Genomic DNA, 57,233 nt, shown 5'->3' on the forward strand with positions numbered 1-57,233 from the left:
TGTCCCGATATGTTTCGGAAGCCTTGTTACTGTCATTAATCCACCATAACCTGCACCTAAAACCACGATTTTGGGTTTATTCAATGCCATCACATCCACCTTCTTTTTTTTGCTGTTAGACGCATAATCAAATCAACATTTGTATTAGCTTCAGCTTATTGGCGGGATTTTATGAAATGAATTATAAATTTTTTAGAAAACCGCACATGTCTGCATATCACCATACTATCCGGAAGAGTCGGAAAACATTCAGGAAAAAACAGAATGGAATTTGTCCCCATCTTAGCGGCGGCCGCGATTTTTTTCAAGAATGAAGCGGCCTGGCGGTTTTCGGCACTCGTCATTCTTTCAATTTGTATGTTATAATTAATAACAATTTTCAATTAGGAGGCAATTTGGTATGCAAGAGGATTCAAAGGTTTATGATATTACGGTCATCGGCGGCGGCCCGGTCGGCCTGTTTACCGCTTTTTACGGGGGAATGAGACAGGCAAGCGTTAAAATCATCGAGAGCCTGCCTCAGCTTGGCGGCCAGCTCAGCGCGCTGTACCCTGAAAAATATATTTATGATGTAGCCGGATTCCCGAAAATCCGCGCCCAAGAACTTGTGGACAACTTAAAAGAGCAAATGGCAAAGTTCGAGCAGACCATCTGCTTAGAGCAGGCCGTCGAATCTGTTGAAAAACAGGCGGACGGTGTGTTTAAGCTTGTCACAAATTCAGAAACGCACTATTCAAAAACGGTTATTATCACCGCAGGAAACGGTGCGTTTAAGCCGAGAAAGCTTGAGCTTGAATCAGCGGAGCAATATGAAGGCAAAAACCTTCACTACTTCATTGACGACCTCAATCAATTCGCAGGCAGACGCGTTGCCGTTTTGGGCGGCGGCGATTCCGCGGTTGACTGGGCGCTCATGCTTGAGCCGATCGCGAAAGAAGTCAGCATCATCCACCGCCGCGATAAATTCCGCGCGCATGAACACAGTGTAGAAAACCTGCACAATTCTAAAGTCAACGTGCTGACACCGTTTGTTCCGACTGAACTTGTCGGTGAAGACCGGATCGAACAGATCGTTCTTGAAGAAGTGAAAGGCGACCGCAAAGAAATCATTGAAATTGATGACCTGATCGTAAACTACGGCTTTGTTTCTTCTCTCGGCCCGATTAAAAACTGGGGCCTTGAAATCGAGAAAAACTCCATCGTCGTCAAAAGCACGATGGAAACGAATATTGAAGGCTTCTTTGCCGCCGGAGATATCTGCACATATGAAGGCAAAGTCAAGCTGATTGCCAGCGGTTTCGGCGAAGCTCCGACAGCCGTGAACAACGCGAAGGCTTACATGGACCCGAAAGCGCGCGTCCAGCCTCTGCATTCTACAAGCATGTTTGAAAAATAATATAAAAAAGAGTCTGTGTCATATCGGCACAGACTCTTTTTTATTTAAACATCCAAATATAATTCATGACAGTTCCGACAACAAGCGCAATGACAAGCGCTGAGACGACCCAAATCGTGCCTAAAATAATCCGGTCCTGAATTTTCTGGGCTTTCGGACTGTGCCCGGGCTGTTTTTCTTCCACACCGGCCCCTCCCTTCCTCTGCAAAACTATCTATCGTGACAAGTGTTTTACAACAATCAATACTACTATGATAACCAAACTGCAATTGGATGACAAGCTGACCGCATATAAGGCAGCATGAAATCATTTGACATTCCTGACAAAACAAAGTACATTATAAAAAGACGAACGTTTTATTTTTGATATAATTTTATTATTCGCTTTTAGGGGTGTTATGTATGGAAAATGTATTCGATTACGAAGATATTCAGCTGATTCCCGCAAAATGCATTGTGAACAGCCGTTCAGAATGTGATACATCAGTTACGTTGGGCGGACACACATTTAAACTTCCGGTCGTGCCAGCCAACATGCAGACGGTTATAGATGAAAACATCGCTGCCTGGCTCGCGGAAAACGGGTATTTTTATATCATGCACCGCTTCGAGCCGGAAAAACGCCTGGCTTTTGTTCAGGATATGAAAGCGCGCGGACTGATTTCTTCCATCAGTGTCGGCGTGAAGGAAAATGATTATGAATTCATTCGGGAGCTGAAAGCACAGCAGCTTGTGCCGGATTATATCACCATCGATATCGCGCACGGTCATTCCAATGCCGTGATCAGCATGATCCAATTTATTAAAGAACATGTTCCGGAAAGCTTTGTCATTGCAGGGAACGTCGGGACGCCTGAAGCCGTAAGGGAGCTGGAACGCGCCGGCGCTGACGCGACAAAGGTGGGAATCGGCCCCGGTAAAGTCTGCATCACAAAGATTAAAACAGGCTTCGGAACAGGCGGATGGCAATTAGCCGCGCTTCGCTGGTGCGCAAAAGCGGCAAGCAAACCGATCATTGCCGACGGCGGCATCCGCACGCACGGGGATATTGCGAAGTCCATCCGTTTCGGCGCGTCTATGGTCATGATCGGATCATTATTCGCCGGTCACGAGGAATCACCGGGACAAACGGTCGAAATCGACGGAAAGCTTTATAAAGAATATTTCGGCTCCGCTTCCGAATTTCAAAAAGGCGAAAAGAAAAATGTAGAGGGCAAAAAAATGCATGTCGAGCATAAAGGGTCTCTGCAGGACACGCTGATTGAAATGGAGCAGGATCTGCAATCTTCCATCTCCTACGCCGGCGGCAATAAACTCGAAGCCATCCGCAATGTCGACTACGTGATCGTGAAAAACTCTATTTTCAACGGCGACAGATTTTAACACGCAGCAAAGCCGCTCAAAGATAAAAAAATGACATTCAATAAGAATGTCATTTTTTATTAAATGCGGAAATAAAGAGCCGCGCTGGCTAACAGATTAATCACAAAAATAAACAGAAATATGTAACGAATGAATTTATTTTGCACCGGGGCAAATATAAAGAGATACAGCCCTGCCGCCCCAAAAGTAAGGACAGGGAACAGCCACTCAAAAGATAAAGAAATGAAATAACCGATAATCATAACAATCGGCACACCGATTAATGATAATTTGCTTCTCATATGATTTCTGCCCCTTTTACTTAAAAATTGGTGTGATATAAGCTTCAATAATAGCAGCGGCGATCAGCAGACAAATAATAAGCATCACCAATATTCCGATATGCCTGAACATTGATCTCAATATCTTTTTTTCCTTAGAAAAACACAGTCTGATGATCAATTCAACGCCTTTAAAACCAATGGCGCCACTTAATAATAACGCAGGAACTTCAAATATACCATGAGGAATTAGCAGTAAAATAATCTGATATAAAGGCATCCCGCTGTGCAGATTTTCTATAATAGAGCCGCTTAAAATAAAACCGTTGGTGAATAAATAAAAGATGGAGGTTAACCCGAAAGTAAAAAAACCTGCCGCTAAAAACAGACAAGCGATGGCATTATTTTTTAACAGTTCAACCGCGCCTGACGAGCCATTATAAGACGCTGATGAAACAAAGTGATCAATAAAAACCGCAGCGATTACACCGCCTGAAAAAAACAGCAATGACGCGGTTAACGGAATGGCGGACGTCCTGATTGCCGGCAAAATGCGATTCATCATGTATAGATACGCTCAGCCATTTCTTCAATCTCTTCTAATGAATGCTCGGCTGACTGATACTCCGCCGCAAAAACGCCCTCGTGTATAATGCCGATCGTATCGCACAGCGAATGCGCCAGCTCCAGCAGGTGAGTCGATAAAAGAACCGTATTCCCCTGTTTGACGTACTCTTTTAACAACGTCCGTATCGTTTTGCCGCTGATTAAATCAATGCCCGTCAGCGGCTCGTCAAGAATTAAAATCTTCGGCTGATGAATGAGCGCGGCCGCGATTGATAATTTCTGTTTCATTCCGTGCGAATAGGTTTTAATCAACTGATTACCGTCCTGAGAAAGCTTCAGCATCTCCAGCATTTTCTTTATATAATCATTTGTCCGCTGGGACGGCACTTGAAACATCTCAGCTGTAAAACGCAAGTATTCGACTCCCGTTAAATAATCATACAAAAAGGTATGATCGGGCACAAAACCGATGTCAGCCGATATTTGCCCCCCCTCTTCTGAATCCATTTCTTTGCCGTCAATCACAACGCGGCCTGAAGTCGGTTTAAGCAGGCCCGAGATAATTTTTAAAGTCGTTGTTTTCCCTACCCCATTGGTCCCCAGCAAAGCGTAAATTGAGCCTTTCTTCACTTCAAAAGAAATATCTTTTAACACCTGTTTTTCACTATAGTTTTTTTGTATATTTACTAATTTAATCATTGTTCGCAAACCTTTCCGCCATATTGATTCTGCGAAGAAACAGAAACATGACTCCATAGTTTAATAGTGTGAACAGGACAAATATACCTGATGCAGAATGAATAAGCATCGTTTCAATTTCCGGCTTTTTATAGATAAAATACGACGTGATCGCAGCGATTTGAAGCGACACAATGAAAATCAAAGAACCGTATAAGTTGTTGTACGTCTTTGCTTTTCCCGCTTCTCCAATTTCGTACAGGTGCTCCCAGTTTTTCTTTGGATACAGAGCGGTGCTTGAAATCTGAACAAGACTGTATAAAAAACCAGAACATAAAAATACAATAAACAAGTAGATTGTCAGTGCAGCGGGAGACGGAAAAAACACCGTAATCAAAATGGTGATGATGATCGAATAGATAAGAGCCGCAAGGTTATAAATACATACTTTCGGAAACACAAGCTGCCACGCATGTTTAATATTCCGGTGAAACAGATGCTGATTTTTGATTTCTCCGTCAACTGATAATACTGTTTTGAGCGCATCCCCGACGAGCTGATACGAAAAGTTCGCAATGATAACCGCCGCGGATACGATGGCCGCTGCCGAATACCCGGTGAAATGATGGGAGAGCAGCGGAACACAAAAACCTAAAAACAGCATGAACAAATAAAGCATACTGCCGAAATTTCTGATGAAAAACCCGTCAATTCTCGATAAGAACAGCAGATCCTTTTGAAAAACGGCATGAAATATTTTGTTATTCCTATATAATTTCAGTTTTGGCGCAAAATCAGCGTTTGTCAAAAACATATAAGGGATAAGGTCCATTTTCTTCAATGTGGCCGACCACAGCTTAAACAGCCCCGCCGTTAAAAGGACGGCTGCCGCAAATACCGCGGCGAAGACGAGCACGGAATGGGAGCGGAATGCTAACAATACATACGGCGTATTCATGAGGATGTTCCGGAAAGCCGGTGACTCCGTAAATCCAGAGATTTCCTTTACCGTGTACTCCCCAAATACGAGCAGATAAACAGCATACCCGACTGCCAGCGGAACCAGCAGACTGACGCTGAATAATATGCCCTTCAAGATTTTCAGGTAAAATAGTTTGCTCCACATATTCGTAAGAAGATAAACAACGTAAGAAAACAGCATAGATAAAAATAGATTGAGAAGAAAATAAACGAAGCCCAGGAAAAATACGATGACCGCTGCAGACCCAGTCATGCCTGCGCTTGATAAAAACAAAAAGACCGGAAAAACAAAAAGATACCATACGAAAATGGTTTTTTTGATCGCCTGGCCGGTAAAAACAGAAAACAGCTGTAAAAAACGAACCTTTTTTAATTGATGAATGACCTTGCGCGTATCCAGCAGAAAGGCATTTTGATGTTCTTTAAAGAAGCCGGCAGCCCAAAAAAGCTGCTCCAGTGAAACGGCGATTAAAACAAATTGTCCCCATGCGCTGAGAGGGAGCTGAATCAGTTTTGTCCCGAATACGACACCGCATCCCAGTAAAATGAGATAAACACATAACAGAGAAATAATAATGGCAGACAGCAGTTTGCTGCTGAGTTGAGGAATTCCCCAATCTTCCTTTCTTTTGCGAAACGATGACAGGGTATTATATTTGATAAGAGCCGCAATTTGTTTGACTATCATACTTTCAATCCTTACATATGTATTTGGGAGAGAGGCTCTTTTTGCAGCTTGTACAAAAAGAGCAATTATTTATTGATCGATTTTACCAAGCAGCTGCGTATTTTTTGCCGTATTTTTTAATCATTGTTTTTGCTGTGGCAACGATTGCATAAGAAATAGCACCAGCGCCTGTAACGATACCGATGAGAGAAATGATAGAAGCAATTGTAGATGCCGCATCAATAATGTCAATTGCTTTTTTAGCTGCTGCTGCAGAGATGCCAAGAGTCGAAGCTAATTCAGCATTGGCTGAGAATGCATGAGCCGCCGCCACATTTAATTCAGTTCCCGTTAATAAAAGTGCATAAACAAAAGTTGCTGCAGCTAGTGCCGCGCCAAACAAAATGAAAGATTTTTTATTAGATTTTACTAAGTTCATCATAACATCTCCCTACTATGCTTTTTAATATATAATAAAATTCAGCTTCATTGACTCTCTCCCGAGCTAAATTTTATCCGCCATAAAATAATTAAAGAAAATAGTGAAGAGTTTTAATAAAACAAAACATCCAGTCAAAATGATTCTTTTTTTCTGGCTGAGATCGGTAAGTTTTCCTGCGGCAGTATATAAAGCCGCGATTGATAGAAGCAGAAACGGGTCCAGCAGCTGTAAACTCAATTTGGAGCCGCCGGCAGAATATATAAGTGAGGAATCAGCCGTTACATAGTTAACAACTGATAGAATTAACATTTTAAATGCCGAGATTAAAGAAGTCAGTGTATATAGAAGCAAATATGTTTTTTTCGGTTTCTTTGAACCAAGAATAAAAGCGGCAACAAATAACAGAAATCCGCCTATCAGAATTTCTACAAAAGTCGTGAAGATCATAAACCCTTGCAGGAACATGACAATAGTACGAACACTTTTCTCCCCGATATCGTAGGTACTTTCACCGACAGAAGAGTAATATGCCTGCAGCACTTTATCTGAAATACTAAATTGGAAGAGTAATGAACAGATCAAAATGATGAAAAAAGAACTTAAAAATATTTTTTTATTGCTCAATTGACCTATCATATTATCATCCTTTTCTTACAAAATAAAATAACTATTCTATACTTTTACAATTTAGTTTATTTCTATGAAAAAATCAACATACTTTCACGAAAATATGACTTTGGAACGGTTGTCAAAGAGGATATTATTCAGAAATTTTAGTCCTATATACCCTTTATTTTTATCCGAGTTTACAAACAGTATATTCGGACAATTGATTTAAGGATATTGGAAGAATACCTGGGGAATGAGACGCCGGATAAAAAAGGAGGATATCGTTATTTATCCTCCGGATGAATGATCGCCAGCACCTGATGATCCTCCCATTTCCCTTTTATTTTTACATTTTTTCTCGCAATACCTTCTTTATGAAAGCCCGCTTTTTCGAGCACTCGGATTGACGCCTTATTGTGCGGCATGACACCGGCTTCTATCCGATGCAGTTTCAGCTCATTGAATGCATAATCAACAATCAGCTTGACAGCTTTCGTCGCATAGCCTTTTCCATTATGTTTTCCATCTAAAAGTAACCGATAAAAGCGCTTTGGAGGGAGCCTCGAACAACCTGAAAAAGACTGATCGTGCCAATCAGGGTCTGATCCTGAAGAAAGATGCCGAAGCTGTATTCTGTATCATTTTCCGCATCTTTCAGTGATTGTTCAATTCGTTTTTTCCGGCCTTCCAGCGTATAAAAGTCCTCTTGTCTCGACATGGCAAACTGTTCAAAAAACATGCGGTTTTCCGTCTGCAGAACCAGTTCCCGCTCTGCATCATTCAGGCTGAGCGGTCTGATAACAATGGCGTTTTCTTCCTGCATAAGTCTCCCATCCTTTTACATGGCTTATAATAATCAGCACTACCTCTTATCCAATGTTATATGGTAATCAAGAAAAATCCCAGACTTTATCCTTTTTAATCGGAACGGCAACACAAGTTTTTTTGTTGACTTAAACCATACTTAAAGTCGTATCATTATCCTGTGACAAGGAAAGAATAATTTTGGCGGTTTTCCGATGATGCACAAAATTCAATTTTACAGAATCACTGCTGCTGTTGATTGTGCGTGATGATTCAATCCTTGAAACGGTTATTTTAGCAATATATTGATTGGATAGTAGTTAATTGAACTTCGACTTAAAAAGCGGTGAATGTTTGTCAAAGAAATGAAAAACAATTGGAAAAGAGGCGTTAAAATGAAACTAACAGGAAATACAATACTGATTACAGGCGGAAATGCCGGGATAGGATTGGCTTTCGCAGCACGCTTTGTCAAAGCGGGAAATAAAGTCATCATTACCGGACGTCGTGAACATGCTCTTCAAAAAGCAAAAGAAAAATGTCCGGAACTTATTACCTATGTCAGTGATTTGAGCATTCCATCTGAACGTGTATCATTGTTTGATTGGGTGACAGAGAACCATCCGGAAGTGAATGTGCTAGTGAACAACGCGGGGATTCAGCAGCGGTTTCATGTATTAAAAGCAGATGCGAAGGACAATTGGGATTATTTTAATAAAGAAATCACCACGAACATTGAAGCTCCCTTCCATCTGTCTATGCTGTTCGCCCCGGTTTTTGCCGGAAAAGAAAATGCGGCTGTCATTAACGTCACATCCGGATTAGCTTTTACACCGCTTGCCATTGCTCCGATCTATTCAGCAACGAAAGCGGCACTTCATTCATTTACGATGAGTCTGAGACATCAGCTTTCTGATTCATCTGTAGAAGTTATTGAAGTTGCGCCTCCGGCAGTGAATACGGATTTAGGAGGAGCAGGACTGCATACTCAAGGAGAACCGCTAGATGAATTCGCTGATGGGATTTTTAAAGGACTTAAAGAGGGCAAACAAGAAATCGGTTATGGTTCTTCAGTGGAACGGCTGCGCATGTCACGGGATCAAGCTGATGAGCACGTGGAAAATATGTACAATGCAATGAAACATACAATTGAATAACATCTTTGAAAAAAGTGAAACCCGCTCAACAGAAGCGGGTTTTTTTATTAAACAGAATGGACTGCCCCGCAACTATCCGCCATATTTGATTTTCCGCTATAATAAAAACGCCTTCCTTAACGACGGTGTAAGTTCCATCGAAAAGAAAGACGTCATCACTAATCCTATGAATCCCTTAGCACTCTTCCGGCGTACCGGCATTTTTGGCCGTGCGGAAAGAAGAACCGCAGCCGCAGGAAGCGATTGCATTCGGATTGTCAATGGTGAAACCGCCGCCCATCATGGACTGCTTGAAGTCAATGATGGTGCCGTTCATAATATCAAGGCTTTCGCTGTCGACCAGAACGTTGATGCCGTGCTGCTCGAACAAGCTGTCTTTTTCGCCTTTTTCATGCTCAAAACCCATTCCGTAAGACAGGCCGCTGCAGCCGCCGCCTTTTACGCCTACACGGAGAAACGCGTTTTCTTCTTCGTGCTCTTTCATCATATCTTTTATGTGCAAAGCCGCTGCTTCAGTAATTGTTACGGGAACACTCATGGTATGGCCTCCTTTTTAAAACGAATGCTGTTATCTATTATAAACATGAAAGACCCAATTCTCAAACGAGCTGTTTACAAATAATAGACGCCGCTGCATACGGTTTCGGCGGGGCCTGTCATCAGCACATGCCCGTTGTCCTGCCAATTAATCACAAGGTCGCCGCCGGCTAAATGAACGGTGATATCCCGGTTTCGTTCGGAAACACCGTTCAATACGGATGCGACAGCCGCCGCACAGGCGCCTGTTCCGCAAGCCTGTGTAATGCCGGAGCCGCGTTCCCATACGCGGAAATGCAGTTCATCGGCGCTGACGGTTTCCACAAACTCGACATTGATGCCTTCCGGGAATCTCGGGTCTTTTTCAATGACGGGGCCGAGCGTTGTAAGAGGCGCTTGGCTGATATCGGCAACCGGAAAGACAATATGGGGATTTCCCATTGATACGGCTGTTCCTGAAAGCTCCGTCTCTCCAAAAACAAAGGTTTCATTGATCGTCCGTTCATCTTCATTGCCGAGCATCGGCAGCTCCTTTTTGGTCAGGCGCGGTTCACCCATATCGACGGCAACTTCACTCACAATTCCGTTGTCTACAGTAATGTCTGCTTTTACAAGGCCTGAGAGCGTTTCAATGAAAAAGGACGTTTCTTCTGTCAGCTTATGTTCGTATGCGTACTTTGCCACACAGCGAAGGCCGTTGCCGCAATTTTTTCCTTCTGAGCCGTCATTATTAAAAATCCGCATTTTGACAGGCGCTTTTTCTGACGGACAGATGAGGATCATTCCGTCAGAGCCGATACCCGTATAAACGCTGGACACTTTAACGGCAATCTCAGCCAGCCGTTCTTCCGGCAGCTGTTCTTCAAATTGGTTTACATATATATAACTGTTTCCAAGACCGTGCATCTTGGTAAAACGGAATGAATTCATATCGGCCTCCAACTTTTTTTCTTTTACTTAGTATAAAAGCTCTTCCCCTCGGACACAATACAAATATCCCCCGTTTTTCATACATAAAAGCTCCCTGCATATGCAGGGAGCTTTTATCGTTTACGAAATAAACATGCCGGCAATCGCCGCGCTGAGAAGGTTTGCGAGTGTTCCCGCAATAACCGCCCGTAACCCGAGACGCGCGATGTCCGAACGGCGGCTTGGGGCCAAACCGCCCAGTGTGCCGAGCATAATCGCAATCGAAGAGAAGTTGGCAAATCCGCACAGCGCAAAGCTGATAATCGTAGACGTTTTTTTAGAAAAGTCCGCAATATGAGGACCGAAGTTTGAATAAGCGACAAACTCATTCAGCACAAGCTTTTGTCCGATATAGCTTCCCGCTCCGAGTGCTTCATGCCAAGGAACACCGATAACAAATGCGATCGGTGAAAACACGTAACCGAGAATGGATTCTAATGTAATATGTTTGAAACCGAACCAGCCGCCGATTCCGCCGAGAATTCCGTTCAATACGGCGATGAGAGCGACAAACGCAAGCAGCATGGCGCCGACATTTAAAGCAATCTGAAGGCCTGTGGACGCGCCTTTTGCCGCAGCATCAATCACATTAGCGGCGCCTTCGCCTTCTTCGTCCATATTAAAATCACCTTTTATCGTCTGCGTTTTTTCCGTTTCCGGTATTAATATTTTTCCGAAGACAAGACCGGCGGGAGCCGCCATAAAGCTGGCCGCCAGCAAGTATTCGATCGGAATGCCTAACAGGGCGTAACCGAAAAGCGTCGAACCCGCTACAGCCGAAAGGCCGCTCGTCATAATCGTAAACAGCTCGGAGCGGGTCAATCCCGCAATCAGCGGTTTAATGGCAAGCGGTGATTCAGACTGTCCGACAAAAATATTCGCAGCCGCCGCAAGCGATTCCGTTCTGCTTGTCCCAAGAAGCTTTGAGAGTCCGCCGCCGATGACGCGAAAAATAAGCTGCATAATTTTCAGGTGATACAAAACGGCAATCAGCGCTGAGAAAAAGATAATGACCGGCAGAACGCTCAGCGCAAAAGCCGGGCTGCTGCCCACTTTTAACAGCGGTCCAAAAATAAAGCTGATGCCTTCGTTCGCATAATCAATGAGAAGCTGCACACGGCTTGAGAACCATAAAAATACGGCCCGGCCGGCATCCCACTTTAATACGATGAATCCGAAGGCCATTTGTAAACATAAACCGACAATAACGGTTCGCAGGTTAATTTTGCTTTTCTTTTCTGACAACAAAAAAGCAATGGCTAATATAGCCGCTGCCCCGAGCAGCCCCCAAACGATATTCAATGAATACACCTCTAAAATTTTATTTAAAAAAAGTCTTTATTAAGATAACAATATTTATTTTTGCTGTCTACAAATTTTTTATTTTGCCGAAACCCGGGGCGCTATAAAAAAGAGACCCCGTTCGGAGCCTCTGATTAAAACATCGGATTTTCTTCTATGAATGTATATATGTTGTCAACCAGTTCAGCAGGCGTGTCTCCCGTGACCACTTCGCCGTTAACCAGGGCGAACAGGGATTCCATGCATTTCCCGCAATAGCTTAAACAGCCGTATTCAAGCACGTCCAGATTCGGGTCCTTCTCCAATATCTCCCGTGCTTGTTGGGAACCGCGCGCTAAATTGCTGACACAGAATTCAATCATCGGATTCATGCGGTTTCACCTCACATATGTACCTTATCCTAACGGAATTTCCTCTATTCGTCAAAGATCAGATTTCACGCTCAATGTTATCGTAACATATTAATTCAGGGTAAAGGTTTTACTATTACGTATTTTCTGGTCAATTTGTAGGTTATTTTAAAACTATTATTGTGGTTTTAGATCAAATTCGATATAATTCTAGATGTTATTTTACATAGTTCGTTATTTTGTAACAACATTGACTACCATATTTTTCGGGCAAAAGGGGAATCATTATGAAAAAATTGGTCTTGATCGGCGGGGGTTACGGGAACATGCGGGTGCTGCACCGTTTATTGCCGAACCAGCTTCCGTCAGATATATCCATCACGCTGATTGACAGAAACCCGTATCACTGCTTAAAAACAGAATATTATGCGCTCGCTGCCGGCACGATTTCTGATCATCATATCAGGGTGTCCTTTCCTGAGCATCCGAGTCTGGATGTTCAATACGGTGAGGTGGCTTCCGTTGACACGAAAAACAAACAAGTTCTGTTTCATGACCGCGAACCGATTTCTTACGATGACGCGGTGATCGGACTGGGCTGCGAGGATAAGTATCATAACGTGCCCGGCGCGCCGGAACATACTTACAGCATTCAGACCATTGATCAGTCACGCGAAGCCTATCAAAAGCTGAACAACCTCGGCGCCAATGCATCTGTCGCTATTGTCGGAGCGGGATTAAGCGGCGTGGAGCTTGCCAGTGAATTAAGAGAAAGCCGTGACGATCTGAAGATTATTTTATTTGACCGGGGCGAGCTGATTTTATCAAGCTTTCCGAAAAGGCTCAGCAAGTACGTTCAGAAGTGGTTTGAAGAACACGGTGTCACCATTATCAATAATGCGAATATTACAAAAGTGGAAGACGGCATCGTTTATAATCATGATGAAGCAATATCGGCCGATGCCGTCGTGTGGACGGCGGGAATTCAGCCGAATAAAGCCGTCAGAGAACTGGACGCTGAGAAAGATCCGCAAGGCCGCATCGTTTTAACACCGTATCATAACCTTCCGGGAGATGAACATGTTTATGTCGTTGGTGACTGCGCAAGCCTTCCGCATGCGCCGAGCGCCCAGCTGGCTGAAGCGCAAGCTGAACAAATTGTGCAGATCCTCCTGAAACGATGGAACAATGAAGAGCTGCCGGAAACAATGCCGCAATTTAAGCTGAAAGGCGTTCTCGGCTCACTCGGAAAAAAAGCGGGATTTGGTCTTGTCAACGACCGTCCGCTGATCGGGCGTGTGCCCCGCCTGTTAAAATCTGGCCTTTTATGGATGTACAAGCATCATAACGGCTGATAAAAGAAAGCCGCTGATTGCGATCAGCGGCCAATTTTATGAGCCCGCAACATAGCCGCGCTTTTCCATTTCTTCATATATATCTTTTAAATGCGGATTCCCTTCCCCTACAATGACATCTTCCACCAGCACAAGCGGATAGAAAAATTCATCGTTTCTGATTCGCTCCGCAAGTTCTTCTGTGTCCTTTTGCCGGGGCGGTGTGTCAATATCAATGTACCGCATGTTAAAAGGCTGCTCCGGATATTTCCGTTTCAGCGCCGCCTCCAGCCATTCAAATGTATCTTTGGCGCTCGGCATATTTACACAGCTTGTACAGAGCGTTTCAGCGCCGTAAACACTGAGTGTAACCGGCTTTGTCATGTTTATCATCCCCTTTACACCAGTATACAAAGGACGGGGCTTCTTTTGTATAAAAAACGGTTTTTATGTTCAAGTTTAAATATGCTATAATGGAGAAAGCAGCTTTGCAAACCAAACATTAGATTTTTACCGTTACTGTGAATATAATGGTTTTATGTATATGAAAGGAGCGAATCTCATGACTGAGGTTGAAATGAAAGAGCAAGTACAGGAAGTATTGGATAAATTACGCCCGTTTCTGCTTCGTGACGGCGGTGACTGTGAGCTTGTTGACATAGACGAAGGCATTGTAAAGCTTCGCCTCCTTGGCGCGTGCGGCAGCTGCCCAAGTTCAACGATTACGCTGAAAGCCGGAATCGAACGCGCCCTTCTTGAAGAAGTGCCGGGTGTCGTTGAAGTAGAACAAGTATTTTAATTATAAAACCAGGCTGAATACAGCCTGGTTTTTTATTTTTGCAAATAGTCATCAAACCATGAACGGATATAACGGATGCGTTTCATCCGCTGTTCCGGATGGCCGCTTCTCGACAGCTCGTGCGTGGCTTTCGGAAACCGGATGAACGCCGTCGTTTTGTTTAGTTTCTTCAATGCGGTAAAGAGCTGCTCGGCCTGCTCTATCGGACAGCGGTCATCGCGTTCACCGTGCAGGATCAGAAGCGGTGTCGAAACGCGGGACGCATATTTGACAGGTGAACGATCCCAAAGCTTATCCGCTTCCTCAAACAGATCATGCCCAAGCTGCCAGTCAGTGAAAAAGAAGCCGATATCACTGACACCGTGGAAACTGAACCAATTAGAGATGGAACGCTGTGTGACGGCTGCTTTAAAACGGCCGGTCTGTCCCACAATCCAATTGGTCATAAACCCTCCGTAGCTTCCGCCCGTCACACCGAGACGGCCGCTGTCAATAAACGGATACGCCTGAATGGCCTCATCCACCGCCTGCATGACATCACGGTAATCTCCGCCCCCGTAATCCCCTCTGACACGATTGACGAAATCCTGCCCATAGCCGTGGCTTCCTCTCGGGTTGACATACACGACGGCATATCCTTGTGCGGCCAGTACTTGGAATTCGTGAAAATACGTATGGCCGTACATCATGTGAGGCCCGCCGTGTATGTATAAAATGAGCGGATATGTTTGATCCTCTTCAAAAGCTGCGGGCTTCAAAAACCAGCCATGCACCGTCAGTCCGTCCTGTGTTTCATATTGCATCTTTTCCGGCACGGATATGATATGTTCCTCCGCAAACCGATCATTGTTGTTTGTCAATTGCTTCTCTTCCCCATCTTCAAGCGAAATGCTGTAAAGCTCAGAAGGCCGTTCGGGTTTGACAATTACGGCGATACAGCTTTTCTGATCCGGATGAAAAGCAAAACCGTTCACGTACTCTTCTTCTAATCGGATCGGATATACGAGGCCGTCAATCGAGATATAATAAATCCCGGTGCTTCCCTGCTCGCTGCCGAGGACGTAAAATCCCTGTCCGTCGTTTGTCCATACCGGCCGGGGCGTCACTCCTCCTATAAGTGAATCCGCAATAAGCGCATCGCTCAAATGAACATCCAGCATGTCGGTCAGACAGGACAGCCGCTCATTTTTCACGTCGTACAGCCACGCTTTTACTAAAGTAGCATTGCGAAATTCATTCTCATGGCCCAGCAACGCGATATAAGAGCCGTCCGGTGAAAACACGCAGGAACCGAAAGAACCGCTGTGCGGCGTAATCTGTTTGAGATCTCCGTCCGCCAGATTCATCAGATAGACATCCCTCGGCTTTCCGGCATCACCCGGCTCGCATAAATTGGCGGTAAACGCAAGCTGCTTTCCGTCCGGTGAAAAGGCTGCGTCAAAATGATCCGCTTCATGATCCGTCAGCTGCTGAATCTCCCCCGTTTCAAGATGAATCAGCACAAGCTGTGTCCAGCTTCCGTTCAGCAGGCCTTTCCCGTCACGTTTATATGTTAATGACTGAATGTTTACCGGCTCATATTCGTCTTGCTTCTTTTTTTCTTTCTCATCGGCGCGCTCCGCTGATGTCAGACTGACGGACACAAGCACGGATCTGCCGTCGGGAGCCCATATCGGATCTGCCACGCCCCAAGGAATATCAGCCGCCCGTTCCGCCTCTCCCCCGGCAGCGTCTATGATGTACAGCTGGGGGACACCATCCTCTCTGTCAGAAACAAAGGCAAGGCGCCGTCCGTCAGGCGACCACCGCGGACTTGAATTTTTATTATCCCCGAATGTCCACGGGTTTGAGGTACCGGATTCTGTGTCATATACCATAATGGCTGATGAATAAGAGTCCCGTTTATCATTGACTTTTGTCCGGACGTACGCGGCCCGTCTGCCGTCAGGGGCATATTGGGGATCCGTCACGGATACGAGAGACGCAATGTCCTCCTCGGTTATGAGTTTTTTCAATTGTTTCTCCTCCTTTTCTCTTTTATTTCGCTTCCCTAAATAAAATTCCTTCTCCAGAAAAAGAAAGCGTCCTTCTCTTATGGGAAGAACGCTTTTTACCATTATACACTTTTGATCTGCTCTAAATGATTCCGTTCAATTATGCTTCCTTCTGACGGGACGGTAAGCGCTGCAATCTCGCAGTGCGGAAAATGTTGAGAAAGGTGTTTTCTCAGCTCTTCTCCCTTTCCTTTTGCAGTCAGGACAAGAATCGTCGGGCCCGCTCCGCTCAGCGCCGTCCCGTAAGCGCCTTTCATTTCGGCCGCATGCTCCACCTTCGAAAGCTCAGGAACAAGCATGGCACGGTACGGCTGATGCAGCATGTCTTTTCTCATCATTTTCCCCGCAAGCGCCCAGTCATTTGACATGATTGCGGCAACAAGGAGGTTGCTGACGGCGCTCGCTTTAACGGCGCGGCGATACGGCAGCTCTTTCGGGAGCACGTCTCTTGCGTCCCTTGTCAGAACTTCGTAAAACGGAATGACTGCAACAACGTCGATATCCGCCTCGGCAACACGCACGATATGTGTTTCATCTTCTTCGTGGAGGCCGATCACAAGCCCTCCTGCGAGGGAAGCAGCGGCATTATCAGGGTGCCCCTCTTCAAGACTGGCTAAGTGCAGCTTGTCGGCTTCTGACAGCTGCAGGCCGCATAATTCATCCGCAAGCTCAATAGCGGCGACGATAGCGGCCGCGCTGCTGCCGAGTCCCCGCGCAAGGGGGATGTCACTCCATACTTTGACATGTACGGGAGGCAGCTCTTTCTGACAGCGGTCAGCCGTCCGTTTGGCGACCTGGTAGATGAGGTTGTCCGTTCCTTGAGGGATGCCCGCGACAGTTTCGGTTTCCGCCGAAAACTTCCATTCATCATGTCGGAAAACCGATAGCTTCAAATATCTGCTGAGCGCCATCCCGACGGAATCAAACCCCGGTCCTAAGTTGGCGGTGCTTCCCGGAACCGTAATGGAAAACAGCATCTCCGCCTCATTCATACACGCGCCGCTCCATTTAAGTATTCCAGAATATTGTCTTCATTCGTCGGCAGCGTGACCGGTTTTAATTCAGATACGTCTACAGCCGTGTTCGGATCTTTCAGGCCGTTGCCGGTCAAGACTGCGACAACCTTGCTTCCTTTTGGAATTTCACCGGATTTGACCTGTTTTAAAACGCCGGCGATGGATGCACAGGAGCCCGGCTCGGCAAATACGCCTTCTTCACGGGCAATCAGCTGATAGGCATGAAGAATTTCTTCATCTGTGACCTCATCAATTTTTCCGGCTGATTCTTTTGCTGCGAGAACGGCTTTGTCCCAGCTGGCCGGGTTTCCGATCCGGATTGCCGTTGCAACGGTTTCAGGATTTTTAATGACCTCGCCGCGGACGATAGCTGCAGAACCTTCCGCCTCAAAGCCGCGCATCTTCGGAAGTCCGGTGCCGTTTTTCTCATGATATTCTTTGAACCCTTTCCAATAGGCCGTGATATTCCCTGCGTTTCCTACCGGGATCGCCAGAATGTCCGGCGCTCCGCCGAGCTGTTCGCATACTTCAAAGGCCGCTGTTTTTTGCCCTTCAATCCGGTAAGGGTTTACTGAATTCACTAATGCAATCGGAGCTTTTTCACAAATCGACCTGACGATGGCCAGCGCGTCGTCAAAGTTTCCGTCAATCGCGATGATTTCCGCTCCGTACATGACGGCCTGCGCAAGCTTTCCGAAGGCGATTTTCCCGTCCGGAATGATGACGATGCATTTCATGCCGGCTCTCGCCGCGTATGCCGCAGCCGCCGCAGAGGTGTTGCCCGTTGAGGCGCACATGATCGTGTCATTGCCTTCTTCTTTCGCTTTGGCGACCGCCATGACCATGCCGCGATCTTTAAAGGAGCCCGTCGGATTAACGCCCTCTGTCTTCACATGCAATTCAACTCCGAGCTTTTCAGAAAGCTTCGGAAGGTGAATGAGCGGCGTGTTGCCTTCATGCAATGTCAGAGCCGGCGTCTGATCCGTTACCGGCAGAAATTCTTTATATTGATGAATGAGTCCTTTCCACATTAGCTCCAACCGTTCCCTTCTACGCGATATGTGCTTTTGACTTCTTGTACGACTTCAAGATCATTTAAGTTTTGCAGAATGTCGCTGAAATCCTCTTCTGACGTGTGATGCGTGACAATCACGATTTCCGCGAGATCGTCATGGCCTTTGATCGGCAGCTGCAGAATTTTTTCAAAGCTTACGCCGCGCTCTGAGAAGGCGGATGTGATTTTTGAAAAGGAGCCGACTTGGTCTTTGACGTGAATCCGTAAAAACTGCTGGGCGTAGATATCTGACGGCTGCTTCAGATTTCTTTCAAACTGCGGCGCGACAAAGCTGTTTCCGTTTACGCCGAGACGCATGTTCTTCATAACCGCGACAAGATCGGAAACGACTGAAGTCGCAGTCGGCATGCTTCCTGCTCCGGGCCCGTAAAACATCGTTTCGCCGACGGCTTCTCCGTACACGTAAACGGCATTGTACTCGTTATGCACCGCAGCGAGCGGATGATGATCCGGAAGCAGTGTCGGCTGAACGCTGACCTCGATTTTATTGTCATCACGCTGGGCGATGCCGATCAGCTTCATTGTGTAGCCGAGCCGTTTGCTGAAACTGATGTCTTCATCCGTAATGCGGGAAATCCCTTTTACTTTGACATCATCCAGATCGACATTCATAGAGAAACCGAGACGGGCTAAAATTGCCATCTTGCGCGCGGCGTCCAGTCCTTCTACATCGGCGGTCGGGTCCGCTTCCGCGAATCCGAGATCCTGCGCTTCCTTCAGCACTTCTTCATACGGGCTTTTTTCTTTAATCATTTTCGTTAAGATGAAGTTCGTCGTTCCGTTGACGATCCCCATCATTTTTGTAATCCGGTCAGAGGAAAGCCCTTCTTCGAGCGTGCGTAAAATTGGGATTCCGCCGGCGACACTCGCTTCATAATACAAGTCACAGCCATTTTCCTTTGCGGCGGCTAAAAGCTCCGAGCCGTACACAGCGATCAGATCTTTATTCGCGGTCACCACATGCTTTTTCGCACTCAAGGCGTCGAGCAGGTATTGCTTCGTCTGTTCGACGCCGCCGATGACCTCAATAATCACATCGACTTCAGGATCATCGATCACATCATAGACTTCTGTCGTCAGCACTTCTTTCGGCAGGTCTGCTTCTCGTTTTTTATCAATATCTTTAACTAGCACTTTTTTTATCGTCACCGGACAGCCGACCTGGTGCATAAGCTTATCCTGATGATCTTGTATAATTTTGACGACACCGCTTCCCACGGTTCCCAGTCCTAACAGTCCAATACGAATCGCTTCCAAAGAAACTCCACCTTTCTCCCTTTTGTCCACTAGAAAAGGACAATTGTTAACCCTTCACAGACATTTAAGTTACAAATATTATATAAGCCTGTTTTTGTTTTGACAAGCGGCTGAATATTGGTTATACGGTCATGAAAACGCTTAACACATTGATATGACAAGATTCTCTATTTTCCAAATATTTTTACGTCATATCTTCTTACGAATTTCTTCCTTTTCCGAGCCAAGCCACAGGCGGGACAAAAATCTGCGCCGATCTGACATTCATCATGTCGTGACAGGTCTGTAAAAACTGTTCATAACGGGTGCAGTCAGCAAGAATGTAGTCAAGCTGCTCTTCGTAAAAGTGCTTTTCAGAATCATGAGAGATATAATAGCTCTCCACCGTCTCGAAAAAATGGAGCGGAAACAGCAGCCGGCTGTAAAACAGGCGTTTTGAAAAGGAGGATAACGGCGTAATTTGCTCATATTCCTGCAAAAACAAAAACCCGTCATTAAGCAAGTCGTCACGGTGATACAAATATGTGCTGCGCATATATTCCGCAATATCACGGGCTGCATGGTCGAATACCCAATCCCCCGGAATGCGGATCAATGATTCAGCAGACCAGGTATCCCGCTCCATCCGCTGATGGCAGATCGTCCCCGAGTCTTCCGCGCCGGGATTGTCATCCAGCTCCGTATCCACTAAATATTGAATGGCGTTTTCCGCTAAGCCTGAATAATAAGGAAATGCTTCGATCATTTTCTTTTCGAACGGTTCAAGCGGAGACATATGAATTTTCTGCATCCAGAATGATTCCAGCTGATCCACCCGTTTCCCCCATAAGTCCTTCCATTGGCCGATCCTGCCCGCTTCTTTCACTTCATACGGAAAGCCCCGCCCTTTTCTGTGGAATTCGGCAAGCTCCCCGCCGACAGAAAACGGCCGGTTTGAGACTGGAATCGGCGCTTTTAAGAGCGCATACGTTTTGCCTTCGTCCTCAAAGGTCAGCTCTCCTTCCTTCGTAAAGATAAACACGGAAACGTATGGGTCACTTTGTTCTTGTAAATACTGACTCATGTAATAAAGCTCGGTCAGCTCCGATTGCGTAAAGCCGGAGACGGGAATAATAAGAAAGAAGGAATTGGGCGTCTGAAAGCATTGGTATTTCTGATAAACGGAAAGCTGTCTGACGTGGATGCCGTATTTTTCTTTAATGATGCTTTTCATCATAATCACCTGCCTGAAAAATTAGAGCTATTCACATCGTAGTCATACGCCGGCGGAATTATGAATACATATTGTATTCCTTTGAACGAAGAGGAGAAATATCGTACACATCGGAAGGGTGCTGTATAAACTAGTAAAAAAGATTGGGTGAAACAAATGTCAGAAAAGGAACAACTGAATCAGGTGGAAGCTGTCGCCAGAGCGCGTTTAAAAGAACGGGGGGTTGAGACGGACGATATTGCCGATCTTGTGTATTTCCTCCAGAAAAAATATCATCCTGATTTGACGATGGAGGAATGCAGGCTCAATGTAGACCGTGTCATCGCAAAACGCGAGGTGCAAAACGCGATTTTAACGGGTATAGAATTAGATGTGCTCGCCGAACAAAAGAAGCTGTCTGAACCGCTTCAGACCATTCTGGCGATTGATGAAAGCCTGTATGGGGTCGACGAGGTGCTCGCCTTCTCTATCGTGAACATATACGGCTCGATCGGCTTTACGAATTACGGTTACATTGATAAAGAAAAACCCGGCATTCTCGGGCGTTTAAATGATAAATCAACGGGCGAATGCCATACATTTCTCGATGATATCGTCGGCGCAATCGCAGCAGCGGCTTCAAGCCGGCTTGCTCACAGCGCCAGAAATACAGAATAAGGACGGCCGTAATGGCCGTCCTTTTTTTATAGATGTTCAATCCATTCGGTTAAGGAATCAATCGCATATGTCGGCTTCTGGTCATAACCGGCCATATGTTCACGCTTTGTCACACCCGTGTGAACCAGCAGCGTGTCCATCCCCGCGTTGATGCCGGCCATAATATCCGTTGCATAGTTATCGCCGACCATGAGTGTTTCGGAAATATCCGTTCCGAGCACACGCATCGCCTGTTCCATAATAATGGATTCAGGCTTGCCGATAAAGACAGGCTCAACGCCCGTTGACACCGTCAAAACGGACGTCAGTGAACCGTTCCCCGGCAACAGCCCTCTTTCGGTCGGAATGGCGACGTCGCCGTTTGTTGAAATAAACCGGGCGCCGTTTCTGATCGCAAGGCATCCCGTTGCCAATTTTTCATATGTAATGCCGCGGTCGATTCCCACAACGACAAAGTCCGCGTTTTCTTCTCCGAAGCTCAGCCCGTTTTCTTCAATGGCCTGGCGGATGCCTTCTTCGCCGATTACATATACCGATGCATCTTTTTTCTGCTGGGCGATATGCTGCGCAGTCGCCATGCTCGTCGTGAAGACCTGTTCTTCAGATGCCGGAATGTCAAAGCTCATCAGCTTGTCCGCCACCTGCTTCGGCGTCCGGGAAGAATTGTTCGTCACAAATAAATACGGAATGCCGCGCGCTTTAAGCGTTCTCACGAATTCACACGCTTCTTCGATTTTTTCCGTCCCGTTGTACATTGTGCCGTCCAAATCAATCAAATATCCTTTATAATCCTTCATACTCAACACTCCTGTGGATTTTCTCACTTGTTGTTATTTAAATGCGGAAACAGGACCTAATTCTGTTTCAAGGTAGGTTCTTACTCGGACCGGAAAGGCTTTCAGCACGTCCTTGTTTGACGTGATCAACGCAAACAGTTCCTGATGATCGGCGTGCTGATATTCCTGGACAAGCTGCTTTCTGGAAGAAATCAATTGCTTCAGCTTATTTCCTTCTTCTTCAGCTACCACCTTTTCATCCGTCAGAATATCCATGATGTCATCATAGCTGCCCGGATCGCGCATGATAAAGCCGTCAATCATATCATTTCCGACATCGAGAATGCATTCGATCATAAGATGGCTGATCCGCTCAAGCGCCCGTTTTTCGATCTCGCTCTGCCATGCCGGCGTGCTATCAAACAGCGCCAGCTGGTTCTCAAAAAAACGGAGTGTTTGTTCGATTTTATTTCTGTCAACAAAATACACGTGACAGCATCCCCTTCTGCATCAATTATTTTCTGATTCGTTTTAAAACAAAATACGCGCAGCCGAAATTGCAGTATTCATAAATATATTCGTCCAATGTGCTGATTTTCGTTTCAAAGGTTGCTTTTTGATTCTGGTCATCAAAGAAGCCTTTGAGCCGCAGCTGACTGTATCCCCAGTCTCCCACAATGTAATCATATTTATTTAATATGTCTGAATAGCGGGCTTTGAACGCTTCTTCATTAAAGCCGTTTTTAAAATCATGTACGAGTTCAAACTCGGCATTTTGAATAAGAATCATGTCTTCACCTCTTTTATCACTCTTTACTATCATAATTCATTGACTTCTGTCCATCAATTGCAAAATGAGACGCTTTGGATTGCCCGGAGAATTTTCCCCTTTTATATCCAGTGTAGCGGTTCAGACGATCCTTATTCAAGAATGACTTTTCCCCAGAAAAAACGGCTCCATCACAAAAAACCCAAAACCTGCGGCGGTTTGGGTTTTTTCGGCTTTTATTATGCTTGGGCCTGGCGTTTTTTAGACGCTTCGTTTACCTGTTCATCCGCATGGTAGGAAGAACGGACAAGCGGGCCTGCTTCACAGTGGCTGAAGCCTTTTTGCATCGCGATTTCTTTCAGTTCGGCAAATTCGTCCGGATGATAATATTTTTGGACTTTTAAATGTTTTTTCGACGGCTGCAGGTATTGGCCGATCGCCATGATGTCGACATTGTTCGCAAGCAGGTCGTCCATGACTTCAATAATTTCTTCCTTCGTTTCGCCGAGGCCGATCATAATGCTTGATTTGGTCGGGATGTCCGGCTGCATTTCTTTTGCACGGCGCAAAAATTCCAAAGAACGGTCATATGTTGCGCGGGCGCGGACTCTCGGTGTCAGGCGGCGCACGGTTTCAATATTGTGGTTCAGAATATCAGGGCGGGTATCCATTAATGTTTTCAGGTTGTCGTAATTTCCGCCCATGTCGGATGGCAGCACTTCAATCGTCGTGAACGGGCTTTTTCTGCGGATCGCCCGGACCGTTTCCGCAAAGACGCCTGCTCCGCCGTCTTTCTGGTCATCGCGCGCCACGGCCGTAATGACGGCGTGTTTTAAATTCATCAGCGCGACGGAATCAGCTACGCGTTCCGGCTCCTGCAGATCCAGCTCAGTCGGCAGACCCGTTTTTACAGCGCAGAATCGGCATGCTCTCGTACAGACAGAACCTAGAATCATGAATGTCGCCGTACGTCTTACAGCCCAGCATTCATGGATGTTCGGGCATTTTGCTTCTTCACATACGGTATGCAGATTATTTTCACGCATTAATTTTTTCAGGCCCGTATAGTTTTCATTCGTGTTCAGCTTTATTTTGAGCCATTCCGGCTTTCTCAGATGCTCGTCTTTCTTTGCCATTTCCCCATCATCTCCATTATCCCTGTATTCATGTTCGTGTGCGAAAAATTTCTATTTCACGATGGATATAAAACTTGCGGATTTCTATTCATTAGTCACTTTAACATAGGAAAAATTTCTCGACAAGGGAAGAGAATTACTTACATTTTCTCGGAATTGTGCCGCAAACTATTTGTATTCAATCCTGAAAGGAGATCATGTTGTGAAAGTTCTGTTATCTGCTCTTCTCCTTTTATCAGTTTTCTGTCCGGCTGCAAGCGGGAAAGAACAATCGGCTTCTGTTTACAGCGAACGGATGCAGTTGTACCGCAAAGCCGAAGCGGTCACGCAGATTCCTTGGTATGTGCTTGCAGCGGTTGATCAATATGAAGAAAATATCCGCTCAAACCGAAAGGACCTGCCTGAAAAAGCGGGAATCATCAGCATTTATATTCCGGATTATTTGTGGAGCGGACCTGAAAATCCAAATCCTAAGGACGATGCGCCCCTCAGCATTAAAGTATTTGACGGGATCGGTCTGGACGGTGACGGTGACGGAAAAGCCGAAGTAAGCAATGATGAGGATATCCTTTATACATTTGCACAGTATTTGGCGGCATTCGGAACGGATCTTGACCATATCCGCATCGGCCTCTGGAATTATTATCGCCGTGATCAGACGGTCGGCATTATCACGGAATTCATGACACTGTTCAAAACGTTCGGCCGCCTTGATCTCGGAGAACACGCTTTTCCGCTTCCCGTAAAAACGGATTACAGCTACCGCAGCACTTGGGGCGCCGCACGGGGTTTCGGCGGACGCCGGATTCACGAAGGAACGGATCTGTTCGCTCATTATGGGCTCCCCGTCAGATCGACCTGCTACGGTATTGTTGAAATGAAGGGCTGGAACCGCTTCGGCGGCTGGAGAATCGGCATCAGGGATATCAATAACACGTATCACTACTTCGCCCATCTGAACGGCTTTGCAAAAGGTGTCCATAAAGGCCAGATCGTCAAACCCGGAGAGGTGATCGGTTCTGTCGGAAGCTCCGGATACGGACCGCCGGGCACCGCGGGAAAATTTCCGCCGCATCTTCACTACGGGATGTATAAAGATAACGGAAGGTCGGAATGGTCTTTTGACCCGTATCCTCATTTAAGGGCATGGGAGCGAAAAGAAATCCGCAAGAAAAAGTAAACACACAGCCGCCAGAAGAGAATGCGGCTGTGTGTCTTTATTTGTTTTTCTCCTTTTTTTCATTCGGCAGCTGAACGGAAGGCGTCACGCCTGATCCGCCGCTTCCGTTATAAAACTGTGGCACCTCTCCTTGAATGGCTTTAATGGAGACCGGAATATTATTCGTAACGACCGACGTTTTGCTGGCAAACGGAATAATGACCTTCACTTTAATTTCCACAAAAATACTGATATCAATCAGGGCATTGTTGATGCCATACGGTTTTATTTTTGTTTTCACATCAGTTAACGCATCGCCGATCAGGTTAAAGCGCACCGGGATTTTCGGCCCCAGATTTCCGAGAATGCTGTTTCCCGTGACCTGCCCTAAGGGAATATCAATCATAATTTCATCGGCCGTTTTAGCGCCTTTTTCTGTTTCATGCTGCTTATTGTTCGACTCCGCTTCCTTCAGGTGAGCCTGAAGCTGCTTTGTCACTTTCGCCTTCATGCTGTTGACCATTTGTGTATTAAAATCCATCGTTGTGACTTTTCCGTTTTCATCCGTTTTCATATCGACCATATCTTTCACATTATCTGTGTGAGACATATATTCTTCAATGGATTCCGTAATGACTTCAGTCGCCACCCGTTTCGTTTCCATTTCCCCGATGTTCATCAGCACCGGTTTAATTGAGGAATTGATCATCCAAAGGCTGATGACCGTCGATATGATAAAAAAAGCAAACGACAGAAGAAGCACATATCGAAAAGGCAAAGGCCCTCTCTTGCGAAGAGCGCTCCGGTATCTAGGCAAGAAAAATCCCCCCTTACATATCACAATGTATGCTTGTAAGGGGGGACATAGTATTTTATTTTCACTCTTAAAAAGTCCCGCTTTCACTGGGGGCAGCTATATTGCATTATGACTGCTGCGCAAGCTTTCAGGCGAGCAGATCCCTTAAAAACTCCGGCATAAAGTATTGCTTTTCTTTCGAATCGCGGATGTACGGGAACAGCTTTCCGAGTGTAAACATGTCGAGAACGGCAACCGAGTATATCCGGTCCGAATCAAGCTCTTCTCCGTTCACTTTCACATTGATGAGATGCGTTACACCGTCTTCAAGGATATCAGTCTGCACCTCGGCTCCGGCATACACCATCTTGCCCATGACCTCCCCGCGGAAGCCGAGGCCTTTTATCCGCAGCTGCTCCATGTTTTCTGAGGCAGCCTGGCCGATTGTTTCCTGGAGTTCCCTGCCTGAAAGACGCACGGCGACCGGATTGATCGGATGAGGGCAGATGCGGTGCAGATCAAGCTTTGTGACAGGTCCCTTCTTTAGAGGCCCCAAAATGACGCCTGAATTCACCATGCTGACTTCACAGCCGCACCAGTTTTTCAGCGCCTCGGCTAAAAGAAGCGGGAGCGGTGATTCCTCAAACCACTTCACGCCGGCTTCTTCATTCAGATTGGCGACCTGTACGGAGAGCAGATTTTCCGCTTCCCGTTCTTTCTCTTTCAGAAAAGCCGCCGTATCTTTAGATTCCCCGTGCCAATCAGCCATTTTCTGCACAGATGCCTGTTTGCTGACGATGGTTCGTGTTTCACTGTCCAGCGTCAGCTCGACACAGCCGACATAGTTTCCGTATTTTTCCGCACATGCAAGCAATACGCCGTTTATGTCCTGCCCGTCCTCAAGAAGGTGGTGCGTATGTGATTCAAGAATGACATCGATGTCCGGAAATGTTTCCGCTGCGGCCCGGTCATCTATGAGGCCTAGATGCGAAAGCAGAATGATGATATCCGCTTTGCCCTTGATATCGTCGAGTGATTCTTGAATGCTTTTTTCCGCATCCGTCACCGTCCAGCCGAGCTTTTGATAGACGGGATAATACGGCACCGTGACGCCGAGTATGCCGGCGGTCATCCCGTTTTTCAGCGTTTTGATCACGTACGGCACAGCCCATTTCGGCCGCTGTCCGTCCTCGTCAAACAGGTTGGATACAATGACGGGAAACGCGGCATGATGATATAAATCCGCCAGCTCATCGTGAGGCAGCGTAATTCCTTCATTATTCCCGACGGCAGCCGCATCAATCTCAAGACGGTTTAACAAGTCGACATTCGCTTTGCCGAAGGTCGCTTCTGTAATCATTTGAAATCGGTCCATATGATCGCCGATGTCGAATACGAGTGTTTCCTCCCCGTCTTTTTCATGCTCATTTTTCTTCTGCTCAATGTAATGTACGATTTTCGGCCAATTTTCGAAATGGCTGTGCAAATCATTCGTATGATATAAACGGAGTTTCTCTAACATACCATCTCTCCTACCTTTTAGCTGAATATCCCTTGATAAATCAATTCACAGCCGATCAAAATCAATACGACCCGCATGAAAAGCACGATCGTTTTCGTCCGGACCCGCTTATTGACCCACGCGCCCATTTTGCCGCCGAACCAAGCGCCCGGAACAAGGCACAGCGCATACAACCAATTGACATGGCCCTCTGCGATATGTGACACGGAACCCGTCACGGAGGATAAGAAAATAATGAGCATTGACGTCGCCACAGCCACTTTCGGCGGGAACAAAAATAACAGCATCATGGCCGGAACCATAAGAGAGCCGCCGCCAATGCCGAAGAGACCGCCCAATAAGCCGACGAAAAAGGCAATCGCGATACCGGTAAAAATACGGTACGAATATGTATAAAGCTCACCCGATTCATCCTCATATGTCCGGATTATGCCTTTATGGGCTTTATTGACCGGTTTTGCTTTCGCCTTCAGCATTAATGTAATGGAAATCAAAATCATAAAAAGTCCGAACCAGACGGAAAACGTATGCGCATTAAAAAGTTTAGACAAATACGCGCCGATGATGCTTCCCGGGCCGGAACCGATAAAAAAGATCAGCCCGCTTTTGTAATCAACGGTTTTATATTTCATATAGGCCAGAGTTGATGACAGGCCCGTGAAAATAATGACCAAAAGGGACGTGCCGATGGCAGTCTGCGGCGTTACGTCATGGAAAAACGAAGTCATCGTGCTTAAATAGAGCATCGCCGGCACGATGATAATTCCTCCCCCAAGCCCGATCAGGCTGCCGACCGTTCCCGCAATAAATCCTAATATGATCAAAATAAGATAAGACATGTGTCTTGAAACCTCTTTTCTAGCTGAATAGGTCGAGCTGCTTCGGAGCAAGCCCGGTATATGAGATATCTAGCATTTCAAGCATCTCAAGGCCGTTATCGGCGGCGTCTCCGCCTGAGTTATTGTTGAACAGCACATACAGATTGCGCGACTGTTTTTTCAGCTCCTGAAGATTGTTTTTCCAATCTTTGAGCTCCTGTTTGTTATAGCGGTATAAATATCTGACCTCGCGCCAGTTTTGACCGCCGTCAGGTTTGATCCAGCCCTGCTTGTTCCGCCCGTGAAAACGGATAAGCGTTTTTTCTTCATCCGTTGCTTTCAGGACGGTCGGAATGCTGCCCTCGCCAATTTGCGGCTCGTCACATATGCTGTGAATCCAGCCTTCCGCCTTCATAAAGGAAAGCGTCTGCTCGTAAAATGGCGGGGAAAACCACGACCGGTTGCGGAATTCAAGGGCGCACGGGATATCGCCCATCTGCTGCCTGCACCATCTCAAATATGCGACGTTTTCTTTCTTGCAGTCAAACCACGGCGGGAATTGGAACAGCACCATGGCAAGCTTTCCATGTTCAATATACGGCGTCAATGACAGCTTAAACGCTTCAAACATCTCTTCCTTCGTTTCAAAAGGAATATCGCCGCGCTGATGGCCCGTCATTCCTTGATATGCCTTAACGACAAATTGAAAGGATTCCGGCGTCTCTTTGACCCATCTTTCGTTATTGCGGGCGGGCTGTATCGCGTAAAAGCTCGCGTCAAGCTCAACGATGGGAAAATGGGAGGAATAAGCCTGCAGTTTTTGCGGGCCCGCTGTTTTAGGCGGATAGATGCTGTCATGATCCCCCCATCCCGTCAGTCCGATATAAATCACATTCCTTCACCTCTCACTCTAGTTTATCACAGGTGTTTTTCTCTTTCCGTTTCCATGTTTTTTCTGAATGCTCTTGTCAGATACCCGTATTGATTTTCATTGGTGTCCGAAAATGCCTCACTTCTGGAAGAAGGGATATGCTGATAGACGATCGGCTCTGAAAACTGACCGCTCGTGAAGTCATATATCTCCCCATCTATCCGGTTATAAAAATGCCAGCTTGTTCCGGTTTTCGTTTTGAGAATGTCACCGCCGCACACATCTTGGATGACTAAAGCCGTCACGCCGCACTGGCCTTTGGCCGGGCATTCTTCCGTCCATTTTGTACTAGTCTTGCGCGACCAGGATGCCGTTAATATGTTCAAGATTTGATCATACAATGTGTTTTACTCCTTTTTATAAAAAGATACCACGAGACCCGCTTTCCAAACGACAAAAAAAGCCGATTCCCCGTCAGAGAATCGGCTCTTTCATTTCAGTAGGCTTCAGAAATGTTCCGAAAGCCCCGCTCTCCTTATCACCGTCATCCTGATACACACAGCGTCCCTTGCTGTAGGTCGCAGCAATGCGGTATGGAAAGGTATGGCCTTCATACAGGCTTTGCTTATGTCTGGAAAACATCGTTTCTTTTGTGACGGTAAAGGATTCCGGCCGTACGATGACAAAATCAGCGTCAAATCCCGCTTCAAGCCGGCCTTTATTCATTAAGCCGAAGCGCTTTGCCGGTGCTTCGGCCGTCCATCGGGCAACATGTTCAAACGGGAGCCGATGCTCGATCGCTAATTGAATCATGCCAAGAAGCGTAAATTGGCCTCCGCTGATGCCGCCCCATGACAGAAACATATTATCCTCGCGTTTTAAAGACGGGTGACAGGGAGAATGATCCGAAGACACCATATCAATCAGGCCTTCTGCCAACACCCCGATCAATTCCTCTTTATCAGCCTCTGACCGGAGCGGCGGCGCGCATTTGGCGGCAGACCCTTTTTTAAGGAAGTCCTCAAAACTGAATAATAAGTAGTGCGGACACGTTTCCACGGTGACATCCATTCCGTCTTTTTTCGCCTGCTGAATGGACATCACGGCCCGTTTCGTGCTGATATGTACAAAATGAAGCGCGCATCCCGTCACCTTCGCATATTCAATCGCCCGCTGCACAGCCTCGCATTCAGCTTCTTCCGGACGGGATGAAGTGTAAGCGCGGGCATCAATTTTCCCTTGGAGCGCGTACTCGGCGCCAAGGAAACGGGTGAGGGCGTCGCTTTCTGCGTGCAGGGCCAAAATCTTGCCGCACGCCGCGATTTCTTTCATTCCTTTTAAAAGTGTCCGTTCATCAGCTGACTGAAATTCATCCGTTCCTGATTTTGATAAGAATGCTTTAAACCCGATCGCCCCCGCTTCCGCCATCGGCCGGATATGTTCGGTATATCCGGGCATCAAACCGCCCCAAAGCGCAAAATCAACCGCTGACTTCCGGCTGGCGATTTCCGCCTTTGCCAGCAGGTTTTCAGCAGTCACCGTTGAGGGGATGCAATTAAGCGGCATATCAAAATAAGCCGTACAGCCGCCGGCAGCCAGCATCTTTGAGCCGGTTTCAATGCCTTCCCATTCTTCTCGGCCGGGTTCATTAAAATGCACGTGGCAATCGACCGCGCCCGGAAACACATACATGCCGTCCGCTTGCACCACTTGTTCCGCTTTTTCGTCTATGCCGGGCCCGATCATTGCGATTTTCCCGTCCTTAACGGCGATATCAGCCTGCTTCGTCCCGCCTTTTCGCACAGCCTTCGCACCCTTTACAATTACGTCATAGGCCATTTCATATTCCTCCCTTGTAAGGATGACGATTTTTCTGTCAGTTTTTATCACAAAATGCGTCTATAATTGCCAGTTTACTGCTACTATAATCGTAATACATCAGCAAAGCCGCTATAATTTTTGATGATTTTTATTCATATTAACCAATGGTTGTCTTTAGAACCGGAAGGAGATTGACCGATGAATATTTATGACGTGATGAAGATTCCCGCTTATGAGCGGGCCGCATTAATCGCAGGCAAATCCGGCGGATGGAGGGAGGTGGAGCACGTCAACATGATGGATGCACCTGATATCGCTGATTTTTTACATAAAAATGAACTGCTCGTCACCACGGCTTATCACTTGAAGGACCGCCCGCAGCTGTTGAAAGACTTGATCCGCCTCATGGCAAAACGGGGCTGCGCGGGACTCGGGATCAAAACGAAGCGTTATCTTGATGTCATTCCGAAAGATGCCGCGGAGCTTGCCGATCGGTATGAATTTCCGATTATTGAGCTGCCGGAAGACATCAGGCTCGGAGATATTGTCAACACCACGCTGAGCCATATTCTTGATATACGTTCAAATGAGCTGCAGCAGGCCATTTACGCCCATAAAAAATTTACAAATCACATCATGAGCGGCAAAGGGCTGCAATCTTTGCTCAAAAAGCTCTCAGATATTCTCCGGCTTCCCGTGGTGCTTTTGAATCAGCATACAAAACTCTTATCATCGTCCCACCGCATATCCATTGACACACCTTTATTGAAAAACATCCTTTATTCCCTTTCCGGGCCTTATTTCACCTGCTTTTCCATGCTGTCCGACCGAAAGGCGTATTCTGTCCTGCCGATTTTGAATGATGAAAAAAACTGCGGTTATCTCATGATACCGGAGCTGGTGCAGACCGCTGATAAAGGCATGATTTTGACCATCGAACAGGCGGCCAACGTCATTGCCTTTGAACTTCTGAAAGAAAATGCCGTCAAACAATTCGGCAGACGGGCGCGCAATGAATTTTTCAGCAATTTCATCGACCGTTCGTTTACCGGCCATGAAGAAATCAAAAGCCGCGCCAAAGAATTCCGGCTCCGCTGGGATCAAAAATATATGTGCATCTGCGGGAAGCTTGACCGGGATGAAAAAACAATCAGCTTTACCGAAAATCAGCTCGCTTCTGATCATGTGTTTGAACTGCTTGAAGGTGAGCTGTCATCCTTTCCGTTTCCCCCTCATCTCTTCATTAAAGGAAATGTGGGTATTCTTTTAATTGAAGCGACAGACAGCTGGAATGAAATGCACGCGTCTGTCATCAGCTTTTTGGAGCAGTTTCAAAAGCAGGTCCGGACACAGTTTAAACGGACTGTTTCCTTCGGCGTCTCAAACATCTGCCAAAAACTGATCGACGTCCCTGACGCGTTTACCGAGGCTTCTGACGCCCTTTCATCCGGGCATTTGTCCAGAAGCGCGGAGTTTATTCAAATCTATCATGCCAAAGACGTCCCGGAGCTGCTCCGCCTGCTTCCGACGGAGGATTTGAAGAAGTTTTACCAAGTAACCCTCCAAAGCCTGGCCGATCGGCAGCAGGAGGACCAGAGCCTGCTTCATACGCTGTCTGTATATCTTGAGACACACTGTCAGATCTCAGAAACGGCTAAACGCCTGTACGTCCATCGAAATACGGTGATCTATCGGTTAGAAAAATGCGAGGAACTGCTCGGCAAAAGCTTAAAAGACCCGGAGACGACGATGCGCCTGCGGCTTGCGCTGAGAATGCAGCGGCTGATTGGTTAAGGAATCGTTTCTTTTTTTAACGTGAAATTCACTCTCATTAGTATTTTCGCCAAATTACACCCCGTCTTCCGTCGACTATCGTGTGACTAAACATCATATTCGGAAGAAGAAAAGATTGAAAAGTGAGAAGAACAGAATCATTGGCCGTATTTACACTTAGCCTCCAGTGTATATCTATCATGTACGAAGGAGTGATTACAGTGCTTTTACTCGGCATGGCGCGCAATGAGTTTTGAGGCCCGGTGAGCTTTCTTGCCCTTTAGCGATTGATTTGCAGACATGGGCTCTTACCACTTTGCTGTAAACCATGCGGGGCAATTCATCGACTACGGCTTCTCCGTTATGCTCGGCAGCCCGTTTGCTGCCGACACACACTGATGATGGCAATCAAGTTGGCTTCATCCCTAATGATTAAACACCCATGCCGAATTACAGTAACTGGCCGCTACCCTTTACAAATCGGCGGAATATATGAAAACAAAGAGGATACGTACGGAGAGCCGCTCGAACGCTACGTTGCCGCAGAGCTGGTTCATGACATAGGCACTTCCGTATTTACGAACGAATGCGAACCTGCTTTAAATAATCGGACGCAGAAATTTAATTGGGATTTCCTCAGCAGTTTCAAGTCATCTTTCCAATCAAAATTATACATGGAACCGTCGTCGACTAGATACCTGGCTCAGATGAAAGAAAGGCTTGCATGGATTCTGTGAGGCAGCAGATGCGGATAAGCCAGGGTGTGGCGTTCTTGCAGGTAGCCGTCACTAACGAAGACGGACGATTTTACAGATCCCCTTCTTCCCGGCGAACAAATGCTACTCTGAGAATATATGGTGGAATGCTCTATGGATGCCTGTTTCTCCCCTTTGGGCTTGCTTGAAACTACCCATTTCCTTGATCCATCTTATTCAGATTCATTTTCACACACCGATTCAGCGAAGGATAATCACATTCCTCCTCTCCTGCTCTCCCCATTCTGCTATCAAGTGTATAGAGGGAGTTAGGGGTTCATACTCGGACAAAGAAAAGGATGCAGGTATTCCCTGCATCCTAAGTACTATAGAAAATTCTCAGTCCCTAAAACATTAATTAATTTAGAAGAATTTTAGAAGAATGACTACTAATTCGAAACCATTATTAGATATTAGCGTGTCCATTTACTTGAATATACAGTTTGAATTAGGTCTGTGTGATCCCAGTTATTATATAGTTTCACTTTCACACGGGTTGAAGCGGATTTTTTGGCGATATTTGTAAAAGTAACATTTAATTTTTTGCCGTATGCTGCGTTACCCGAAGCAGTATCAATAGTCTTCCATGAACCGCTTGTATACCGCTGAAGGTATAATTTACAATAAGCCGCAGTTTCCCATGTACCTGATCTTCCTAATTCAACTGTTGCATAAACATTTTTGTAGTTATCTGATGTATGTATATATGATTTTGCAATAACAGATCCAGTATTGTAATTAAAGCTCGTTGTCTTACTTACTGCTTGCGCCGATTGACTTGATCCTATAAAAATCAGGCCAAAAGCCATAACACCTGCTAACAATGCTGCCAGGATATTCTTAGTTTTACTCTTCATGTTAAATCCCTCCGTTAATAATTATGCTTGTAAATTACAAGACTATTATACATTATAACCCATATATCCTAATTTGTAAAACTACACTAGAATACGTTGAGTTTTAAAGTAATGTTATAAATTTCACAAATATATTATTATAATTGCCCGAGAAACATCTAATTTTCTGGTATAAAGACAAAACATGAGATAAATTTCTGATTATTAACCATCGATATTTTTCTTTTCTGGTAATTTTCTATATAAAGTAAAAGCGCAAGCACTAAGCGGCTATTCGTTAACTCAAAATAACGATAATGGTACGGGTTTGTCTTGGAATAAATATGTGTATTATTGTGAGTTTTATTAATTTTCTCAAAAGAAGACCTTCCGCAGTCTCCAATTCAAATAATAGTCCGACTTTTAAGAACGGAGTTTCAACTTGTAAAGCAAACCTAGATCGGCGCCCCTCTGTACATCTTCAAGGTTGCCAGATAGACATTTGGTTCGAATGAAAATGTTTAAGCAACTGAAACGTTTCCTCTAGTATTTTCGCTTACATATATTTGTGATGAGCCAGGCTGTTGTTATCAGATGCTCATTACACAGCGAGCTATAATAAAATCGTCCTTGCTTATATCGAACCGATTCCATTATAGAAACGTCATCATTTCAGAAAAATGAGGGAGCTGCTAAAGCAGGAGACAGCATTCATGGTGACTCTTTGGTAAGAGACTGACGGATACATATGAAAAAATCAGAAATGTTCGGAGACTAGCCCGCTGTGCGCGTGCTACATCGAGAACATTTCCTTCAGCAGTATTCTTTATTTCTACCGCAGTTCCTGAAAGTTTATCCGCCGTAATAAAAAAATTGTTCGGTGAAGAGTAATAACAGGCTCTCCGGCCTTGGTATTCATGTGGTAGTGTCGACTTTTTTGTCCAGTTGACCGGATTATGAATGGAGATTGAGCCACACATAGCCTCCTTTATTAAGTGATAAAACCTGACAGCCGGCTTCGTATATCCCTTCCCTTCAGAAAATACTACAAGAGAGAGACAGTTTTATAAATGAAATTTTCATATGAAGAAAAAACGAAAAGCCTCCGGAACCCGGAGGCTTTAGCTGGTTATCCTTGCTGCGTGAACGGCCGGGTCTGTGTCTTTTTGCCCCAGCCAAGCGCGGCCAGAAAACTGATGACGAGAATGACCGCCCCCAGCATATACGGAAATTCCATATTCACATCAAAGAGAAAACCGGCTGCTGACGGTCCGGCGATATTCGCTAAACTGATGAATGAGGTGTTCATCCCTCCGGCAAACCCCTGCTGGTCACCCGCAAGCTTTGACAGCATCGTATTGACCGCCGGCCGGAGCAGCGATGTCAGCGTGAGAAAAAAGATTGCCGCGGCAAACACGGTCCAATATGAGCCTGCAAGCCTGCACCATACAAGTCCTGCCGCCGCACCGATCAGCGTGACGTTAATGACGCGCTTTTCCCCGAACTTACCGACGAGATAACTGACACCGACCGCCTGCACAAAGACGCCGATGAGACCCGCAGCCGTAATAATAAAGGCAATATCAGACGCTTTAAATCCGTGTTTATGGTCAACGTAAAGGCCGAAGACGGATTCAAAGTTCATAATCCCGAAGTTCAGCACAAAAACCAGAATCAGCATAAACGCGAACGGTGATTTGAGCGCGCGTGACATTTGCTTAAACAGATGCTCACGTTTTTCCATTTTTGCCCGGGCTTCCAGCTGCTTTTCGCGTCCCAGCGTCTCAGGCAGAAAGAAAAATGAAAGCACGGTTGAAAAGCAGGCGAGACCTGCAGAGACGATGAACGGCACAGCCATGCCGTAATGAACCAAATAGCCTCCGACACCGGGCCCGATGACGACACCGAGCGTCATCGCCGCGCTGAACAGCCCCATTCCTTTCCCGCGTTCTTTTTCCGTCGTAATATCCGCAATGTAAGCGAACATTGACGGCATTATAAACGCCGCCCCCATTCCGCCCAAAAGGCGGGATGCGAACAATTGCCACAGGCTTCCGGCAAAGGCGAAGATCAATTGTGACACCGCAAAGGCGGCGATGCCGAAAATAATCAGTTTCCGCCGTCCGTATTTGTCGGTTATTTCCCCGGCAATAGGCGCAAATAGAAGCTGTGTAAGCCCCGCCGCAGCAACAAGCAGTCCCATCGTGCTTCCCGTCGCTCCGAATTCGGTAATATATGCGGGCATAATCGGGATAATCAGCCCGATCCCAAGCATCGCAATAAACATATTCAGCATTAAAATTGACAATCGGCCCATATACGCCATGATTTCTTACCTTCTCCCCAGACAAACAGATAACCATTCCATATTTGTCATTTTTTATATCATTCAGTATAACTGGGGAAAGGGAAAAAAGTCCAGATGATTTAAATGCTCGGTTTTATGTCTCATGACAGCACACCGGTTGCAGCCTGATGATCATATATGTTGAGAGCCGCCTGCAGCGCTTCGCCGGCTTTAACGGCAACCCCGTGCCTGATCAGAACCGCTTCAAGACCGGCCAGCACAAACAGCACATTTTCCTTTCTGCAGCTGTAGCCCATTGTTCCGATTCTCCATATTTTCCCCTGCAGCGGACCGAACGAGCTGGCAATTTCAATTCCGAATTGAGACAAAAGCATACTCCTGATCGATTCGCCGTCAGCTTCTTGCGGAATCTGCACACATGTGACGACAGGCAGCTTCGCCTCCGGATCGCCGAATAAATCAAGGCCCATCGCTGAAAGTCCGGCCATAAGCGCTTTTTCATGACGACGATGCCTGCGGAACCGTTCTTCAAGTCCTTCTTCAAGGACCAAACGCACCCCCTCCCGCAGTGCATAGAGCATCGTTGTCGCTTCTGTATGGTGATTCAGCCTTCTCTCACTCCAATAATCTTCGAGCTGGCTCAGATCAAAATAGTTGCTCGTAATCGGACGATAATCAGACAGCATTTGACCGTCAGCCGCCGTCGCGATGCCCCGCTCTACCTTTTTACGTCCGGCAATCACCGCGGCCGTCCGGTCATTATATGTAATCGGCGCCATTCCTGAAGGTACCGATAAGCATTTTTGCGTTCCTCCGATAACCGCGTCAATGTTCCATTCATCCGTTTTTACGGCGCAGCCTCCGATGGTGGCCACGGCATCTACGATAAAGAGCGCGTCTTGTTCGCGGCACGCTTCCCCGATTTCTTTCAGCGGGTGAATCCGTCCCGTTGATGTTTCTCCGTGCACCATGGCCACAATTTTCGGGGAGACCTTTTTCATTTCGCTGATAATCTCTTCAGGCTGAAAGACCGTTCCCCATTCACACTCGATCGTATGGACGTCCGCCCCGTACCGCTCGGCGATTTCAGTCAGCAAATACCCGAAGCGTCCGTATATCGGAACAAGCACGCGGTCGCCCGGTTCTATCACACTTGCGAGAACCGCCTCAATTCCGGCTCTTGATGTGCCGTCAATCGGATAGGCCCAGCGGTTTTTCGTTTGAAACAATTCACGGAGCATTTGCATCGTTTCGTTCATCATGTCTGTAAATGCCGGGTCAAACTGGCCGATGATCGGAGCGCCCATCGCCCTCAGCACTCTCGGTTCAGCTTCTGTCGGTCCCGGTGTCATAATTGTTCTTTGCGGAATGCTCAATTCTTTTCTGGTCGGCACGCCGATTCCCCCTTTGCGTTAATAGGCAAGTTTATATAATACATTCGCCAGCGTACGGACGCCGGTTTCCAGCTGATGCGCAGGTGTGAATTCAAGCGGAGAGTGGCTGATTCCGCCCCGGCTCGGCACAAACAGCATGCAGGCCGGAAAGGTTCTGCCGAGCATCTGGGCGTCATGCCCCGCTCCGCTTACGATCTGCTCCGAGTCCGCCCCCTGTTCTTTTGCAGCCTCTGCAGCCGTTCGTATCAGCGTATCATCCATTTGAACCGGCTCTATTTTCATATATTCATCAATAATGTGCCGGACCCCTTTGCTGCGGCTGATTTTTTCAATGATCGAAACCAGTTTCTGATGGAAGGCTGTCAGCACATCTTCCTGCTGATGGCGGATATCAACGGAAAATTGGATACGGCCCGGAATGACATTCGCCATATTCGGTTCCACCGTCATTTTCCCGCACGTCAGGCGAAGCTCTTCCGGCTGTCTTTCTGCTGAGAGCATGAGCTCGTGGATGATGCTGCTTGCCGCTGCGAGCGGGTCTTTCCGCCATTTCATCGAAGTGGTTCCGGCATGGTTGCATTCACCGTCAAGCGTAACGGTATAGCGCCTCTGCCCGGCAATTCCGGTGACAATCCCGATATCCTTTCCCGATCGTTCAAGCGTTTGTCCCTGTTCAATATGAACTTCCAGAAAAGCTTTGATGTCGGTCCGTAGCGGTGCGGGATAGCGGCCTGCACCGAAGCCGTTCTGCCGCATGGCTTCTTTTAGAGAAATGCCTGAAGCGTCTCTCGGCGTTTCCGCATCTGAAAGCGAGAAAGCCCCGGTAATATTTCCCGATCCCCAATAGGTGATGGGAAAACGGCTTCCTTCCTCTTCACAAAGCGACACAGCCTCCAGTGTTTTTTTCGGACGCCCGAACGTCTCATACAAATGACGGATCGCCAGCATGCCCGCCAGCACGCCGAATGCTCCGTCATATTTGCCCCCGTCAATAACGGTGTCAATATGCGACCCGGTCAGAATCACCTCATCCGGCGATTCTGAACCGCTCAGCCTGCCGAACACGTTTCCGACATCGTCAAATGCCGTTTCAAGCCCGAACGCCTCCATTTTCTTTTTGACGGCAAGCTGGGCATCCATCCATTCTTTCGTATATAAAAGCCTCGTCACTCCGCCGGCAGCGGAAGCCCCGAATTGAGACAGCCATTGAATATCATCGGAAATTCCGATACTCGCCGCCGACAGCTGCTGATGTTTCATAGGCACCCTCCTTTTAACCTGACAAACTGGCAAGATGATCTTCATTATAGAAGGAGCGCCTTATGAGTTCATTATCATATCTTCTAAAAAATCGATCATTTTTCAGACACTTCGTCCAACAAGCCGTACCTTCCGCTCTAAGCCGAAGGAACCATTTTTCAAAAAAGATAGAATATTAGATTTATTTTTTGGATAATAGAGGTAAAGGAGGGCAAGTCATGACAAAAAAACTTTGGTTTCTGCCGATTGTCTGCCTGTATTTCATTTTTGGATGGGCCGCGCCGTCAGCCTCTGCGGGCGCGCCGGCTGACACGAATCTGTACAGCCGGCTGGCGGTTTCAACTGCCGGCACCTTTTTTCCGCAAACCGCCTCATCGGTCATCACTCCGTCTGCGGACACGGACACGTATTACAAAGAAGCTTCCGGAAAAAGCGGGACATCCTTAAAAAGCGCTCTGCACCGCATCATCAGCGGGAATACAAAGCTGTCTTACAGCCAAGTATGGGATGCGTTGAAGGAAACTGATGAAGATCCGGCAAATCCGAACAATGTCATCTTGCTCTATACTCAGGAATCACGGGCAAAAAGTAAAAACGGCGGAAGCGTCGGGGACTGGAACCGTGAACATGTGTGGGCCAAGTCACACGGAAACTTCGGCACATCTGCCGGCCCCGGCACTGACATTCATCATCTGCGCCCGGCAGACGTTCAGGTGAACAGCGCCAGAGGTAACATGGATTTTGATAACGGCGGCTCAGAATACCCGAAAGCGCCGGGCAACTATTACGACGGTGATTCGTGGGAGCCGCGCGATGAGGTCAAAGGAGACGTCGCGCGCATGCTGTTTTACATGGCGGTGCGTTATGAAGGAGACGACGGGTACCCTGACCTTGAGCTGAATGATAAAACAGGAAACGGTTCGGCTCCCTACATGGGAAAACTGTCCGTTTTGCTCAAATGGAATAAACAGGACCCCGTCGACAGTAAGGAAAAACGGCGGAACGAACTCATTTACGAAGACTATCAGCATAACCGCAATCCGTTTATCGACCACCCGGAATGGGCGGATGAAATCTGGAAATAGTGTCACAGAAATGATAAGGGAGCCCGATCATCAGGCTCCCTTTTTTAATATACGGCGTCTTCGGTCTCGGCATCAAAAAAGACGGCCCTGTCCATATTGACCGCAAGCAGAATGGCGTCGCCCGGTCTCACCTGTGAAGCGCCGTCAAGACGGATCGTCAGGCGTTCGTCTCCGCTTGATGCATGAACATACATCTCCGCGCCTAAGTTTTCACACACTTCCGCCACAGCGCGGCACCCCGCCTCACCCGGATTGTCTGACTGTCCCGCAAGCGTCAAATGCTCCGGGCGCAGCCCCGCTGTCATCTCTTTGCCGCTGTATCCTTTTTGTACGAGAACCGCCGCTTTTTCTTTCGGAATGGGCAAACGAACGGACGAACCGGCAAAATACCATTGTCCGTCATTTTCCTCAATGATGCCTTTTATAAAATTCATACTCGGAGAGCCGATAAAACCCGCCACAAACATATTCGCCGGGTAATGATATATCTCATGGGGGCTTGCGGCCTGCTGAATATCCCCTTCATTCATCACGACAATCCGGTCGCCCATTGTCATCGCTTCTGTCTGATCATGCGTGACATAAACGATGGTCGCTTTCAGACGCTGATGAAGCTTGCTGATTTCGGCGCGCATTGTCACACGTAATTTCGCATCTAAGTTGGAAAGCGGCTCGTCCATCAGAAATACCTTCGGCTCCCGCACGATCGACCGGCCGAGCGCAACCCGCTGCCGCTGCCCGCCTGAGAGAGCCTTCGGTTTTCGCTTGAGCAGATGCCCGATTTCCAAAATATCAGCGGCCGCCCTGACACGCTCTGCGATTTCTTTTTTCGGCAGCTTTCTGAGCTTCAAACCGAACGCCATATTGTCAAACACCGTCATGTGCGGATACAGCGCGTAATTCTGAAAAACCATCGCGATGTCGCGATCCTTCGGAGGAAGATCATTCACCGCGTCTCCATCGATATAAAGCTTCCCATCAGAAATGCTCTCAAGCCCGGCAATCATTCGTAGTGTCGTAGATTTGCCGCAGCCTGACGGACCGACAAGCACCAGCAGTTCCTCATCCTTCACATCCAAATGAAAATCCTTCACTGCCGCCGATTGGGCGCCGTATGTTTTTTTGACATGGTCAAATGTTAATGATGCCATTAGAAACCTCCTCCAATACTGGAAACCGCCTCATCTTTCTGTTATGTTAAAAATGTTCGGGGTTTCTGACAGATTCATAAAAAAGCAAATTTGTATTATAACGTCATAATACATATAATAGTACTACTACTCGACATAAGGAGGTCCGTCCCATTGTTAAATAACGGGAGCTCAAAACCTTTATATATTCAGCTGAAACAAATTATCGCGGACGATATCAAAAAGGGCGTGTATTCGCCGTCCGTGAAACTGCCGACTGAAAATGAGCTTTGCGAAACGTACAATGTCAGCCGCATCACGGTCAGAAAGGCCATCCTCGATCTTGTGGAAGAGGGCTGGCTCGTCCGGCAGCAGGGAAAGGGAACGTTCGTTAAAAGCCCTAAACTGAAGCGGGAGCTCATCGCGGTCAATGGCTACTCTGAATTTATGGAATCAACAGGAAAAAAACCGAAACACCAGGTCCTTTCCCATGAAATCATTGAAGCGCCTAAATCCATCGCCCAAAAGCTTCGCGTCGCTTCTGAAAGTCCCGTTCTTGAATTAAAACGCATTTTATTTCACGACGACCAGCCGCTCTCATTCGAAATCGCCCACTATCCGCTCGGTTTATTTCCCGACATCGGCAAGCATATTAAAGACGGCGTGTCGATGCATGACATCCTGAAGCAGCACTATCAGGTGGTGCCCACCCATAATACGAAGCTGTTAAATGTCGTATACGCCAAACAGGAAGAAAGCCGCTATCTGGCTTGCGATATCGGGGATGCGCTTTTTGAAATTGATAAAACCGCGTTTATGTCAAAAGACCAGCCGATATACAGCTCGCTGTTTTTAATGCATACCGACCGCGTCACGTTTACCATTAACAGTCCCTACACGTAACAGGCATAAAAAACGAGACAATGCTTATCGTATTCTCGTTTTTTCATTGCTTTTCCCGCCGCCCGGCCTGTAGGGATGCCCGTAACCGAACGCACCGAATCCCCCGCATGTTTTGGCAGCCGTCCCGGCAGCCGCAGCAAGCGCTCGCCGGATATCCTGATGCTCGAAAAAATCGGTAAGAAACCCGGCGATAAAAGAATCTCCCGCACCCAATGTATCTATTATATCAGCTCTAACAACAGGCTGATGATAGACCCGCTCCCCATCTGATAACACCGCGCCATATTCTCCCCTTGTCAGACAGACGATTCTCGCTCCGTATCCGCGGGCTTTTTCGGCAAGCTGCACACATTCGCTTTCACTCAAATCGCTCCCGGAAAAAAACGCATACGTCACGTACGGACAGACCGCCTCTAAATAGGCTTCGTCACGTTTTGTTGAGAAGTCAAAGGAAATCGGCACATGACCGCTCAGCATCGGAAGGTCACGCTCTATCCTGCTGTATACGCTCGTGTGCAGCAGATCATGTCCGGCGATAAATGAGATGTCATTCTCCTGAAAAGCAAGCGTCAGACGCGATTGCACGCCGCCTTTATTTGATCCGGCAAATATCCTGTCTCCCCTTTCATCAAGAGTGACGACAGCTATCCCGTTTTCTCCGTATGCCCGGCGGATCAAATCGGCATTCACCTTTTCCAGTTTCAGCACGTTCAATACGTGATCCGCCGCTTCATCACTGCCGAGTATCCCGATATAAGAAGTGTCGTGGCCTAAGCGCCGCGCAAGCACGGCTACATTCAGCGCATTCCCGCCCGGGTAAAACGTCTCCTGATCCTGATAATAATCCACCACATTATCTCCGGCCGCTATCAGTTTCATCTTTTCATCCCCCTTATCCTTTCACGCTTCCCGCTGCAATGCCGCGGATAAAATATCTCTGCATCAATAAAAACAGCACTATGATCGGCGCAGCCGAAATCGTCAGCCCGGCCAGCAGTACGCCCCAATCCGTCTGCAGCGCATCTCTGAACTGCATCAGTCCGGCCGGAATCGTACGTAAATTTTCATCATCGATAAAAATAATCGCAAACATAAACTCATTCCACGTATGGTAAGCCGTCAAAATGCCCGATGTCACCAGAATCGGCACACTCATAGGTAAGAATATTCTGAAAAATACCCCCAGACTTGTACATCCATCCAGATAGGCAGCTTCCTCAAGCTCTTTGGAAATCGACAAAAAATAAGAACGGATCAGAATAACGGTAAACGGAATACGATAGGCTGCGTACGGAAGGATCAAAGCCCAATACGTATTGTACAGCCCCAATGACTGGATAATGGAGTACAGCGGCACAAGACTGACCTGCGGCGTCAGCATCAATCCGCCAAGACAAATGATAAGCACAAACCCTTTTCCTTTAAAATGAAAACGGGCCAGCCCGTATGCCGCCAGGGCGCTCACAAATACGGTTATGAGACAAGTCAGCACGGTCACAATGACGCTGTTCATAAAATAAGCGGAAATCCCCTGGTTCCATGCGGAGACGAAGTTTTCAGGATGCCAAACAGACGGCAGCGACCAGCTGTGCTCAAAAATTTCATCCGAGCTTTTAAAGGCGCTGACCGCCATCCATAACAGCGGATAAGCGACGGCAATGAAGTAGATAAAGAGAAACAGCCATACAGACGTTTCCCCGATATACCATTTTCTCCGCTTTCCGGCTGTTCTGACAGTCTGCCGCGGATGACTCAAGTCCGTCCTTTCAGGAAGCATCGGCTACTCCTCCTTTCCGGTCTTAAAGAATTTCATCTGAATAAGCGACAGGGCAAGCGTCAGCAAAAGCACCACCGTCGCAATCGCGGAAGCGTAGCCCATCATATCTTTTGTAAAAGCGCTCTTATACAAAAATGTGCTCAGCACTTCCGAAGCGTTGCCCGGTCCGCCGCCGGTCAGAATATACGGTTCATTAAATACGGTAAACGCGCCGGTCAGCGTCATCACCACGGCAACAAACGACATTTCTTTCGTCTGCGGCACCGTAATGTGAAAAAACTGCTGGATTTTTCCGGCTCCGTCCAGCTGCGCCGATTCATATAATTCAGCAGGAATGCTCTGAATCGAGACAATGTACAGCATGGCGATGTAACCGACGGACTGCCATTGAGACACAAAAATGACAGACAGCATAGCGGTATTTTCATCGCCCAGCCACGCACGGGTCAGTTCATCCAGTCCCACGGCTTCCAGCAGCTGATTCAAAAGCCCGATTTCCGGGTTATAAATAAAATCAAACAAAAGCGCAATGACGGTCATGGAAATGACGACCGGAAGAAAAAATACCGTACGGAAAAACGGCGACCATTTTCTTACCAGCCTGTCTTCCAGCACGGCCGCCAGAATCAACCCGCCGCCTACCTGGCAAATCAGCGATATGACCGCATACAGCACATTGTTGCGGAGTGCTGTAAAAAACACGGGATCGTGAAACAAATCAATATAATTTTTAAAACCGATAAACGTCTTTTCGGGTTGAAATGAGCTCCATTCAAACAGACTGAAAAACACATTCTCAAAAATCGGGATATAAACGAACAGCAAGAAAATCAGCGCGGGCGCGAGAAACAGATACGGAATGAAACGTTTTCGGCTGACCAAGGAAATCCTCATCTCCTTTCTCCCAAGAAATCTGTTCTATTCAGCAGATGACGCTTTGACTTGCCGGGCTGCTTTCTGTACGGATTTCATTACTTCGCGCGGTGTCATTGTGCCGCCGAGCATCTGCTGGACGCCCGCAGCATACACATCGGCGATTTCAACGTCAACGTCCATGTCAAACCACGGCACCATGGATTCGGCGCGGACAATATCCTGGACGGCTTCGCGCTGGATCGGGGAGGTATTGTTTTCTGTCGCCGTTCCCTGAACCGCACTGTATTTACCGACATCTTTTATCAGCTTCTCTCCCATTTTTTTCGAGGTTAAAAACTGAAGAAATTCCATGGCTTCTTTTGGGTGCTTCGTTTTTGAGGAAATCATAAATCCTTCCGGAGATCCGGTCAGCGCACGGGGAGATCCCTTTTCGCCGCTGATTTCAGGGAAAGGAAACAAGCCCAGATTGACCGGTTCGACGAGCTTAATTTCCGCCGTTTCCGCATAAATCATCGCCGCTTTGCCGCTCGTAAACTGCTGACGCACATATTCGTGATCCACGGAATTCACATGCTTTGTAAAGTACGGGAGAAGCTCCTGAAGCTTTTCCAGCGCTTTGATATAGCCTTCATCCGTAAACGCCCCGGTTTTCGGGTTGTAATCCTTGGCCCGCGTTTTTTCATCGACCATACGCTGGTTCAGCGTGCCGATATAATGAGAAATGGTCCAAGGCGCTTTTGTGCCGAAACTGATCGGAATATATCCGTTCTCTTTCAATTTCTCAGAGACTGTGATCAGCTCATCCCATGTCGCCGGGGGCTTCAAATGTAATTTGTTAAAAATGTCTTTATTATAAAAGAATGATTTAGCGTCCATTTGCCACGGAACACCGTACTCTTTTCCGTCATGCGTAAAGGGTTTGACTTGTGACTGTACAAGCTGTGAGGACCAATCTTTATCTTTCTGATAGTAAGACGACAGATCGAGTGCTTTATCTCCTTTGATGAATTTGTAAGCAAACCGGTCGCTCCATGAAAAGAAAATATCAGGAGGGCTCGTTGTTCCGAGCATGACTTTCACCTTGTCTTTATAAGAATCGTTTAATACCGCTTCCGTTTGGATGTGAATGTCCGGATGGGCGGCTTCAAATTCTTTGACTGCTTCTTCAAAATAGCTTTTTTCCGGCTCTTTCGGCCACCTGTGAAAAAACTTCAGGTTCACTTTTCCGGCAGAGGAACTGCTTTGGCTTGAACAGGCGGCTGCTGACAGACATACGGCTAACAGAACGAACAGGCAGATGAGCTTTTTCAGATGCTTTTCCTCCTTTGTCACCGGACTATAACGTTATATATCATTATAGTCCGGTGAAATATAATCTGCGTTCTTAATATTCGACTTTCCACATGTAGCGCCGCTGGCTTAATGGATGGTTCCTTGCTTCTGCCAGCTCATCCGCATAGCTTCTGAGCACCCGATTTAATACGAGCGGAGCCAGATATCCTTTTACAGAATCGTCAATTCCGGAAAAATCATATGTTTCGGCATCAAGGACAGTCAGTTTTTTGCCGTATCTTTTGGAGAAGGAAAGCGCCCGCTCTTCAAGGGGTCTTGTTTCGTCTAAGCCGAGAAGGATAATAAATGGAACGGATTCATCAATGATTTCGAACGGTCCGTGAAAATATTCTCCGGCATGAATGGCGTGGGAATGAATCCATTGCATTTCCATGAGAATGCAGATGCTGTAGGAGTAAGCGACGCCGTAGTTTGCACCGCTTGCCATCGTGTAAATGATATCTTCTTTTTCGTGGGCTTTCGCGAATGCCTTTGCGTGATCCGCTTCTTGTTTAAGCGCTTTGTCATAAACGGCCTGGAGCTTATTGAGTCCGTCGATCGCCTGTTCAAACGCGAGATGGTTTTCCAGCACGTGTAAAGCGCCGAATACGATTTGATACAGAACTCCGTAATTCGTATTTATCGCCTGTGCGTTTTCACCCCAGTCATAAACCGCGACATATTCGGCTTCTTTCGCTAACGGCGAGTCAGGCTCAAAAGTCATCGCAATCGTAAGCGCGCCTTTTTTTCTGGCGAAACCGGCGGCTTTCACCGTTTCCGGCGTATTGCCTGAATGAGAGCATAGGATCACGAGAGTGTTTTCTCCGAGCTGAACGGGATTGCGCTGGATAAACTCATTCGAACTGTAGAGATCAGAGCTGATGGCTTTCGCCTCTCTGTCAAACACATACTTGCTCGGATACATAATGGCTGAAGACCCTCCGCATGCAACGAAAAAGACATGATCAATCGTTTTTCCTTTCAGATCATCCAAGAAAGCCTGAACCTTGTGATTCACTTGTGCGGCAGTTTGACTCAAATCCTTCACTCCTCAGTGTTTTATTATATAATGTTATATAACATTATATAACGTTATATTAATCGCAATAAAGGCGTGTTGTCAATCATATTTTCTGAAATTTCTAAAATATAAAATAGACTTATCTTATTTCCCGCGCTCTCTTGACCTGACCCTTAGAGACACGTTTAGAATGAAAAGCAGGGAGTGATGCAGAAATGAATATCAAAGAAGCCGCCCGGCAGACGGGTCTCACGAAAAAAGCCATCAAATATTATGAGCAGGAAGGTTTAATCACTGTCAGTAAAAACCCTGATAACGGATACCGTGAGTATTCCGCTCAGGACGTGAATACGCTGAAAATGATTGCCGCCCTCCGAATGCTGGCACTGTCCGTAAGTGATATTAAAGCGTTCCTCTTAGAGGGCACCAGCCTGCATGATATACTGCGGCAGCAGCATGAAAAACTCAGCCGGCAGATTGAAGAGCTTGAGCAGGAACGGAAATTGACCGAAATGCTGCTCAAACGGGTGGAGGATGCAGAAAACGTCGATTCGATTTTACATGATATCGGCGAGGTCAAAATAGATGAACCAAAGTATATGGGGCTTCAGCTGAAGAAACTGTTCCCGGGAGATTTCGGAGAATTTATTGCCGCGCTGTTTGAACCTTTCCTCGACTTTTCTATTGATACAGATGAGAAAAAAGCGGCATGGGCGGAGCTTATTAAAGTATTGGATGATATGGATGAAGTTCCGGCTGCACACCCGATGATGCAGCTTGTCGGCAAGGAGGACCCGGCTCAGCTCCAGCAGCACAAAGCCCAGCATGATCAATTCATCGAGCGGATTTTGGAGAGAGACCCAGCCACTTGGGACACTCATAAAAACACAATCATTCAGCTTGTGAAAAGAGTGCAGACGGATGAAGAATACAGAGAAAGCCTGATCAAGATCGGGGAATCCGCTTCTGATCTGCCCGCGCTGAAAGCGGGCTCGCCTTTCAGCAATCTTCTTCAAAAGCTCAGTCCGAAATATGACACATATGTGCGGCTTCATCTAGAACTGAAAAAGGAAGCCGACGAGGAACTCGGCTTTGATTCAGAGGCATACTTAAATCAGATGCTGCAAATTAAAAAACGCTAAGGCCCGTTTCCTTAGCGTTTTCTTTCTTCAGCTTCAGTGCTGCGCATTAATGCGGTCAACGACATTTGCGATGAGCTGCTCTTTTCCTAAGTCGGAATCTTCGTCAACGCTTGCTACCGTCAAAATGATGGCCGCTACGGCAAGAGCGATCGTCTCTATGGCAGCCGCCGCGTTTAAAAATACCCATACAGCCGTTGCGCATTGTCCGATGGCCGTTGATTTTCCTTTGTCCATGCTTTTTTTGTCAAACTCTTCTTTCAGCACTTTCGCCATAATCTGTGAGCCTTGATCGATGACGCTGTTCACTTTCTCATAATCGCCGCTGTAGACCGCCGCTTTTAACTTCTTAAAATAATCCGGCGATGACTTTTTAATATCAGCGATCACCTGATCGGAAACTTGCTTTAATTCATCCTGATTAATCTTTTTGACGGCTTTCGTATCCCATACTTCAGGAAGAAGCTTTGCGACCTCACCTTGTCCGAAAAAGATGCCGGAAAAAATGTCTTCACCCGAATAAGAGACGGATGCCTCAGTTTTCGCTGTGGCATGCGGGCCGACTAATGCGATCATTAAAACAAACACCAGCATCATGGCGGCAGCGGATTTTTTGCTTTTAACCATATAATTTCCTCCTTTTCCTTTTATTGAGAAAATTGTATCTAATAAAAAGCGGATTGTAATGGTTCAAAGCTACTGTTTTCTCTGCCGGTACCAAAAACAGGACTAAAATACCAGCTACCGTAATGGAGAACGAGGTAAGCCCCAGCATAACAGCAAAGATTTCATGCATGAAAATGGATATAAACAATATCAGACGCCAATATTTTTTCGGAGCGAACAAAGCGCAGAACATAATGGTTTGCACAATGAGCGTGCCCCAAGTCGGGATGATGACAAGCTTTGACTGCAGGATAAAGTCAAACAGACTGTGAAGCGCATCCGGCAGCCCCAGCATCGGATCGTTCAAATAGTAATAAACGGCGGTTCCGTTCTGCCATTCTTCTTCCATCAGCTTGGCAATGACGGAGTTAAAGTACAGCATCGCGACCTGTATTCTGATGATCGTCAGCGTCGCCCAGCATAACGAACGGTAGTAAGGCTCAAGCGGCCTCTTCTCAAAAGACGCCTCGTACGGAGACCAGTGCCATTTCCGCGGATCAGTCAATGTCAGCGGAAGCAGCAGCAGCGTAAAAACAGCAGCCACCTGATCTCCTCCGTCAAGAGTAACGGCGGAGTTTTGGAAGCTGTACGAAATCCACCAATGAAAAAAACCGGTGAGGCGGGGCCGCCAGCCAATGACAACCAGAATTAAAATACAGATACAAACGGCTTTGACGATCTCAATGTAACGGAAATCGGGAAACAGCAAAAACAAACTGAACGTGTCGGAAAAGCTGAGCATTTGATTTTGCGTTTTGAAGAAGACAGACGCCGGATTGAAAAGCAATGTCAGCAGCGTGCCGAGCGCGATTAAGCTTCTGGCAAGCCCGTACACATTTGTCCAAGGCGGATTCTGCATCATCCATAAAGTGAGCTGCTTTTTTGCATCCTGAATCAATTGACATCCACTCCGATGTATTTTTTAACGGTTCGTTTCGTTTCGGTATGTTTGCTCCATGCCCATGGGGTAATGCGTTCATATGTAATGATCATTTTCCCTTTCAGCCTTGGGGAGGGCGACTCATTTTTCATTTTCAAAAATGTGGTATTCTTAAAGTCCTGGCCAGCCGTGAAATCGTGCCACTTCTCTTTGGAAGGCAGCTTTTCCAGCATAAGGCCGAGCTCTATCCCTTGCGTCCGCCCGTATCGGTTTAAGCCGATCACATTTTTCAGTGAATTATTCGGCCATCTGAGCTTTTCATCGCCATCAAGGAGATAGATGTTCAGACTGTCTTCTCTCGGATCTTTACTGAAAAATCCCCAGCTTTGCGGATAAATCATGGAAACGGTTTTGGATTGATGCTTGGTTAATTGGATGGCGGAGCTTGGCAGTGCCGCGATGACGGTTAAAAACAAAACGATGATCCAGGCGGCCATTATAAAAAGAAAGAATGAAAACATGCTGTTTTGTCTCTTGTCAGTCAATTGAAACCCTCCTATCGAATGGACATTTCATTGACATGATTATACACCATTCAACAGGTAAAATATTGAGAAATTAGATTTTTTTGACTAATATACTATTATATGTAAAAAGGAGTGTTCATATGTTTTTGATGAATGATAAAGTGCTGTGGGGAGCGGTGGCACTCGCCTTTATTCTGTCGATTGTGTTTTATCCGTTTCTTCCTGCTGATATGGCTATTCACTATGACGCGTCGAACCGACCGAATACAGCCATCAATAAAACGGCCGGCGTCCTGATTTTTCCCGTGCTTATGATTGTCTGCATGTTATTCAGAAAACGGGTCGTCCAGTTATTCCTCGTCGTTTACTGCCTGCTGATCGTGCACATCGCAGTGATGTGGCTGGCAATGTAAGCATAAATAAAACCGGAGCTTAAAGGGCTCCGGTTTTGCTTATTTATAAAATACTTTCTCAATGTTGTATTTCGACTGAAGGGTATTGATCGCGTACGTTTCGTAAATATCTCTTTCCATCGGATCATTTACGACACATACCTCAATTTTATACACTTCGTCCCTGTGATGTTTAACAGGCGACACATTGTCTTCAAAATGCTTTTTGATTCTTTGTCTTAATTTACGGGCTTTCCCGACAAACAGCAGCTCGTCATGAATGTTATAAAACATAAATATGCCGCCTTTGTCTCTCGGAATTTGGTGAAAATCAATGAAACCGTAAATCGCTTTAATCGCCGGTTCATTTTCCGACGGTGACTGCTGCCGTTCTGTAATGGTTACATCAGGAGCAGGAAGTTTTATTTTTATCAAAATAGGTCACGTCCTCTTATTCATTAAAGCTCCATCCTACCATAAGAATACCCGAAAAGCCATTCTTTCATTCGAGCGCGCCGGCCGGATCATAGAGGCTCAAATCAATTTCGGTCTGCCGGCCGAGTGCGAGTTTCGCCAGTTCAGCTCCGAGATACGGTCCGCTCGTCAGACCCGAGGCGCCGAGCCCATTGGCCACGAGGAGGCCGCTGATATTCGGCAGGCTGCCGATAACGGGAAGAAAACCGGGAGTAAACGGCCTGAAACCGACTCTTGTCTCCATCACGGTACTGTCTGAAAGCCCCGGCGCGACGGTTAATGCTTTGTCAAAAATCTCGCCGAGACCGCCTGCCGTCACCCGCAAATCCATGCCGGTATCGTTTTCATGAGTCGCGCCCGCTACGATTCTGCCGCTGTCAAATGCGAGGATGTACTGGTCGTTCGGCGGCATAACCACAGGCCATCCGCCCGTATCCTCTCCCTGAAGCTCTAAATGAACGATCTGCGCCTTTTGGTACGATACTGAAAAGCGGATGCCCAGCGGCTGAAGCAGCTCCTTCGCCCAAGCTCCCGCCGTTACGAGAACCTGGTCGGCATGAAGCGTGCGTTCTTCCGTTTTCACACCGGTGACGGCACCGTCCTCTGTCAGTATTGACGCCTCTTCATGATAAACTGCCGCACCGTGCTTTATGGCCGCGTTTAACAGTGCCTTACGAAGCGCCCTCCCGTTCACCCGGGCCGCACCGCTGATATGAACCGCTCCGTATTCCTCCGACAGCGCGGGAAACAATGCCTTCGTTTCTGCCGGAGTCAGTCTTGTGATGCCGCCGATCTCAGGAGCGTCCTCTCTTCTTTTATAAGCTCTTTCTTCCATCTGGCTGAGCTTTTTTTCATCCGTATGGAGACTGACGGCACCGACCTTTTGATAACCGGTGTCCGTTTCTCCGTCGGCTTCCAGCTGCTGGATCAATTGTTCATAATAACGGGCACCGCCTTTTGCGATTGCATACCATGCCTGATTGCGGCGCTGCGACAGCCACGGGCAAACGATCCCCGCCGCTGCGTCAGTCGCCTGACCCGGGTGTTTCCGGTCAATGACCGTTACTTCCGCGCCGGCCTTTGCAAGATGATAAGCCGCTGACGCACCGAGAATGCCGGCCCCGATAATGATATAAGACTTCATGTGTAACACCTTTTCTATCTGTTTTGTCTTATTTATTTTAACAAATGGAGCGCCCGGTTCCTACCGGAGTCCTGACGGCAATGATGAGTTTCGAAAACGGAAACGTATGATAAAAGGAATAAGTCCTCGTCTGAAAGCCGTTTTCCTCAAGAAACTTTCTGTATTGAGACATATTTTTTATATCTGACACGGCCAATGTGCCGCCGGGCCTCAGCACCCTCACCATTTCCGCGATCGCCCGTTCCCGCTCTTTTCTCCCTGAAATGTTGTGTACGACAAAATGTGAAATGACAAGGTCAAACGTTTCATCAGGAAATGGCATGTCTTGCGCCAGTCCGTCATACAGATCAATTCCCGGCGCTCCTTCAGCCAGTCTGTTTTGTTCAAACGCCTCTCGTCCGTTTCCGCCCAGATCCCAGCCAGACCACTTGTCAATCGCTGAGACATCCGCGCCTTTCTGCGCCGCGGCGATGGCTAACAGCCCCCGCCCCGTCCCGACATCAAGCACCTTCATGTTCGGCTTTAAGCCGGAAAGCGCAAGAATGCGATGGCGGTGTGAAAGTTTAATAGTCATTGAATACAGCAGCATCCAAAGACCGAGTAATAAAAACAAGGCGCCCGTCAGCCAGCCCCAGAAAGGAGAATAATTCCCCATAAAGTACCTGCGCCATAAAGGAACGCAACAAAGATAAATCCAAACGCCCCGTAAGGCGCATCAATGCCGTATCGTGTTGTCATATCGTCCAGCCCTTTCAATATTTATCCAAATAGTATACCATATGATTCTGGCAGCAGCAGAAAGGAGAAACGACAATATGAAACGAGGCCTTACGTTTGACATCCCGAACACATTCGGACAGTTTGCGGCAGACATATTAAAACCATTCCCCATTTCCGCCTATACGTGGTTTATCGGCGATGGGGAGGCATATACCGACTTCAAAGAAGACACCGATACAGACCTGTTTCCGCAAAATCAGCGCATCATTGAGGGCCATGAGCTCCGTCAGCGTCTTGAAGGAAACTCTTATTATATGATTTTTGCTGAATTGAAGGCTTTCCCAAGCGGGATGGTAACGGAAATCAATACGTACGAAGAATATTTAAAGAGTCCCTGTGAGCTTGTGCTTCTCATCGCAGATTGCTCATATGTATCCTTATACTGCAAAGATCCGGACATGCTGGAAGCTCTTTATCAGCAGGCTGTACAATGCGGATTTCTCCATGTTGACTATGTCACAGATGAGAATGATGCGAGAACGCGTTTATCTGTCTGGTGAAAGTGCGTTCTTTTTATGAATCGCTAAATAGGGCTTAGGATTCAAAATATTGACAAATTCGTGTGTTTTCAACAATAAGACATCCCCCTCATGTATACTGATGGCGTAATAAGACATGTGAAAGGGGTATGACAATGAGAAGCGGTTTGAAGAAAAAAGCAGGTTTTTGGAAGAAGACGGCGGTTTCATCACTTATTTTCACCATGTTTTTTACCCTGATGATGAGCGGAACGGTTTTGGCGGCCGGGCTGAATAAGGATCAGAAGCGCCGGGCGGAACAGCTGACCAGCATCTTTGAAAACGGAAAGACGGAAATTCAATACGGATATGTTGAAGAGTTGGATGACGGAAGAGGTTACACTTGCGGGCGGGCCGGTTTTACAACGGCTACCGGGGATGCGCTGGAAGTAGTGGAAGTATACACGAAAGCGGTCCCGAATAACAAATTGAAAAAGTATTTGCCTGAATTGCGCCGTCTTGCGAAGGACGAAAGCGATGACACAAGCAATCTGAAAGGATTCGCTTCTGCCTGGCGTTCGCTTGGCAATGATAAGGCTTTCCGAGCTGCCCAGGATGAAGTAAATGACCGCTTATATTATCAGCCGGCGATGAAACGTTCAGATCAAGCCGGATTGAAAACGGCACTGGCAAAAGCAGTGATGTACGATACAGTGATTCAGCATGGCGACGGCGATGATCCAGACTCCTTTTATGCCCTGATTAAACGCACGAACAAAAAAATGGGCGGGTCACCGAAAGACGGGACAGACGAGAAAAAATGGCTGAATAAATTTTTGGATGTGCGCTATGACGATCTGATGAATCCGTCAGATGAGGATACCCAGGATGAATGGAGAGAATCAGTAGCCCGTGTCGACGTTTTCCGTGATATCGTAAAAGCGAAGAACTATAATTTAGACGGGCCGATTCATGTCCGGTCAAGCGAATACGGAAATTTCACAATTCAATAAACAAAAAAACCCCGCCATGTGGCGGGGTTTTACTATTAACCGATTGAGCCTTCCATTTCGAATTTGATTATTTTTTAACATCTTAGCATATCACTGCTTGTCTTGATTACTGGTTTCATGGTATTTCCTGCTTTTCCTTCTCTCTTCAAATCATAATTTATCATAACTTTGTGGGTGTTGTGTGGGTGGCGCCCACTATTCTTTTCTAAAATTCTAATGTATGCTGAAATAAATCTATAGTAAGGGACGATGGGGATGAATCTAAATAAAATAAGATCGGCGCTGTACAAGTCCGCGAGAATTTTGGGGGATGTCAACGCAGCCAAAAATGGGTCACTTGGAAAAAGGATGGCCCGCAGAGCTGCAGGAAAGGCAACCAATAAATTACTGAGAAATATTTTCAAATAAGAACAAAAAAAGGCCCTGCTCTTAGTGAGTAGGGCTTAGTCATTATGAGGGCGGTATTTCTTGTTTGCTGCCAGTTCTCCTTTAAGTGCCTCAGCGTCCTGGCGCAAAAATAAGCTGGTGTTTCCTATCTTCTTAACCGGCTCAATACGCCCATCTTTAATCAATTTACTCATGCGCTGCTTGTTCACGTCCAAAATTTCAGCAACTTCGGTGGTGCTGAGGACTTCAGCTTTTACGAAGTCCTCAACCTCCTGGCGACCCCTTAGATGAAATTCCATGTTATTTTCTCCTTATATCTTTGAGAATTGCATAAACGGTCAATGCTACTACAATAGCCATTATGGCCGTTGTAAATGAGTTTGTCCAAAAGGAGCGCACGCCTATCGCTGCCGCACTCAAAAGAATTAATGAAAAGATGAACTTTTGGTTTTTCTTCATTTTTTATGCTAGACTGATTATAATGTTATTGAGAAGCGAGCTCCCACTCGCTTCCCTGCATCAGGTTTAATCCTTCTTATTATCTTTCTTGTTACTATCGTGGGACTGCTGAAAAATCCAACCGATAGAAACAACATAGAAGATAATTTGAAGGATTTTTATTATGTTGTCTAGCATTTCTTCACCTCCTTATGTATTTATTATAGCATATGTATAGACTAATGTCTACACATTTAACAAAAAATTTCCCTCCTGGGTAAAAAGAGAGGGATTTTTCTCTATTTCTCTTTTATATTAGAGCTTCAAGTTTTGCTTTCGTATCCGATCGGATAGTTGTTGCCCAGCCTAAGCCCGCTGAACAGAATAGAAAATTACACTCATCTGTTTTAAAATGTAAATGTTACCTTAAAAAATTGGAGGATATTATGATTTTATTTATGGGATTTCTCTCTATATTTTCCGCAATCGGAATCGTAATTGGTTTAATTCTTTTATTCTTCAAAAGAACAAGAAAAAAAGGCCTATGGATATTGCCAATAAGCTTATTACTCTCAATCTGTGGATTTACTTATATGGCTCAATCAGATGATTCGCCAACTGAGAAAAAGTCCATTACCTCAAGCACCTCTCAGCAAGATGAACTGGACGATATTTCAACTGAGGAAAAGCAGCAACAGATTAGAAAAGACGCTGATTTCAAAAAAATCAATGTTGAGGACCCTCCAGATAAAATAGTTCGTATCAAAGGAGAAGTTTCTGCAATCAAAAATGCCGAAGCTGGAGGGAAATTTATTATTTCATCTAAAGAGAAAAACGGGTATGGTGTTTATAATGTTTTTGCGCTATTCCCTACAAAGTTAAAGGAGAACCAAACCATTATTCTTTATGGATCAGTTCAGAAGGAAAAAGCTGAAAATGGAGGACCACTAATAACTGGGCTTTTTTATGATAAAGCCAAATAAATTCCTACATTACTAACTTCAGGAGTTGATCGCGTATGACTGATTTTGAACGAAAGTGTATCGGATTATTTTTAATATGAGCCGCTTCGGGAAAAATCCCTCCATGGAACAATTGAAAAGGAAAACCGGGAAAGATGAGCAGACGATCCGTGCTGCCGTGAAAAGTTTGATGAGGGAACGTATGTTGAAATGGGATAAGCATAAAAAGGTGTGGATTTTTTAGAATAAAAAAAGCTCTCAATTAAATGAGAGTTTTTTTACAGCGCATGTTGGTGATATTGAGTAATAAGTTCATCAGTTATTACACAATTTTGACCTGGTTTGTAT

The 57,233-nt window shown here is 46.5% G+C and carries 62 protein-coding genes and 3 pseudogenes (2 of these 65 cut by a window edge); 17 read left to right on the plus strand and 48 right to left on the minus strand.

Annotated features, from left to right (window positions below; genetic code table 11):
* Positions 1–90: the 5' end (the start) of an NAD(P)/FAD-dependent oxidoreductase gene (locus MHH91_RS15980; RefSeq protein WP_013353433.1), read on the minus strand. 1,131 nt of this gene lie to the left of the window's left edge; 90 of the gene's 1,221 nt are visible here — the first part of the coding sequence; it begins with the start codon at positions 88–90; the stop codon falls past the left edge of the window.
* 310 nt (positions 91–400) lie between these two features.
* Between MHH91_RS15980 and yumC the strand changes: the two genes are divergently transcribed.
* The gene (gene yumC / locus MHH91_RS15985; protein ID WP_013353434.1) at positions 401–1,396 is read left to right on the plus strand and encodes a ferredoxin--NADP reductase 2; all 996 of its coding nucleotides are present in this window, start codon (positions 401–403) and stop codon (positions 1,394–1,396) included.
* 40 nt (positions 1,397–1,436) lie between these two features.
* Here the strand turns inward: yumC and MHH91_RS15990 are convergent, their stop codons facing one another.
* Positions 1,437–1,580 (minus strand): hypothetical protein, encoded by a 144-nt coding sequence (locus MHH91_RS15990; RefSeq protein ID WP_013353435.1) that lies wholly within the window; start codon positions 1,578–1,580, stop codon positions 1,437–1,439.
* 218 nt (positions 1,581–1,798) lie between these two features.
* Between MHH91_RS15990 and guaC the strand changes: the two genes are divergently transcribed.
* Complete coding sequence (gene guaC, locus MHH91_RS15995; RefSeq protein ID WP_013353436.1) at positions 1,799–2,779, plus strand: GMP reductase; 981 nt, start codon at positions 1,799–1,801, stop codon at positions 2,777–2,779.
* Between the two features lie 59 nt (positions 2,780–2,838).
* Here the strand turns inward: guaC and MHH91_RS16000 are convergent, their stop codons facing one another.
* The 7 genes and pseudogenes from MHH91_RS16000 to MHH91_RS16030 form a co-directional block, all read right to left on the minus strand.
* Positions 2,839–3,060 carry a DUF5970 family protein gene (locus tag MHH91_RS16000; RefSeq protein WP_013353437.1) on the minus strand — a complete coding sequence of 74 codons (222 nt, stop codon included), beginning with the start codon at positions 3,058–3,060 and terminating at the stop codon, positions 2,839–2,841.
* A gap of 16 nt (positions 3,061–3,076) precedes the next feature.
* Positions 3,077–3,604: a stage II sporulation protein M gene (locus tag MHH91_RS16005; protein WP_014472206.1), complete on the minus strand. Its 528-nt coding sequence runs from the start codon at positions 3,602–3,604 to the stop codon at positions 3,077–3,079.
* A complete protein-coding gene (locus MHH91_RS16010) occupies positions 3,601–4,305 on the minus strand; it encodes an ABC transporter ATP-binding protein (RefSeq protein ID WP_013353439.1) in 705 nt (234 codons plus the stop codon). Before MHH91_RS16010 ends, MHH91_RS16005 begins: the two co-directional genes overlap by 4 nt.
* Entirely contained in the window at positions 4,298–5,953 is a 1,656-nt protein-coding gene (locus tag MHH91_RS16015) for a hypothetical protein (protein WP_013353440.1), read from the minus strand. Before MHH91_RS16015 ends, MHH91_RS16010 begins: the two co-directional genes overlap by 8 nt.
* A gap of 82 nt (positions 5,954–6,035) precedes the next feature.
* Positions 6,036–6,371 (minus strand): uberolysin/carnocyclin family circular bacteriocin, encoded by a 336-nt coding sequence (locus MHH91_RS16020; RefSeq protein WP_041915581.1) that lies wholly within the window; start codon positions 6,369–6,371, stop codon positions 6,036–6,038.
* A gap of 66 nt (positions 6,372–6,437) precedes the next feature.
* Positions 6,438–7,010 (minus strand): hypothetical protein, encoded by a 573-nt coding sequence (locus tag MHH91_RS16025; protein WP_013353442.1) that lies wholly within the window; start codon positions 7,008–7,010, stop codon positions 6,438–6,440.
* 257 nt (positions 7,011–7,267) lie between these two features.
* Positions 7,268–7,806 (minus strand): annotated as a pseudogene (locus MHH91_RS16030) (GNAT family N-acetyltransferase).
* 376 nt (positions 7,807–8,182) lie between these two features.
* On the opposite strand from MHH91_RS16030, the gene MHH91_RS16035 reads away from it, so the two are divergent.
* Entirely contained in the window at positions 8,183–8,944 is a 762-nt protein-coding gene (locus MHH91_RS16035; RefSeq protein ID WP_013353443.1) for an SDR family oxidoreductase, read from the plus strand.
* Positions 8,945–9,119: 175 nt separating this feature from the next.
* Here MHH91_RS16035 and MHH91_RS16040 read toward each other — a convergent pair whose 3' ends face one another.
* The 4 genes from MHH91_RS16040 to MHH91_RS16055 all read right to left on the minus strand — a co-directional run bounded on the left by MHH91_RS16040 (position 9,120) and on the right by MHH91_RS16055 (position 12,123).
* Positions 9,120–9,482 carry a HesB/IscA family protein gene (locus MHH91_RS16040; RefSeq protein ID WP_013353444.1) on the minus strand — a complete coding sequence of 121 codons (363 nt, stop codon included), beginning with the start codon at positions 9,480–9,482 and terminating at the stop codon, positions 9,120–9,122.
* 74 nt (positions 9,483–9,556) lie between these two features.
* Positions 9,557–10,411 carry a diaminopimelate epimerase gene (gene dapF, locus MHH91_RS16045; RefSeq protein ID WP_013353445.1) on the minus strand — a complete coding sequence of 285 codons (855 nt, stop codon included), beginning with the start codon at positions 10,409–10,411 and terminating at the stop codon, positions 9,557–9,559.
* A gap of 120 nt (positions 10,412–10,531) precedes the next feature.
* Positions 10,532–11,752, minus strand: coding sequence for a NupC/NupG family nucleoside CNT transporter (locus tag MHH91_RS16050; protein WP_013353446.1), 1,221 nt, complete (start codon positions 11,750–11,752; stop codon positions 10,532–10,534).
* 134 nt (positions 11,753–11,886) lie between these two features.
* Positions 11,887–12,123: a YuzB family protein gene (locus tag MHH91_RS16055; protein WP_014470978.1), complete on the minus strand. Its 237-nt coding sequence runs from the start codon at positions 12,121–12,123 to the stop codon at positions 11,887–11,889.
* Positions 12,124–12,389: 266 nt separating this feature from the next.
* Here MHH91_RS16055 and MHH91_RS16060 point away from each other — a divergent pair, with 266 nt between their 5' ends.
* Positions 12,390–13,457, plus strand: coding sequence for an NAD(P)/FAD-dependent oxidoreductase (locus tag MHH91_RS16060; RefSeq protein ID WP_013353448.1), 1,068 nt, complete (start codon positions 12,390–12,392; stop codon positions 13,455–13,457).
* A gap of 36 nt (positions 13,458–13,493) precedes the next feature.
* On the opposite strand, the gene MHH91_RS16065 is transcribed toward MHH91_RS16060, so the two are convergent.
* Positions 13,494–13,820, minus strand: a complete 327-nt coding sequence (locus tag MHH91_RS16065) for a YuzD family protein (protein WP_013353449.1) — start codon at positions 13,818–13,820, stop codon at positions 13,494–13,496.
* Between the two features lie 79 nt (positions 13,821–13,899).
* Here MHH91_RS16065 and MHH91_RS16070 point away from each other — a divergent pair, with 79 nt between their 5' ends.
* Positions 13,900–14,235: a NifU family protein gene (locus MHH91_RS16070; RefSeq protein WP_171866182.1), complete on the plus strand. Its 336-nt coding sequence runs from the start codon at positions 13,900–13,902 to the stop codon at positions 14,233–14,235.
* A gap of 32 nt (positions 14,236–14,267) precedes the next feature.
* Here the strand turns inward: MHH91_RS16070 and MHH91_RS16075 are convergent, their stop codons facing one another.
* The 5 genes from MHH91_RS16075 to yutH form a co-directional block, all read right to left on the minus strand.
* Positions 14,268–16,250: a S9 family peptidase gene (locus MHH91_RS16075; RefSeq protein ID WP_041915624.1), complete on the minus strand. Its 1,983-nt coding sequence runs from the start codon at positions 16,248–16,250 to the stop codon at positions 14,268–14,270.
* A 101-nt stretch (positions 16,251–16,351) separates the two neighbouring features.
* The gene (thrB, locus tag MHH91_RS16080; protein ID WP_013353450.1) at positions 16,352–17,281 is read right to left on the minus strand and encodes a homoserine kinase; all 930 of its coding nucleotides are present in this window, start codon (positions 17,279–17,281) and stop codon (positions 16,352–16,354) included.
* Positions 17,278–18,336, minus strand: coding sequence for a threonine synthase (thrC, locus tag MHH91_RS16085; RefSeq protein ID WP_014470982.1), 1,059 nt, complete (start codon positions 18,334–18,336; stop codon positions 17,278–17,280). Before thrC ends, thrB begins: the two co-directional genes overlap by 4 nt.
* Positions 18,336–19,637 (minus strand): homoserine dehydrogenase, encoded by a 1,302-nt coding sequence (locus tag MHH91_RS16090; protein ID WP_013353452.1) that lies wholly within the window; start codon positions 19,635–19,637, stop codon positions 18,336–18,338. Before MHH91_RS16090 ends, thrC begins: the two co-directional genes overlap by 1 nt.
* A gap of 199 nt (positions 19,638–19,836) precedes the next feature.
* A complete protein-coding gene (gene yutH, locus MHH91_RS16095; protein ID WP_014472214.1) occupies positions 19,837–20,853 on the minus strand; it encodes a spore coat putative kinase YutH in 1,017 nt (338 codons plus the stop codon).
* Positions 20,854–21,006: 153 nt separating this feature from the next.
* Here yutH and MHH91_RS16100 point away from each other — a divergent pair, with 153 nt between their 5' ends.
* Positions 21,007–21,507, plus strand: coding sequence for a phosphatidylglycerophosphatase A family protein (locus tag MHH91_RS16100; RefSeq protein ID WP_013353454.1), 501 nt, complete (start codon positions 21,007–21,009; stop codon positions 21,505–21,507).
* Positions 21,508–21,533: 26 nt separating this feature from the next.
* Here MHH91_RS16100 and MHH91_RS16105 read toward each other — a convergent pair whose 3' ends face one another.
* The 4 genes from MHH91_RS16105 to lipA form a co-directional block, all read right to left on the minus strand.
* Entirely contained in the window at positions 21,534–22,304 is a 771-nt protein-coding gene (locus tag MHH91_RS16105) for a TIGR01457 family HAD-type hydrolase (protein WP_013353455.1), read from the minus strand.
* Between the two features lie 33 nt (positions 22,305–22,337).
* On the minus strand, positions 22,338–22,772 hold the full coding sequence (locus MHH91_RS16110) for a DUF86 domain-containing protein (RefSeq protein WP_013353456.1): 435 nt from the start codon (positions 22,770–22,772) through the stop codon (positions 22,338–22,340).
* Between the two features lie 25 nt (positions 22,773–22,797).
* Complete coding sequence (locus MHH91_RS16115) at positions 22,798–23,073, minus strand: YutD family protein (protein ID WP_003151928.1); 276 nt, start codon at positions 23,071–23,073, stop codon at positions 22,798–22,800.
* A 218-nt stretch (positions 23,074–23,291) separates the two neighbouring features.
* Positions 23,292–24,188, minus strand: a complete 897-nt coding sequence (gene lipA, locus MHH91_RS16120) for a lipoyl synthase (RefSeq protein ID WP_003151923.1) — start codon at positions 24,186–24,188, stop codon at positions 23,292–23,294.
* 202 nt (positions 24,189–24,390) lie between these two features.
* On the opposite strand from lipA, the gene lytH reads away from it, so the two are divergent.
* Positions 24,391–25,368 (plus strand): L-Ala--D-Glu endopeptidase, encoded by a 978-nt coding sequence (gene lytH, locus MHH91_RS16125; protein ID WP_013353457.1) that lies wholly within the window; start codon positions 24,391–24,393, stop codon positions 25,366–25,368.
* A gap of 37 nt (positions 25,369–25,405) precedes the next feature.
* Here the strand turns inward: lytH and yunB are convergent, their stop codons facing one another.
* The 6 genes from yunB to MHH91_RS16155 form a co-directional block, all read right to left on the minus strand.
* Positions 25,406–26,164 carry a sporulation protein YunB gene (gene yunB / locus MHH91_RS16130; protein WP_013353458.1) on the minus strand — a complete coding sequence of 253 codons (759 nt, stop codon included), beginning with the start codon at positions 26,162–26,164 and terminating at the stop codon, positions 25,406–25,408.
* Between the two features lie 127 nt (positions 26,165–26,291).
* Entirely contained in the window at positions 26,292–27,665 is a 1,374-nt protein-coding gene (locus MHH91_RS16135; protein WP_340978187.1) for a bifunctional metallophosphatase/5'-nucleotidase, read from the minus strand.
* A 17-nt stretch (positions 27,666–27,682) separates the two neighbouring features.
* The gene (locus tag MHH91_RS16140) at positions 27,683–28,504 is read right to left on the minus strand and encodes a sulfite exporter TauE/SafE family protein (RefSeq protein ID WP_013353460.1); all 822 of its coding nucleotides are present in this window, start codon (positions 28,502–28,504) and stop codon (positions 27,683–27,685) included.
* A gap of 19 nt (positions 28,505–28,523) precedes the next feature.
* Entirely contained in the window at positions 28,524–29,375 is an 852-nt protein-coding gene (locus MHH91_RS16145) for a DUF72 domain-containing protein (protein ID WP_013353461.1), read from the minus strand.
* Positions 29,376–29,401: 26 nt separating this feature from the next.
* Positions 29,402–29,755, minus strand: a complete 354-nt coding sequence (locus MHH91_RS16150) for a YunG family protein (protein ID WP_013353462.1) — start codon at positions 29,753–29,755, stop codon at positions 29,402–29,404.
* A gap of 73 nt (positions 29,756–29,828) precedes the next feature.
* Positions 29,829–31,193 carry an allantoinase gene (locus MHH91_RS16155; RefSeq protein WP_013353463.1) on the minus strand — a complete coding sequence of 455 codons (1,365 nt, stop codon included), beginning with the start codon at positions 31,191–31,193 and terminating at the stop codon, positions 29,829–29,831.
* A gap of 180 nt (positions 31,194–31,373) precedes the next feature.
* Here MHH91_RS16155 and MHH91_RS16160 point away from each other — a divergent pair, with 180 nt between their 5' ends.
* The gene (locus tag MHH91_RS16160; RefSeq protein ID WP_013353464.1) at positions 31,374–32,969 is read left to right on the plus strand and encodes a PucR family transcriptional regulator; all 1,596 of its coding nucleotides are present in this window, start codon (positions 31,374–31,376) and stop codon (positions 32,967–32,969) included.
* Positions 32,970–33,164: 195 nt separating this feature from the next.
* Here MHH91_RS16160 and MHH91_RS16165 read toward each other — a convergent pair whose 3' ends face one another.
* Positions 33,165–33,356, minus strand: coding sequence for a hypothetical protein (locus MHH91_RS16165; RefSeq protein WP_232469708.1), 192 nt, complete (start codon positions 33,354–33,356; stop codon positions 33,165–33,167).
* A 20-nt stretch (positions 33,357–33,376) separates the two neighbouring features.
* Here MHH91_RS16165 and MHH91_RS16170 point away from each other — a divergent pair, with 20 nt between their 5' ends.
* On the plus strand, positions 33,377–33,685 hold the full coding sequence (locus MHH91_RS16170) for a hypothetical protein (protein WP_014470983.1): 309 nt from the start codon (positions 33,377–33,379) through the stop codon (positions 33,683–33,685).
* Between the two features lie 431 nt (positions 33,686–34,116).
* Here the strand turns inward: MHH91_RS16170 and MHH91_RS16175 are convergent, their stop codons facing one another.
* From MHH91_RS16175 to allC, 4 genes are all read right to left on the minus strand, one after another.
* Entirely contained in the window at positions 34,117–34,560 is a 444-nt protein-coding gene (locus tag MHH91_RS16175) for a hypothetical protein (RefSeq protein WP_013353465.1), read from the minus strand.
* Between the two features lie 1,108 nt (positions 34,561–35,668).
* On the minus strand, positions 35,669–36,865 hold the full coding sequence (locus MHH91_RS16180; RefSeq protein WP_014472218.1) for an MFS transporter: 1,197 nt from the start codon (positions 36,863–36,865) through the stop codon (positions 35,669–35,671).
* A 122-nt stretch (positions 36,866–36,987) separates the two neighbouring features.
* Entirely contained in the window at positions 36,988–38,241 is a 1,254-nt protein-coding gene (locus tag MHH91_RS16185; RefSeq protein WP_013353467.1) for a pyridoxal-phosphate-dependent aminotransferase family protein, read from the minus strand.
* An 18-nt stretch (positions 38,242–38,259) separates the two neighbouring features.
* The gene (allC, locus tag MHH91_RS16190) at positions 38,260–39,501 is read right to left on the minus strand and encodes an allantoate deiminase (protein WP_013353468.1); all 1,242 of its coding nucleotides are present in this window, start codon (positions 39,499–39,501) and stop codon (positions 38,260–38,262) included.
* A gap of 218 nt (positions 39,502–39,719) precedes the next feature.
* Between allC and MHH91_RS16195 the strand changes: the two genes are divergently transcribed.
* Positions 39,720–40,586, plus strand: coding sequence for an endonuclease I family protein (locus tag MHH91_RS16195; RefSeq protein WP_014472219.1), 867 nt, complete (start codon positions 39,720–39,722; stop codon positions 40,584–40,586).
* A 44-nt stretch (positions 40,587–40,630) separates the two neighbouring features.
* Here MHH91_RS16195 and MHH91_RS16200 read toward each other — a convergent pair whose 3' ends face one another.
* Complete coding sequence (locus MHH91_RS16200) at positions 40,631–41,737, minus strand: ABC transporter ATP-binding protein (RefSeq protein WP_013353470.1); 1,107 nt, start codon at positions 41,735–41,737, stop codon at positions 40,631–40,633.
* A 153-nt stretch (positions 41,738–41,890) separates the two neighbouring features.
* On the opposite strand from MHH91_RS16200, the gene MHH91_RS16205 reads away from it, so the two are divergent.
* Positions 41,891–42,619, plus strand: coding sequence for a GntR family transcriptional regulator (locus tag MHH91_RS16205; protein ID WP_013353471.1), 729 nt, complete (start codon positions 41,891–41,893; stop codon positions 42,617–42,619).
* 24 nt (positions 42,620–42,643) lie between these two features.
* On the opposite strand, the gene MHH91_RS16210 is transcribed toward MHH91_RS16205, so the two are convergent.
* The 5 genes from MHH91_RS16210 to MHH91_RS16230 form a co-directional block, all read right to left on the minus strand.
* Positions 42,644–43,498, minus strand: coding sequence for a PfkB family carbohydrate kinase (locus tag MHH91_RS16210; protein ID WP_013353472.1), 855 nt, complete (start codon positions 43,496–43,498; stop codon positions 42,644–42,646).
* A gap of 13 nt (positions 43,499–43,511) precedes the next feature.
* The gene (locus MHH91_RS16215) at positions 43,512–44,396 is read right to left on the minus strand and encodes a carbohydrate ABC transporter permease (RefSeq protein ID WP_013353473.1); all 885 of its coding nucleotides are present in this window, start codon (positions 44,394–44,396) and stop codon (positions 43,512–43,514) included.
* Between the two features lie 3 nt (positions 44,397–44,399).
* Positions 44,400–45,290, minus strand: a complete 891-nt coding sequence (locus tag MHH91_RS16220) for a carbohydrate ABC transporter permease (protein WP_013353474.1) — start codon at positions 45,288–45,290, stop codon at positions 44,400–44,402.
* A 24-nt stretch (positions 45,291–45,314) separates the two neighbouring features.
* Complete coding sequence (locus MHH91_RS16225; protein WP_041481740.1) at positions 45,315–46,583, minus strand: ABC transporter substrate-binding protein; 1,269 nt, start codon at positions 46,581–46,583, stop codon at positions 45,315–45,317.
* Positions 46,584–46,656: 73 nt separating this feature from the next.
* Complete coding sequence (locus MHH91_RS16230) at positions 46,657–47,643, minus strand: SIS domain-containing protein (RefSeq protein ID WP_013353476.1); 987 nt, start codon at positions 47,641–47,643, stop codon at positions 46,657–46,659.
* A 197-nt stretch (positions 47,644–47,840) separates the two neighbouring features.
* On the opposite strand from MHH91_RS16230, the gene MHH91_RS16235 reads away from it, so the two are divergent.
* Positions 47,841–48,767, plus strand: a complete 927-nt coding sequence (locus tag MHH91_RS16235; protein WP_013353477.1) for a MerR family transcriptional regulator — start codon at positions 47,841–47,843, stop codon at positions 48,765–48,767.
* Positions 48,768–48,800: 33 nt separating this feature from the next.
* On the opposite strand, the gene MHH91_RS16240 is transcribed toward MHH91_RS16235, so the two are convergent.
* The 3 genes and pseudogenes from MHH91_RS16240 to MHH91_RS16250 form a co-directional block, all read right to left on the minus strand.
* On the minus strand, positions 48,801–49,391 hold the full coding sequence (locus tag MHH91_RS16240; protein ID WP_013353478.1) for a sporulation delaying protein family toxin: 591 nt from the start codon (positions 49,389–49,391) through the stop codon (positions 48,801–48,803).
* 84 nt (positions 49,392–49,475) lie between these two features.
* Positions 49,476–50,292 (minus strand): annotated as a pseudogene (locus MHH91_RS16245) (sporulation-delaying protein SdpB family protein); the annotation flags it as partial.
* 32 nt (positions 50,293–50,324) lie between these two features.
* Positions 50,325–50,855 carry an SdpA family antimicrobial peptide system protein gene (locus tag MHH91_RS16250; protein WP_014470992.1) on the minus strand — a complete coding sequence of 177 codons (531 nt, stop codon included), beginning with the start codon at positions 50,853–50,855 and terminating at the stop codon, positions 50,325–50,327.
* 122 nt (positions 50,856–50,977) lie between these two features.
* On the opposite strand from MHH91_RS16250, the gene MHH91_RS16255 reads away from it, so the two are divergent.
* Positions 50,978–51,250, plus strand: a complete 273-nt coding sequence (locus MHH91_RS16255; protein WP_013353481.1) for a DUF1648 domain-containing protein — start codon at positions 50,978–50,980, stop codon at positions 51,248–51,250.
* A 39-nt stretch (positions 51,251–51,289) separates the two neighbouring features.
* Here the strand turns inward: MHH91_RS16255 and MHH91_RS16260 are convergent, their stop codons facing one another.
* From MHH91_RS16260 to MHH91_RS16270, 3 genes are all read right to left on the minus strand, one after another.
* A complete protein-coding gene (locus MHH91_RS16260) occupies positions 51,290–51,664 on the minus strand; it encodes a nucleotide excision repair endonuclease (protein ID WP_013353482.1) in 375 nt (124 codons plus the stop codon).
* 67 nt (positions 51,665–51,731) lie between these two features.
* Complete coding sequence (locus MHH91_RS16265) at positions 51,732–52,847, minus strand: NAD(P)/FAD-dependent oxidoreductase (RefSeq protein WP_013353483.1); 1,116 nt, start codon at positions 52,845–52,847, stop codon at positions 51,732–51,734.
* A 37-nt stretch (positions 52,848–52,884) separates the two neighbouring features.
* Positions 52,885–53,502 (minus strand): class I SAM-dependent methyltransferase, encoded by a 618-nt coding sequence (locus tag MHH91_RS16270; protein WP_013353484.1) that lies wholly within the window; start codon positions 53,500–53,502, stop codon positions 52,885–52,887.
* A 160-nt stretch (positions 53,503–53,662) separates the two neighbouring features.
* Here MHH91_RS16270 and MHH91_RS16275 point away from each other — a divergent pair, with 160 nt between their 5' ends.
* Both MHH91_RS16275 and csn read left to right on the plus strand, forming a co-directional pair.
* Positions 53,663–54,127, plus strand: a complete 465-nt coding sequence (locus tag MHH91_RS16275) for a DUF2691 family protein (RefSeq protein WP_013353485.1) — start codon at positions 53,663–53,665, stop codon at positions 54,125–54,127.
* A gap of 134 nt (positions 54,128–54,261) precedes the next feature.
* On the plus strand, positions 54,262–55,098 hold the full coding sequence (gene csn / locus MHH91_RS16280; protein WP_013353486.1) for a chitosanase: 837 nt from the start codon (positions 54,262–54,264) through the stop codon (positions 55,096–55,098).
* A 443-nt stretch (positions 55,099–55,541) separates the two neighbouring features.
* Here the strand turns inward: csn and MHH91_RS16285 are convergent, their stop codons facing one another.
* Entirely contained in the window at positions 55,542–55,784 is a 243-nt protein-coding gene (locus MHH91_RS16285; RefSeq protein ID WP_119001867.1) for a helix-turn-helix domain-containing protein, read from the minus strand.
* A 585-nt stretch (positions 55,785–56,369) separates the two neighbouring features.
* On the opposite strand from MHH91_RS16285, the gene MHH91_RS16290 reads away from it, so the two are divergent.
* On the plus strand, positions 56,370–56,906 hold the full coding sequence (locus MHH91_RS16290; RefSeq protein WP_121549048.1) for a hypothetical protein: 537 nt from the start codon (positions 56,370–56,372) through the stop codon (positions 56,904–56,906).
* A gap of 35 nt (positions 56,907–56,941) precedes the next feature.
* A pseudogene (locus MHH91_RS16295) lies at positions 56,942–57,129 on the plus strand (hypothetical protein).
* Positions 57,130–57,163: 34 nt separating this feature from the next.
* Here the strand turns inward: MHH91_RS16295 and MHH91_RS16300 are convergent.
* Positions 57,164–57,233 carry the end of a Panacea domain-containing protein gene (locus MHH91_RS16300; RefSeq protein WP_014304520.1) on the minus strand. It continues 680 nt past the right edge of the window, so the window shows 70 of its 750 coding nt (coding positions 681–750); its start codon lies beyond the right edge, outside the window; it ends in the stop codon at positions 57,164–57,166.

It is taken from the genome of Bacillus sp. FSL K6-2819 (assembly GCF_038008305.1).
GTDB lineage: Bacteria > Bacillota > Bacilli > Bacillales > Bacillaceae > Bacillus > Bacillus amyloliquefaciens.

Coding starts and splice junctions, on each gene's coding strand:
- yumC (WP_013353434.1), top strand. CDS start 401: ATGCAAGAGGATTCAAAGGTTTATGATATTACGGTCATCGGCGGCGGC.
- guaC (WP_013353436.1), top strand. CDS start 1,799: ATGGAAAATGTATTCGATTACGAAGATATTCAGCTGATTCCCGCAAAA.
- MHH91_RS16000 (WP_013353437.1), bottom strand. CDS start 3,060: ATGAGAAGCAAATTATCATTAATCGGTGTGCCGATTGTTATGATTATC.
- MHH91_RS16005 (WP_014472206.1), bottom strand. CDS start 3,604: ATGATGAATCGCATTTTGCCGGCAATCAGGACGTCCGCCATTCCGTTA.
- MHH91_RS16010 (WP_013353439.1), bottom strand. CDS start 4,305: ATGATTAAATTAGTAAATATACAAAAAAACTATAGTGAAAAACAGGTG.
- MHH91_RS16015 (WP_013353440.1), bottom strand. CDS start 5,953: ATGATAGTCAAACAAATTGCGGCTCTTATCAAATATAATACCCTGTCA.
- MHH91_RS16020 (WP_041915581.1), bottom strand. CDS start 6,371: ATGAACTTAGTAAAATCTAATAAAAAATCTTTCATTTTGTTTGGCGCG.
- MHH91_RS16025 (WP_013353442.1), bottom strand. CDS start 7,010: ATGATAGGTCAATTGAGCAATAAAAAAATATTTTTAAGTTCTTTTTTC.
- MHH91_RS16035 (WP_013353443.1), top strand. CDS start 8,183: ATGAAACTAACAGGAAATACAATACTGATTACAGGCGGAAATGCCGGG.
- MHH91_RS16040 (WP_013353444.1), bottom strand. CDS start 9,482: ATGAGTGTTCCCGTAACAATTACTGAAGCAGCGGCTTTGCACATAAAA.
- dapF (WP_013353445.1), bottom strand. CDS start 10,411: ATGAATTCATTCCGTTTTACCAAGATGCACGGTCTTGGAAACAGTTAT.
- MHH91_RS16055 (WP_014470978.1), bottom strand. CDS start 12,123: ATGAATCCGATGATTGAATTCTGTGTCAGCAATTTAGCGCGCGGTTCC.
- MHH91_RS16060 (WP_013353448.1), top strand. CDS start 12,390: ATGAAAAAATTGGTCTTGATCGGCGGGGGTTACGGGAACATGCGGGTG.
- MHH91_RS16065 (WP_013353449.1), bottom strand. CDS start 13,820: ATGACAAAGCCGGTTACACTCAGTGTTTACGGCGCTGAAACGCTCTGT.
- thrB (WP_013353450.1), bottom strand. CDS start 17,281: ATGAATGAGGCGGAGATGCTGTTTTCCATTACGGTTCCGGGAAGCACC.
- thrC (WP_014470982.1), bottom strand. CDS start 18,336: ATGTGGAAAGGACTCATTCATCAATATAAAGAATTTCTGCCGGTAACG.
- yutH (WP_014472214.1), bottom strand. CDS start 20,853: ATGATGAAAAGCATCATTAAAGAAAAATACGGCATCCACGTCAGACAG.
- MHH91_RS16100 (WP_013353454.1), top strand. CDS start 21,007: ATGTCAGAAAAGGAACAACTGAATCAGGTGGAAGCTGTCGCCAGAGCG.
- MHH91_RS16105 (WP_013353455.1), bottom strand. CDS start 22,304: ATGAAGGATTATAAAGGATATTTGATTGATTTGGACGGCACAATGTAC.
- MHH91_RS16115 (WP_003151928.1), bottom strand. CDS start 23,073: ATGATTCTTATTCAAAATGCCGAGTTTGAACTCGTACATGATTTTAAA.
- lipA (WP_003151923.1), bottom strand. CDS start 24,188: ATGGCAAAGAAAGACGAGCATCTGAGAAAGCCGGAATGGCTCAAAATA.
- MHH91_RS16135 (WP_340978187.1), bottom strand. CDS start 27,665: ATGTTAGAGAAACTCCGTTTATATCATACGAATGATTTGCACAGCCAT.
- MHH91_RS16140 (WP_013353460.1), bottom strand. CDS start 28,504: ATGTCTTATCTTATTTTGATCATATTAGGATTTATTGCGGGAACGGTC.
- MHH91_RS16155 (WP_013353463.1), bottom strand. CDS start 31,193: ATGGCCTATGACGTAATTGTAAAGGGTGCGAAGGCTGTGCGAAAAGGC.
- MHH91_RS16160 (WP_013353464.1), top strand. CDS start 31,374: ATGAATATTTATGACGTGATGAAGATTCCCGCTTATGAGCGGGCCGCA.
- MHH91_RS16170 (WP_014470983.1), top strand. CDS start 33,377: ATGATTAAACACCCATGCCGAATTACAGTAACTGGCCGCTACCCTTTA.
- MHH91_RS16175 (WP_013353465.1), bottom strand. CDS start 34,560: ATGAAGAGTAAAACTAAGAATATCCTGGCAGCATTGTTAGCAGGTGTT.
- MHH91_RS16180 (WP_014472218.1), bottom strand. CDS start 36,865: ATGGCGTATATGGGCCGATTGTCAATTTTAATGCTGAATATGTTTATT.
- allC (WP_013353468.1), bottom strand. CDS start 39,501: ATGAAACATCAGCAGCTGTCGGCGGCGAGTATCGGAATTTCCGATGAT.
- MHH91_RS16195 (WP_014472219.1), top strand. CDS start 39,720: ATGACAAAAAAACTTTGGTTTCTGCCGATTGTCTGCCTGTATTTCATT.
- MHH91_RS16200 (WP_013353470.1), bottom strand. CDS start 41,737: ATGGCATCATTAACATTTGACCATGTCAAAAAAACATACGGCGCCCAA.
- MHH91_RS16210 (WP_013353472.1), bottom strand. CDS start 43,498: ATGAAACTGATAGCGGCCGGAGATAATGTGGTGGATTATTATCAGGAT.
- MHH91_RS16215 (WP_013353473.1), bottom strand. CDS start 44,396: ATGCTTCCTGAAAGGACGGACTTGAGTCATCCGCGGCAGACTGTCAGA.
- MHH91_RS16220 (WP_013353474.1), bottom strand. CDS start 45,290: ATGAGGATTTCCTTGGTCAGCCGAAAACGTTTCATTCCGTATCTGTTT.
- MHH91_RS16235 (WP_013353477.1), top strand. CDS start 47,841: ATGAATATCAAAGAAGCCGCCCGGCAGACGGGTCTCACGAAAAAAGCC.
- MHH91_RS16240 (WP_013353478.1), bottom strand. CDS start 49,391: ATGGTTAAAAGCAAAAAATCCGCTGCCGCCATGATGCTGGTGTTTGTT.
- MHH91_RS16255 (WP_013353481.1), top strand. CDS start 50,978: ATGTTTTTGATGAATGATAAAGTGCTGTGGGGAGCGGTGGCACTCGCC.
- MHH91_RS16265 (WP_013353483.1), bottom strand. CDS start 52,847: ATGAAGTCTTATATCATTATCGGGGCCGGCATTCTCGGTGCGTCAGCG.
- MHH91_RS16270 (WP_013353484.1), bottom strand. CDS start 53,502: ATGGGGAATTATTCTCCTTTCTGGGGCTGGCTGACGGGCGCCTTGTTT.
- MHH91_RS16275 (WP_013353485.1), top strand. CDS start 53,663: ATGAAACGAGGCCTTACGTTTGACATCCCGAACACATTCGGACAGTTT.
- csn (WP_013353486.1), top strand. CDS start 54,262: ATGAGAAGCGGTTTGAAGAAAAAAGCAGGTTTTTGGAAGAAGACGGCG.
- MHH91_RS16285 (WP_119001867.1), bottom strand. CDS start 55,784: ATGGAATTTCATCTAAGGGGTCGCCAGGAGGTTGAGGACTTCGTAAAA.
- MHH91_RS16290 (WP_121549048.1), top strand. CDS start 56,370: ATGATTTTATTTATGGGATTTCTCTCTATATTTTCCGCAATCGGAATC.